Source organism: Arcobacter sp. s6, from assembly GCF_040884245.1.
Taxonomy (GTDB): domain Bacteria; phylum Campylobacterota; class Campylobacteria; order Campylobacterales; family Arcobacteraceae; genus Aliarcobacter.
Map to the genome: position 1 here is coordinate 1 of NZ_JBEVTN010000001.1, position 57,671 is coordinate 57,671.

General features: G+C 27.1%; 56 protein-coding genes and 2 pseudogenes (1 of these 58 running past the window's edge). 18 read left to right on the forward strand and 40 right to left on the reverse strand.

Translation table 11 applies throughout. From position 1 onward, the window contains the following. Window positions 1–37 precede the first annotated feature (37 nt). The 14 genes from ABVS04_RS00005 to metK form a co-directional block, all read right to left on the reverse strand. Window positions 38–2,995 (reverse strand): DNA mismatch repair protein, encoded by a 2,958-nt coding sequence (locus ABVS04_RS00005; protein ID WP_368028593.1) that lies wholly within the window; start codon window positions 2,993–2,995, stop codon window positions 38–40. Further along, window positions 2,992–3,414 (reverse strand): heme-binding domain-containing protein, encoded by a 423-nt coding sequence (locus ABVS04_RS00010; RefSeq protein ID WP_368028594.1) that lies wholly within the window; start codon window positions 3,412–3,414, stop codon window positions 2,992–2,994. The genes ABVS04_RS00005 and ABVS04_RS00010 overlap by 4 nt, the downstream gene beginning before the upstream one ends. Continuing rightward, entirely contained in the window at window positions 3,414–3,746 is a 333-nt protein-coding gene (locus ABVS04_RS00015) for a thioredoxin family protein (RefSeq protein WP_368028595.1), read from the reverse strand. Before ABVS04_RS00015 ends, ABVS04_RS00010 begins: the two co-directional genes overlap by 1 nt. Further along, window positions 3,709–5,733, reverse strand: coding sequence for a DUF1538 domain-containing protein (locus ABVS04_RS00020; protein WP_368028596.1), 2,025 nt, complete (start codon window positions 5,731–5,733; stop codon window positions 3,709–3,711). Before ABVS04_RS00020 ends, ABVS04_RS00015 begins: the two co-directional genes overlap by 38 nt. Continuing rightward, window positions 5,720–5,848, reverse strand: coding sequence for a hypothetical protein (locus ABVS04_RS00025; protein WP_368028597.1), 129 nt, complete (start codon window positions 5,846–5,848; stop codon window positions 5,720–5,722). The genes ABVS04_RS00020 and ABVS04_RS00025 overlap by 14 nt, the downstream gene beginning before the upstream one ends. A 149-nt stretch (window positions 5,849–5,997) precedes the next feature. Then, entirely contained in the window at window positions 5,998–7,551 is a 1,554-nt protein-coding gene (locus ABVS04_RS00030) for a 2-isopropylmalate synthase (RefSeq protein WP_368028598.1), read from the reverse strand. Window positions 7,552–7,839: 288 nt separating this feature from the next. Then, window positions 7,840–9,813, reverse strand: coding sequence for an ATP-dependent zinc metalloprotease FtsH (gene ftsH, locus ABVS04_RS00035; RefSeq protein ID WP_368028781.1), 1,974 nt, complete (start codon window positions 9,811–9,813; stop codon window positions 7,840–7,842). A gap of 114 nt (window positions 9,814–9,927) precedes the next feature. Further along, on the reverse strand, window positions 9,928–10,746 hold the full coding sequence (locus ABVS04_RS00040; RefSeq protein ID WP_368028599.1) for a 50S ribosomal protein L11 methyltransferase: 819 nt from the start codon (window positions 10,744–10,746) through the stop codon (window positions 9,928–9,930). A 92-nt stretch (window positions 10,747–10,838) separates the two neighbouring features. Continuing rightward, window positions 10,839–11,771 (reverse strand): tRNA dihydrouridine synthase, encoded by a 933-nt coding sequence (locus tag ABVS04_RS00045; RefSeq protein WP_368028600.1) that lies wholly within the window; start codon window positions 11,769–11,771, stop codon window positions 10,839–10,841. Then, on the reverse strand, window positions 11,771–12,784 hold the full coding sequence (locus tag ABVS04_RS00050; protein WP_368028601.1) for a hypothetical protein: 1,014 nt from the start codon (window positions 12,782–12,784) through the stop codon (window positions 11,771–11,773). Before ABVS04_RS00050 ends, ABVS04_RS00045 begins: the two co-directional genes overlap by 1 nt. Before the next feature lie 61 nt (window positions 12,785–12,845). After that, on the reverse strand, window positions 12,846–13,304 hold the full coding sequence (locus ABVS04_RS00055) for a 23S rRNA (pseudouridine(1915)-N(3))-methyltransferase RlmH (RefSeq protein ID WP_368028602.1): 459 nt from the start codon (window positions 13,302–13,304) through the stop codon (window positions 12,846–12,848). Then, window positions 13,297–13,905, reverse strand: a complete 609-nt coding sequence (locus ABVS04_RS00060) for a thiamine phosphate synthase (protein WP_368028603.1) — start codon at window positions 13,903–13,905, stop codon at window positions 13,297–13,299. Before ABVS04_RS00060 ends, ABVS04_RS00055 begins: the two co-directional genes overlap by 8 nt. 5 nt (window positions 13,906–13,910) lie before the next feature. Further along, window positions 13,911–14,777 carry an acetyl-CoA carboxylase, carboxyltransferase subunit beta gene (accD, locus tag ABVS04_RS00065; protein ID WP_368028604.1) on the reverse strand — a complete coding sequence of 289 codons (867 nt, stop codon included), beginning with the start codon at window positions 14,775–14,777 and terminating at the stop codon, window positions 13,911–13,913. A gap of 20 nt (window positions 14,778–14,797) precedes the next feature. After that, window positions 14,798–16,006, reverse strand: a complete 1,209-nt coding sequence (metK, locus tag ABVS04_RS00070; protein WP_368028605.1) for a methionine adenosyltransferase — start codon at window positions 16,004–16,006, stop codon at window positions 14,798–14,800. 319 nt (window positions 16,007–16,325) lie between these two features. Here metK and rarD point away from each other — a divergent pair, with 319 nt between their 5' ends. Continuing rightward, a complete protein-coding gene (gene rarD, locus ABVS04_RS00075) occupies window positions 16,326–17,222 on the forward strand; it encodes an EamA family transporter RarD (protein ID WP_368028606.1) in 897 nt (298 codons plus the stop codon). On the opposite strand, the gene ABVS04_RS00080 is transcribed toward rarD, so the two are convergent. The 4 genes from ABVS04_RS00080 to ABVS04_RS00095 all read right to left on the reverse strand — a co-directional run bounded on the left by ABVS04_RS00080 (window position 17,219) and on the right by ABVS04_RS00095 (window position 21,850). Beyond that, the gene (locus ABVS04_RS00080) at window positions 17,219–17,449 is read right to left on the reverse strand and encodes a hypothetical protein (protein ID WP_368028607.1); all 231 of its coding nucleotides are present in this window, start codon (window positions 17,447–17,449) and stop codon (window positions 17,219–17,221) included. The two genes, rarD and ABVS04_RS00080, sit on opposite strands and share 4 nt — an antisense overlap. After that, window positions 17,427–19,199 (reverse strand): Na/Pi cotransporter family protein, encoded by a 1,773-nt coding sequence (locus ABVS04_RS00085; protein ID WP_368028608.1) that lies wholly within the window; start codon window positions 19,197–19,199, stop codon window positions 17,427–17,429. The genes ABVS04_RS00080 and ABVS04_RS00085 overlap by 23 nt, the downstream gene beginning before the upstream one ends. Further along, window positions 19,199–21,001, reverse strand: a complete 1,803-nt coding sequence (gene glmS / locus ABVS04_RS00090) for a glutamine--fructose-6-phosphate transaminase (isomerizing) (RefSeq protein ID WP_368028609.1) — start codon at window positions 20,999–21,001, stop codon at window positions 19,199–19,201. The genes ABVS04_RS00085 and glmS overlap by 1 nt, the downstream gene beginning before the upstream one ends. 75 nt (window positions 21,002–21,076) lie before the next feature. After that, complete coding sequence (locus ABVS04_RS00095; RefSeq protein WP_368028610.1) at window positions 21,077–21,850, reverse strand: inositol monophosphatase family protein; 774 nt, start codon at window positions 21,848–21,850, stop codon at window positions 21,077–21,079. A gap of 95 nt (window positions 21,851–21,945) precedes the next feature. Between ABVS04_RS00095 and ABVS04_RS00100 the strand changes: the two are divergent. From ABVS04_RS00100 to ABVS04_RS00165, 14 genes and pseudogenes are all read left to right on the forward strand, one after another. Beyond that, window positions 21,946–22,488 (forward strand): annotated as a pseudogene (locus ABVS04_RS00100) (hypothetical protein); the annotation flags it as partial. A 258-nt stretch (window positions 22,489–22,746) separates the two neighbouring features. After that, window positions 22,747–23,391, forward strand: a pseudogene (locus ABVS04_RS00105) (HD-GYP domain-containing protein); the annotation flags it as partial. An 85-nt stretch (window positions 23,392–23,476) separates the two neighbouring features. Then, on the forward strand, window positions 23,477–24,559 hold the full coding sequence (locus ABVS04_RS00110) for an ABC transporter permease (protein WP_368028611.1): 1,083 nt from the start codon (window positions 23,477–23,479) through the stop codon (window positions 24,557–24,559). Continuing rightward, a complete protein-coding gene (locus ABVS04_RS00115) occupies window positions 24,556–25,179 on the forward strand; it encodes an ABC transporter ATP-binding protein (protein WP_368028612.1) in 624 nt (207 codons plus the stop codon). The genes ABVS04_RS00110 and ABVS04_RS00115 overlap by 4 nt, the downstream gene beginning before the upstream one ends. Next, window positions 25,163–26,734: a hypothetical protein gene (locus ABVS04_RS00120; RefSeq protein WP_368028613.1), complete on the forward strand. Its 1,572-nt coding sequence runs from the start codon at window positions 25,163–25,165 to the stop codon at window positions 26,732–26,734. Before ABVS04_RS00115 ends, ABVS04_RS00120 begins: the two co-directional genes overlap by 17 nt. Further along, complete coding sequence (locus ABVS04_RS00125) at window positions 26,722–27,684, forward strand: hypothetical protein (protein ID WP_368028614.1); 963 nt, start codon at window positions 26,722–26,724, stop codon at window positions 27,682–27,684. Before ABVS04_RS00120 ends, ABVS04_RS00125 begins: the two co-directional genes overlap by 13 nt. Continuing rightward, window positions 27,677–28,204 carry a YceI family protein gene (locus ABVS04_RS00130; protein ID WP_368028615.1) on the forward strand — a complete coding sequence of 176 codons (528 nt, stop codon included), beginning with the start codon at window positions 27,677–27,679 and terminating at the stop codon, window positions 28,202–28,204. The genes ABVS04_RS00125 and ABVS04_RS00130 overlap by 8 nt, the downstream gene beginning before the upstream one ends. Then, window positions 28,205–28,663 (forward strand): hypothetical protein, encoded by a 459-nt coding sequence (locus ABVS04_RS00135; RefSeq protein WP_368028616.1) that lies wholly within the window; start codon window positions 28,205–28,207, stop codon window positions 28,661–28,663. It abuts the gene before it with no gap. Then, a complete protein-coding gene (locus ABVS04_RS00140) occupies window positions 28,660–29,397 on the forward strand; it encodes a metallophosphoesterase (RefSeq protein WP_368028617.1) in 738 nt (245 codons plus the stop codon). Before ABVS04_RS00135 ends, ABVS04_RS00140 begins: the two co-directional genes overlap by 4 nt. Window positions 29,398–29,401: 4 nt before the next feature. After that, window positions 29,402–30,070, forward strand: coding sequence for a response regulator (locus ABVS04_RS00145; RefSeq protein WP_368028618.1), 669 nt, complete (start codon window positions 29,402–29,404; stop codon window positions 30,068–30,070). Further along, a complete protein-coding gene (locus ABVS04_RS00150; protein ID WP_368028619.1) occupies window positions 30,060–31,448 on the forward strand; it encodes a sensor histidine kinase in 1,389 nt (462 codons plus the stop codon). The genes ABVS04_RS00145 and ABVS04_RS00150 overlap by 11 nt, the downstream gene beginning before the upstream one ends. A gap of 428 nt (window positions 31,449–31,876) precedes the next feature. Continuing rightward, window positions 31,877–32,854, forward strand: a complete 978-nt coding sequence (locus ABVS04_RS00155) for a Bug family tripartite tricarboxylate transporter substrate binding protein (RefSeq protein ID WP_368028620.1) — start codon at window positions 31,877–31,879, stop codon at window positions 32,852–32,854. Beyond that, window positions 32,851–33,297, forward strand: a complete 447-nt coding sequence (locus tag ABVS04_RS00160) for a tripartite tricarboxylate transporter TctB family protein (RefSeq protein WP_368028621.1) — start codon at window positions 32,851–32,853, stop codon at window positions 33,295–33,297. The genes ABVS04_RS00155 and ABVS04_RS00160 overlap by 4 nt, the downstream gene beginning before the upstream one ends. Next, window positions 33,297–34,814 carry a tripartite tricarboxylate transporter permease gene (locus ABVS04_RS00165; protein WP_368028622.1) on the forward strand — a complete coding sequence of 506 codons (1,518 nt, stop codon included), beginning with the start codon at window positions 33,297–33,299 and terminating at the stop codon, window positions 34,812–34,814. Before ABVS04_RS00160 ends, ABVS04_RS00165 begins: the two co-directional genes overlap by 1 nt. Window positions 34,815–34,899: 85 nt before the next feature. On the opposite strand, the gene ABVS04_RS00170 is transcribed toward ABVS04_RS00165, so the two are convergent. The 8 genes from ABVS04_RS00170 to ABVS04_RS00205 form a co-directional block, all read right to left on the reverse strand. Beyond that, window positions 34,900–35,592, reverse strand: coding sequence for a response regulator (locus ABVS04_RS00170; RefSeq protein ID WP_368028623.1), 693 nt, complete (start codon window positions 35,590–35,592; stop codon window positions 34,900–34,902). Continuing rightward, window positions 35,589–37,172 carry an ATP-binding protein gene (locus ABVS04_RS00175; protein ID WP_368028624.1) on the reverse strand — a complete coding sequence of 528 codons (1,584 nt, stop codon included), beginning with the start codon at window positions 37,170–37,172 and terminating at the stop codon, window positions 35,589–35,591. Before ABVS04_RS00175 ends, ABVS04_RS00170 begins: the two co-directional genes overlap by 4 nt. 239 nt (window positions 37,173–37,411) lie before the next feature. Next, the gene (groL, locus tag ABVS04_RS00180; RefSeq protein ID WP_368028625.1) at window positions 37,412–39,049 is read right to left on the reverse strand and encodes a chaperonin GroEL; all 1,638 of its coding nucleotides are present in this window, start codon (window positions 39,047–39,049) and stop codon (window positions 37,412–37,414) included. After that, a complete protein-coding gene (gene groES, locus ABVS04_RS00185; protein WP_368028626.1) occupies window positions 39,049–39,306 on the reverse strand; it encodes a co-chaperone GroES in 258 nt (85 codons plus the stop codon). Before groES ends, groL begins: the two co-directional genes overlap by 1 nt. 136 nt (window positions 39,307–39,442) lie before the next feature. Further along, window positions 39,443–40,303: a polyprenyl synthetase family protein gene (locus ABVS04_RS00190; RefSeq protein ID WP_368028627.1), complete on the reverse strand. Its 861-nt coding sequence runs from the start codon at window positions 40,301–40,303 to the stop codon at window positions 39,443–39,445. Window positions 40,304–40,307: 4 nt separating this feature from the next. After that, window positions 40,308–40,628 carry a YbaB/EbfC family nucleoid-associated protein gene (locus ABVS04_RS00195; RefSeq protein ID WP_368028628.1) on the reverse strand — a complete coding sequence of 107 codons (321 nt, stop codon included), beginning with the start codon at window positions 40,626–40,628 and terminating at the stop codon, window positions 40,308–40,310. Then, the gene (gene panD / locus ABVS04_RS00200) at window positions 40,621–41,004 is read right to left on the reverse strand and encodes an aspartate 1-decarboxylase (RefSeq protein WP_368028629.1); all 384 of its coding nucleotides are present in this window, start codon (window positions 41,002–41,004) and stop codon (window positions 40,621–40,623) included. The genes ABVS04_RS00195 and panD overlap by 8 nt, the downstream gene beginning before the upstream one ends. Window positions 41,005–41,019: 15 nt before the next feature. After that, window positions 41,020–41,382 carry a ferredoxin gene (locus ABVS04_RS00205; protein ID WP_368028630.1) on the reverse strand — a complete coding sequence of 121 codons (363 nt, stop codon included), beginning with the start codon at window positions 41,380–41,382 and terminating at the stop codon, window positions 41,020–41,022. Window positions 41,383–41,532: 150 nt separating this feature from the next. Between ABVS04_RS00205 and ABVS04_RS00210 the strand changes: the two genes are divergently transcribed. Then, the gene (locus ABVS04_RS00210) at window positions 41,533–42,063 is read left to right on the forward strand and encodes a peptidylprolyl isomerase (protein WP_368028631.1); all 531 of its coding nucleotides are present in this window, start codon (window positions 41,533–41,535) and stop codon (window positions 42,061–42,063) included. 49 nt (window positions 42,064–42,112) lie between these two features. On the opposite strand, the gene ABVS04_RS00215 is transcribed toward ABVS04_RS00210, so the two are convergent. The 12 genes from ABVS04_RS00215 to ABVS04_RS00270 form a co-directional block, all read right to left on the reverse strand. Next, window positions 42,113–43,465 carry a response regulator gene (locus tag ABVS04_RS00215; RefSeq protein ID WP_368028632.1) on the reverse strand — a complete coding sequence of 451 codons (1,353 nt, stop codon included), beginning with the start codon at window positions 43,463–43,465 and terminating at the stop codon, window positions 42,113–42,115. A 26-nt stretch (window positions 43,466–43,491) separates the two neighbouring features. After that, complete coding sequence (locus ABVS04_RS00220; RefSeq protein WP_368028633.1) at window positions 43,492–43,971, reverse strand: chemotaxis protein CheW; 480 nt, start codon at window positions 43,969–43,971, stop codon at window positions 43,492–43,494. Between the two features lie 54 nt (window positions 43,972–44,025). Next, entirely contained in the window at window positions 44,026–45,297 is a 1,272-nt protein-coding gene (gene xseA, locus ABVS04_RS00225; protein WP_368028634.1) for an exodeoxyribonuclease VII large subunit, read from the reverse strand. Between the two features lie 154 nt (window positions 45,298–45,451). Then, window positions 45,452–46,162, reverse strand: a complete 711-nt coding sequence (gene ubiE / locus ABVS04_RS00230) for a bifunctional demethylmenaquinone methyltransferase/2-methoxy-6-polyprenyl-1,4-benzoquinol methylase UbiE (protein ID WP_368028635.1) — start codon at window positions 46,160–46,162, stop codon at window positions 45,452–45,454. 25 nt (window positions 46,163–46,187) lie between these two features. Next, on the reverse strand, window positions 46,188–46,427 hold the full coding sequence (locus tag ABVS04_RS00235; protein WP_368028636.1) for a hypothetical protein: 240 nt from the start codon (window positions 46,425–46,427) through the stop codon (window positions 46,188–46,190). A 5-nt stretch (window positions 46,428–46,432) separates the two neighbouring features. After that, window positions 46,433–47,224, reverse strand: coding sequence for a hypothetical protein (locus ABVS04_RS00240; protein WP_368028637.1), 792 nt, complete (start codon window positions 47,222–47,224; stop codon window positions 46,433–46,435). A 3-nt stretch (window positions 47,225–47,227) separates the two neighbouring features. After that, on the reverse strand, window positions 47,228–47,869 hold the full coding sequence (locus ABVS04_RS00245; protein WP_368028638.1) for a 3-methyladenine DNA glycosylase: 642 nt from the start codon (window positions 47,867–47,869) through the stop codon (window positions 47,228–47,230). Next, window positions 47,862–48,686, reverse strand: coding sequence for a YmdB family metallophosphoesterase (locus ABVS04_RS00250; protein WP_368028639.1), 825 nt, complete (start codon window positions 48,684–48,686; stop codon window positions 47,862–47,864). The genes ABVS04_RS00245 and ABVS04_RS00250 overlap by 8 nt, the downstream gene beginning before the upstream one ends. A 64-nt stretch (window positions 48,687–48,750) precedes the next feature. Next, entirely contained in the window at window positions 48,751–49,857 is a 1,107-nt protein-coding gene (locus tag ABVS04_RS00255) for an NAD(P)/FAD-dependent oxidoreductase (protein WP_368028640.1), read from the reverse strand. A gap of 29 nt (window positions 49,858–49,886) precedes the next feature. Continuing rightward, window positions 49,887–51,137 (reverse strand): ArsS family sensor histidine kinase, encoded by a 1,251-nt coding sequence (locus ABVS04_RS00260; RefSeq protein ID WP_368028641.1) that lies wholly within the window; start codon window positions 51,135–51,137, stop codon window positions 49,887–49,889. Then, window positions 51,134–51,811: a response regulator transcription factor gene (locus tag ABVS04_RS00265; RefSeq protein ID WP_368028642.1), complete on the reverse strand. Its 678-nt coding sequence runs from the start codon at window positions 51,809–51,811 to the stop codon at window positions 51,134–51,136. Before ABVS04_RS00265 ends, ABVS04_RS00260 begins: the two co-directional genes overlap by 4 nt. A gap of 82 nt (window positions 51,812–51,893) precedes the next feature. Further along, entirely contained in the window at window positions 51,894–52,340 is a 447-nt protein-coding gene (locus ABVS04_RS00270; RefSeq protein ID WP_368028643.1) for a Spy/CpxP family protein refolding chaperone, read from the reverse strand. A 160-nt stretch (window positions 52,341–52,500) separates the two neighbouring features. On the opposite strand from ABVS04_RS00270, the gene ABVS04_RS00275 reads away from it, so the two are divergent. Then, entirely contained in the window at window positions 52,501–54,216 is a 1,716-nt protein-coding gene (locus tag ABVS04_RS00275; protein WP_368028644.1) for a diguanylate cyclase, read from the forward strand. A 2-nt stretch (window positions 54,217–54,218) separates the two neighbouring features. Then, complete coding sequence (locus tag ABVS04_RS00280) at window positions 54,219–55,220, forward strand: endonuclease/exonuclease/phosphatase family protein (RefSeq protein WP_368028645.1); 1,002 nt, start codon at window positions 54,219–54,221, stop codon at window positions 55,218–55,220. 349 nt (window positions 55,221–55,569) lie between these two features. Here ABVS04_RS00280 and ABVS04_RS00285 read toward each other — a convergent pair whose 3' ends face one another. Then, window positions 55,570–56,049, reverse strand: coding sequence for a DUF6622 family protein (locus ABVS04_RS00285; protein WP_368028646.1), 480 nt, complete (start codon window positions 56,047–56,049; stop codon window positions 55,570–55,572). Window positions 56,050–56,053: 4 nt separating this feature from the next. Further along, window positions 56,054–57,671 carry the 3' portion of a transcription-repair coupling factor gene (gene mfd, locus ABVS04_RS00290; RefSeq protein WP_368028647.1) on the reverse strand. The gene runs 1,370 nt beyond the window's last position, so 1,618 of the gene's 2,988 nt are visible here — the last part of the coding sequence; the start codon falls outside the window, past its right edge; the stop codon is at window positions 56,054–56,056.

A 57,671-nucleotide genomic window follows, 5' to 3' on the forward strand; every position in this document is an offset into this window, starting at 1 on the left:
TATGGCTTCTAAATTACCGGATGTAACTTCACAATAATTACTTATCTTTTAGCATTGTATAGTGAAGTTCAAGGCCATTTGAAGTAGCTACAAATCCATTTACATTTATACTCCCATCATGAACCATTTTATGGTGTTCTTTACATAATGGAATAAGGTTATATTTGTGGTTAGCATTTATATGCCCTATAAAACCTTCTTTATTTGCTCTTGCTTGTTCTTTTATGTGGTGGACATCATCACAAGCACGCCCACATATCACACAACTTGATGCAAAAACATTATTGTTATATTTTGATGTTTTTCTTTGTGTTAATCTCTCAATTGAAGAGTAATCATCGGTTAATTTTTTTCTAATATCATTAGCTACAGATAAAAATTCTTTATCCATATGTAAAGATTTTGCATACTCTAATCCATACATAGAAGAGCCACTTCCATATGAAAGTTTTCTATCAAAAATTAGTTTGTCTTCATCATCTTTATACATAACAGATAAATGAAGTGCTATTATATTTTTTAGTTTAGCAATCTCTTGGATTTCAGGAAGTTGATGTAAATGGGTTGCAAAAACAAAAATAGCTTCAAGTTTTGAAAGCTTTAAGATAGAACTAGCAACTATACTTAATCCACTCATGGTCTCTGTACTATGTGAAATTTCATCACCTAAAATAAGGGAGTTTTTAGTGGCTCTATTAAATATGTTTTTAAGTTCAAGCATCTCAACTGCAAAAGATGATAATCCTTTTGCAATATTATCAGCTCCACTAATTCTAGTGTAAATTGCATCAAAAATAGAAAATCTCATAGATTTACATGGTACATAAAATCCTGCTTGTGCCATAATAACTGCAATTCCAATTGCTTTCATAAGTGATGATTTTCCTGATGAATTAATTCCATAAAGTAAAACACCATGCATTTTATTATTATATATATTTACAGGATTTGAATTTTTAATAATTACATTATCTTTGTACTCTTTAGAAGCCAATGATAATTCACCTAAAATAATATCATTAGGTACATAAATACCCTGCTCTTCATTTGCTTCAATTATTGGATGTCGTAAATCTATTAACTCTAAGAAGTTTTCATTCTCTTTTGTTTTTACTATTTTTGGACAAGAATAGTTATATTTTTTTGCCATTTTTATATTAGAAACTGTTAAATCAACTTCTGCAATAAATTGAACTAACTCTTCAAGCAAAATTGCAAATTTTTTCTCAAATTCAGCTATTTTTTCTTTAAAAACTAGTTTATTTAACTCTATAATTTTTCGCAAGTTATGAACATATTTATCTGAGATATCTTCAGTTAATTTACAAAAGATTTTTACAGAGTTTGTTTGAATTTTTATTGTAAAATCTTTAAATAAATATAACTCATCATCCACAATCAAATGTGAATTCATAATCTCTTGCTTAATTAGATTAAATCTATTTTTTGTTAAAGTTAAAAAAAATCCTTCTTTATCAAGTCTATTTATTCCAACATAATTTACATCATCAGATTTAACATAAGATAAAATATGATTTCTTAAAAGCTCAAGCTTTGAGTATAAAATATCATTTTGTGTATTTAACTCATCAATTTGAGTATTTATTCCCTCACTTATCATATTTACTTCAACATCTTTTAGCATATATTTACCACTTATGCTTAAATCAAAAGTTGAATCAATTGATTGAATAAATAAACTTAAATCAGCACTAGAACAAGGTGGTGTTATAAACTTATAATTTTCCATAAAAGTTACAACTTCTTTGATACTAAGTAGTGAATCATATAGATAATTTAACTCAAAAGGATGAAGTCTATTTAGTTTTATTCTTCTTGTTAATCTTTCAATATCATATATATTTGCCAATTCATTCTCTATTGGAGCATGATAATCATATAACTCTTTTGATAGGGCAAGTCTTCTTAAAATCTCTTTACTATCTTTTACAGGATGGGAAAGTCTCTCTTTTAAAAGTCTTTTTCCCATAGCTGTTGAAGTATTGTTTATTAATTTTATTAAACTTGGATTGTGACTTGTTTCAATTACGTTTAGTTGCTCTAAAGCATTATTTCCAAGATAAATATATCTGCTAACATCGAGTTTTTGTGGATGGGATAATTTTTGAATAATATTTGAATCATGACCAATTACAAAATCAATTAAAACAGCCAATGACTCAGTACTAAGAGGAACTCTTTCCATATCAAGATGTTCAATTGAAGTTAAAAGAGATTCAATATTAAATACATTTTTAAATAGTTCATTTTGATAAGATATTTTTGGTCTAAAATGTCCTATATGAAAGGTTTTTAAAGAGAGTTCTAAATAATCTAAAACCTCTTTTTGATTGATATTTTTATCTGCAAAACTTACAATTATTTCATTGGTTTTGTGCATATTCATATAATTAAATACTTCATCAAGTGCAAAGAATTTATCTTCACTGGTTCCATGAACTTCATTGTAATAACACTTTCCTGTTGTTACATCAATAGCACTATAACCTACTAAATAAATACCTCTAATTTGATCAATTAGAAGTGAAGTAATATTATTTTCATCTTGATCAAGTACAAAATCAAAGTTAGTTCCAGGACTTACAACTGTGTCTAAATATCTTGTAACATTTGGCGGAATTCCCTTTTGTTTGATTAGGACAACTGTGTATTTTTGCTCAGCAATTATTCTTGCTAAATGTTTTTCAAGTGAGATTGCAGGAACTCCCGCCATTATAGGGTTTTCTTTTGAGTTTTCTAAAATAGACTTATTTTTTCTTGTTAATTGAATATTTAAAAGTTCTGCAATCTCTTTGGCTTTACCTATTTTTTCTTCATCATTATTTACTTCATAAACTTCAAAGAATGTTCCTATTTCCATAAGAACAACAGTATTTTTTCCATACTTTTTTTCAAATAATTTTTGAAGTTTAAAATAAGTAATAGTTAATAAATCTTTTTTATTAGCTAAAAGTTCTGCTACTTCTTCTCTCACTTAACTCTAACTCCCGTCCAATTTCTAATTAAACTTCTTTGCTCTTTTGTTAAATCAGCCTCTTTATGTGCATAAATATAACTTGGAAGTGGCATAGAAGCGTATGCTGTTCTATAAATATCTTTTAACTTTTTCTCTTTTTCTTCTTGTGTATAGTTTTCCCAAGTTGAAAAATTTAAAGCTTTTCGTCCTTGGGTAACATGATTTGTTACTACCCAAGAAAAAGGAGCAATATTTGAATACCAAGGCCATTTTGTTTCATTTGAATGACAATCATAACATGCATTTTGGAGAATTTGTGTAATTTCAATTGGAGTTTGTATTTCCATATTTTTTTCAACTGCAATATTAATTCTATCTGGTCTGATAAATTGCATTACAATAAAAATTATTAGAAATATAAATAAAGCTCTTTTCATTATTCTTCACACATCAAATTATATGGTCTTTTTAACTCTTCAATAAACAGAGCTATACTCATATTTCTTCCATATCTTTTGAACTCTTTCTTATCAAAAAAAATCAAAGTAGTTGGGATAGAAAATACAGTAAAATGACTTGTTATTTCTTTATCTAGATCAGTTTTAACTTCAAAAAGTTCAAACTTTGGAAAATTTTTTATAATCTCCTCTTCTATTTTAGGTTTTAATACCTTACAAACAGAACAATTTTCACCTGAAAAATAGACTAAAATAGGATTACTTGTATTAATACTATTTTGTATCTGTTCTAATTTCTGAATTATCTTCAAAATCATCCTCTATTTCATCTCCAACACATTTCATTGGATTATTTTTATTTAAATTAACTTGATATGCTCTTTCTTTAAAAATATCTTCTTTTGTTAAAGATATTCCTTTCATATGAGATAAAGGAAAAGCAAAAGCTACACCTTTCCCTGTAGTTGTAATATGAAGAGAATGAATTACTGATTTTATAACTTCATTTACTAAATATTTTGGTAATAAAAATAATAAAACTACATCTTTTGCTTCAAAAGAAGTTCTATAAAAATTAGCCATTTCTTCAAGTCCAATTCCATCTGCATTTAATACAGTTACACCTGAAGCCCCAGCTTTATGAGCTGCAGTAATTGCGTCAACTTTCTTATCAGAAGGAACAATTATAACAACAGCAGAAAACTCTAAAGATAATGAATGTCTAATTGATGAACCATCAATATTAACAGTTGCTAATTCCATATTATCAGCATCAACTAACTTATCATGTAATAACTCTTCTTCCTCAATTTGAGTGTTTGATTTAACTTCAAGCTTCTCAATTAAAATACCATAAACCATAACTGTAATCATAGGAAATAATGAAGCAAAAGCAATAAGTCCAAATCCATCAATTAAAGGATCTCTTCCCTCAATATTTGTTGCAAGTCCGATTCCAAGAGCTGCAACTAAAGGTACAGTTACAGTTGAAGTAGTAACCCCTCCACTGTCATAAGCAATTGGAATAATATATTTTGGAGCTATAAAAGTTAAAATAATTACCACAATATATCCAACAATAATATAATAGTGAATATGGCCACCATCAACTATTCTAAATGCACCAAGAGCAATACCAATAGCAACTCCTAGAGCTACAAAAAGTCTTAATGCAAAATCATTTATTTTCCCATCACTTATTTCTTTTGCTTTTTTGGCAATAGCAACAAGAGCAGGTTCTGCCATAGTAGTAGAAAATCCAATTGCGAAAGCGAAAGCATATATCATTAGAACTGATTCTGATTTTGTAAGTTGATAAGCCATTGTTTCACCAAGTGAAAACAATCCCATCTCAAGACCTAAAATAAATGCATACAATCCAAAAATTACTAAAATAAATCCTAAAAATACTGTTTTAATATTTTGAATAGGCTTTTTTAAAACTGCATATTGAAAAAATAAAATGATTACTAAAATCGGAACTACATCTTTTACTACAGATACTAATCCACTAACTACACCCGAAAGAGAAACTTCTGTTGGAGTAGAAACCGTAGCATCAATAAGCACATCAGTAACTGCAACTGCATCTACTAGATTATAAACTGCAATTCCATAAATTTGCACAAAAATCATAGGAGTTAATGAAGCAAAGGCAATAAGTCCAAATCCATCAATTACTGGATTTCTTCCTTTAATATTTGAAGCCAAACCAATACCTAAAGCTGCGACTAAAGGAACGGTTACAGTAGAAGTAGTAACACCTCCTAAGTCATAGGCAAGTCCTATTATCTCTTTAGGAGCAAAAAAAGTAACACCAACTACTAACAAATATCCAATAATTATATAATAATGAATTGGATGACCTTTTATGATTCTAAATACTCCAAGAAGTATTGCAAAACCAACAGAACCAGCAACCACAAATCTTAAAATTGTAGAATCTATTCTTCCACTTGAAATCGAAGCTGCTTTATCAGCAATAACTGCAAGTGCAGGCTCAGCAATAGTTGTTCCAAAACCTATTAAAAAACCAAAAATTAAAATCCATGTTATCCAACCTGATTTTGCAAAATCCCTCGCTAATCCTTCACCAACAGGAAATACTCCAATTTCAAGACCTTGTAAAAAAATAGCTAAACCTACTCCTACAATTCCTAAACCAATCGCTGTTCCAAGCCAACCTTCAGGTACATTTTGAATAATTGCTAATTGAAAAAAAAGAATTACAAGTATAATAGGTAATAAATCTCTAAAAGACTCCCGTAAAAGCTTAAAAAAAAAGTTAAACTGCATCATAGTAATTAAAATCTTTTATGAATTTATTTATATTTTCTTTGTGTTCAAATGTTACCAATATAGCTCCTAAAGATTTATGATTTATCTTTAATAATATTTTAGTATCTTTATTCAAATTTTCTACTGAAAGTATTATTAAAGAAAGTTATTATTTATAATAAAGTATTGAGATTATAAAATCGAATTAAAGTTTTAATTAACAGAAAAAAATAGATTTAATTATAAATTAAAAATACAAAATAGCATTGCTACTTTGTATTTTTATTAAACTTGATGCTCACTATTTTTAGATAATCTTTCTTTTTGAGATAGATATGAATTTAATGCACCTAAATAAGCTTTAGCAGTTGCAAGCATAGTATCAATACTTAATCCATGTCCTACAAATGCTGGACTTGTTTCATCAAAAGATACTCTAGTAGTTACTTTTGCAAGCGCATCTTTACCTTCAGTTACGGATGTTACTTTATAATCTTTTAACTCTCCTGTATAACCTGTTAATCTATCTATTGTTTTAAAAATCGCATCCATAGTTCCATCACCAATAGCTGCATCTTTCATAATTTGATCTTTATATTTAATAGCAACAGCTGCAGTTGGAACACCAGCTGTACAATCTGAAATTTGTAAACCTACTAAATCATAAGTTTTATCTTGATTTAATGACTCATCAGTAATTAACATTCTAACATCATCATCTGTCACATCTTTTTTCTTATCAGCTAAAACTTTAAATCTTTCAAATGCAGCGTTTAATTCTTCGTCACTAACTTTATCAAATCCCATATGAACAATTTTATCTCTAAATGCTGCTCGACCTGAATGTTTACCTAAAATTAAAGTTGAATCTTTAAATACTCCAACATCTTCAGGTTTCATGATTTCATATGTTTCTTGATGTTTTAAAACACCGTCTTGGTGAATTCCACTTTCATGAGAAAATGCATTTTTACCAACAATTGATTTATTTTGTTGAGGCTCAACTCCAGTTACAGTTGCTACTAATCTTGAAGTTGCATAGATTTCAGGAGTATTAATAGTTGTATATAAATTTCCAAAGGCATCTTTTCTTGTTTTTATAGCCATAACAGCCTCTTCTAAAGCTGAATTTCCAGCTCTCTCACCTAATCCATTAATTGTAACTTCAATTTGTCTAGCGCCATTTAAAACAGCAGCTAAAGTATTTGCAGTTGCTAATCCTAAATCATTGTGATTATGAACTGAAATGATCGCCCTATCACCTGCATATGCGCTTAATTCTTTAACCATTGCACCTAATTCATTTGGTAATCTATATCCTACTGTATCTGGTAAGTTAATAGTTCTTGCACCTGCATTTATAACAGCATCCATAACTTCTTTCATAAATGGAATTTCAGATCTTCCTGCATCTTCTAATGAAAACTCAACATCATCAACAAATGTTCTTGCATACTCTACCGCATGAATTGCTCTTTTAATTACTTCATCAGGACTCATTTTTAATTTATATTTCATATGAATTGGAGATGTTGCAATAAAAGTATGAATTCTATGTTTAGGAGCTTTACAAACTGCTAAACCTGATTGTTTAATATCATTATCAATAGCTCTACTTAAAGAACAAATACTTGAATTTTTAACCATCTCAGCAATTCTACTAACTGCATCAAAATCACCAGGACTAGCAGCTGCAAACCCAGCTTCAATTACATCAACACCTAATTTTTCTAATTGTAATGCAATTTTTATTTTTTCTTCAGTGTTCATTGAACAGCCAGGGCTTTGCTCACCATCTCTTAATGTTGTATCAAATACTATAATTTTATTTTTATCCATTGTGTAAACCTTTTAAAATGTTAAATATTATATCTTTTTTTATATGAAAAAAAGAAAAACAGAATTTTGATTATTTATTATAAGTTGTAATAATAAGAAATTTATTATTAGAGAGAAAAAGAAAGAAGCAGAAGAGAGTTAACACTTTTGATGAAATGGTTATTTGAAAAATTAAATATTTTCATATATCTCTCCTTGTTATTTTTGAATTGCAACAAGTATAATTAATTTAGTGGGATTTGTCAAGAGTTTTTGTTTTTTTCTAAGAGAAAATATTTCTATTTTCTCTTATTCTTTATTGTTTTTTTCTTCTTCAGTTTCTATTTTTGCTTCTTGTGTTTCGTCTGATTTTGTTTCTTCAATTTTTGTTTCTTCTTTATCTTTACTTACAATCGCATCTGTATGTAAATCGCCATCTTCAAAAACTGTTCCACCATTTTCTTTGATAATCTCTCTTACTCTTTCACCTGAAATTACTTCGATATCTAATAACTCAGCTGTCATTTGCTCAATTGCAGCACTATTATCTCTTAATTCTTGTAATACAATTTCATATCTTTCATTTAAAAGTTTTTTAGTATGATCATCCAAATCTTTAGCCATTGCATCTGAAAAATCTTTTTGAGTTTGTCCACCTAAAAATTGATTAGTTCTTTTTTCTAATACCATAAGTCCAGCAATATCACTCATACCATAAATAGTTGCCATTGATTTTATAATTCCAGTTGCTCTTTCAAGATCATTACCAGCACCTGTTGAAATTTCACCAATAAATACCTCTTCAGCCGCACGACCTCCAAGTAATACATCAACTTCAGCTATAAGCTCATGTTTTTGCATTAAATATTTATTCTCTTCTGGAGTATTTAATGTATATCCAAGTGCAGCTAGTCCTCTTGGAACAATTGATACTTTATTTACCTTATTTGCACCTTTTGTAATTTCAGCAATTAAAGCATGCCCTGATTCGTGGTAAGCTACTATTTTTCTCTCTTTTGGAGAAATTCTTCTTGATTTTTTTTCTAAACCAGCAATTTGTCTTTCAACTGCTTCTTTAAAATCACTTGGATCAACTTGATCTTTTGAAGCACGTCCTGCAAGTAATGCAGCTTCATTAATAATATTTGCTAAATCAGCACCTGCAAGACCTGCTGTCATTTTTGCAATCTCTTTTAAATCTACATTTTTCCCAAGTTTTACCTCTTTAATATGTACTTTTAAAATTTCAATTCTACCTTCAAAATCTGGTTTATCAACCAATACTTGTCTATCAAATCTTCCTGGTCTTAAAAGTGCAGGATCTAGAACTTCAGGTCTATTAGTAGCAGCTAATACAATAACAGGTGCATGCTCAGTTGAAAATCCATCCATTTCAGCTAAAAGTTGATTTAATGTTTGTTCTCTCTCATCATTTCCACCCATTGGACCACCACTGGCTCTACTTTTACCAATTGCATCAATCTCATCAATAAAAATAATTGCAGGTGCAACTTTTTTAGCTTGTTCAAATAAATCTCTAACTCTAGAAGCTCCAACTCCAACAAACATTTCAATAAATGCAGAACCTGAAACCGATAAGAACTCAACATTTGCTTCTCCAGCAACTGCTTTTGCTAATAATGTTTTACCAGTTCCTGGAGGGCCTACTAATAATACACCTTTTGGAATTTGTGCTCCAAGTCTAACATATCTATCTGGTGATTTTAGGAAATCAACAACTTCTTGAACTTCTTCTTTAGCCTCTTTATTTCCAGCCATATCATCAAAAGTTACATTTGGTTTTTCAGAATTAATCATCTTTTTAGATGAACCAATTCCAAGAATACCTCCTGAACCTCCGCCCATAGATTTTTGCATTCTTTTTGCAATAAACATCCAAATAGCAAAAAAGATAAAAATTGGTAAAACCCAACCAAATAAAATATCAGCTAAAATATTTTCTTCATTTATTCCACCATAATTAATTCCATTACTTTCTAATGAGGAAATTAATGTTTCATCAGGAATAACACGTCTTGCAGTATAAGTAGTTGCTTGTCCTGATCCCATTTTAGAAACTGCTCTTATTTGAGTATTTCCTATTCCAACATATTCTATTTTTCCAGAACTAATTAATTTTTTTAAATCTGAATATGCAATTGTTTTATTTTGTGTTTGTCCATAAGCTTGCATATTTGAATTTGTTGCACTTCCCATTTGATCTTCTGGAAAAATTGCTTTAAATGCAAAAATAGTAACAATTGAAAAAATTACAAAAATCATTAATGGATTATTATTAAAAAAATTATTGTTTCCATTGTTATTGTTATTTCCGTTACTATTGTTATTGCTATTATTTTTGTTATAGTTATTATTATTTTGTTTTTTAGCCATAAACTAAGACTCCTTATTTTTTTTAAATATTACTGTTACCCATTCATTTTTGTGAATAAGTTTTATTTGCTCTAAATCTTTGAATTTGCTTAATACTCTATTTATATGTTTATCTAAAATTCCTGAAATAATCAGTAATCCATTTTCATTCATGCATTTTTTTAAATCACTTGCAATCATAACTAATACGTCAGCCACAATATTTGCGATTACTACATCATATTTTTTTGTTGCTTTATTTGTAGAACCAATCCATGAATCATTAAAAGTAACATCATTTAATGTAAAATTTGATTTTGTATCAACAACACATACTTCATCTGTATCACAAATATCAACTACACATCCTTTTTTAGAAGCTGCGATTGCTAAAATCCCACTTCCTGTTCCAACATCTAAAACAGTTTGTTTTTCATTTACAAACTCATCAATAGCTTCAATACAAGAAGATGTAGTTTCATGGTGACCTGAACCAAAAGATAAAGCTGGATTAATTATAATATCAATTTTACCTTCTTTTTTTTCTTCCCAAGACGGTCTTATAAAAAAGTTTCCAACTTCTACAGATTTAACAGATTCTTGATATTGTTTTATCCAATCAATGTTTTCTTTTTTTTCATATGTAATTTTGCAATTAATTGCAAGTGCATTTGCAAATTCTTCTATTCCAAATTTTAAATCATCAAGTTCTTCTTCACTTCGAATAATTACTGCTCCATCATCTTCTTCAATGGCATCCGTAGTTAAAGAATCAACTAAATCTAAAAAAAGTTCATAATGATTATCTGGTTTGAGTGTTAATTCAAAATAATATTTAGACAAATATTTCCCTTATTAAAAATTGTACATAATTTCTTTATTTATATAAAGTGCAATATTTTATCCAAATAACTTTTGAATCATATTAAAAAAGCTTAAAAAAAGTTGTCTATTAGATCTCGCATAACATCAATATCAGAGATTTTATTTACAATATCTCTAAATTCGTTGGCTCCCGTATAACCTTTTGAGTAAGAGTGTAATAATTTTCTAAACATAATTGCACCATGAGGACCGTGAAATTTAAGCATTGCATCAAAATGCTCTAAAATTATCTCTTTTTTCATTTCATTAGAAATATTATCAACACCATGTTTTAATTGATAAAATACCCAAGGTTTTCCTATGGCTCCACGGCCTATCATAACTCCATCTGCATTTGTGTATTTTAAAACTTCTTTTGCTTTATCGTAATCTTTTATATCACCATTTGCAATAACAGGAATACTTACAGCATCTTTCATAGCTTTGATTGCATCATAATCAACTGGAGCTTTATATTTTCCAGCTCTTGTTCTTCCATGAACAGATACAAAATCAACTCCACAAGCCTCAACAGCTTTTCCAATCTCAACTGGAATTTTATCATTAACTCCAAGTCTTACTTTTGCAGAGGTATACTGTTTTTTAGAATATTTTTTTACGGTAGATAAAATTTCTTCTAGCTTCTTTAAATCACCAAGAAGATTTGATCCACTCCCATGATTAAATACTTTAGGAGCAGGACAACCACAGTTTAGATCTATTCCATCAATTCCTTCTACATCATTTAAAAGCAAAACAGCATCACGAACTAATTCGACACTATTTCCAGCTATTTGTACAAAATATGGATCTTCTGTTGGTGATTTTTCTATCATTTTAAGTGTTCTTGCAGATTTATAGACTAAGGCATTTGAAGAAATCATTTCTGATATAGTTAAATCCGCACCAAATTTCTTAACTACTGATCTGAAAGGTAAATCAGTATATCCAGCAAGGGGAGCCAACACCATAAGGGGTCGGCTAAAGTCTAATTTTTTATTCATTATTTATATGATATCGCTTCTAAATTGTAATATTTTCCAGCTTCTTTTAAATCTAAAAGAGCTTTAAATGCTGTATATTCATTATCAGGTGTTGCAGAAATTATTTCTCTAACTTTTTCAATCATTTCATACTCACATAAAACATGTAAATAAGCAGGTGTTGCTTCTTCTAGTTCTGCTGATAATTTTTCAAATAATGAAATTATTTGATCTGGTTGTAAAATAGATTCATAATTTTTTGCTAAAGCTAGATAATCATCTTTTGTATAATTTAAGTCTTTTACAATTTTTATTATCTCATCAGGTGTAAACCCAAATTCATTGTTTGCAGCATCTTTTTCAAAAAGTTTTGTAGCTAATTCTTTATCTAATTTAATATTTTTATAAAGCTTTTTAACAGTAGTCATACTCTTATCTTTTAAAACATTTTCAAAAGATTGTCTTACTACATTTGAAGAATAATTTTCAGGTTTTTTTAGAACATCAACTGCGAAATCAATTTGTTCATTTACTTTATTTAACATGTTTAAATTAGCTAAAGTTGTAGTTTCATTTACTTTAAATGATTTATCATTTACATATTTTCCATCTCTAACGTCTTGAATACTACCAACTATTTTATTTAATTCTTCATCAGATGATGTAAATCGATCATCAGTAATATTAAATTTTAATTGAGAAAGAATAGAATATAGATTTTTAAAATCTTTTGTTTTAAATTTACTATTAGTTGTTTTTTCTAATAAGTTAGATTTAATAAAATTAATCATAGTTTCATGATCTTTATTTATAGCTCTTGAATTAAAAAAACTGCAAGTTCCATAAAATAATATATGTGCATAAGTTGCAATTGCTAATAATGCCAAAGGTAAAATTACCCAAACAGCAATTGGTAAACTAAGAGAATAAGTAAGCATAGTAATATTGTAATCACCTAACTCTAGACTATGTACATAGCCAAACACTACAATAATTAAAATTATTGAGAAAATAATATATTTTTTAAAACCCATTTTCTTTCCTTTTTTTAAACTAACTTTTTATTTATTTTCATTATACAAAAAATATAATAAATTACTTATGATATGGATGATTATTTTGAATGCAAAGAGCTCTAAATATTTGTTCACATAAAACTACATTTGCAACTTTATGTGCCATAGTTAAATCACTTAATGAAATTACACTATCACATTTATTTAAAAAATCTCTTTGAAATCCAAAGGCACCACCTATAAAAAAATTAACTTCATTTTTATCATTAATTAGTGAAGAAAAAGCATAAGTATCAAGCTTTTTTCCTAATACATCTAGTGCAATATTGTAACCTTTTAATAGTGGCTCATATGTTTCACTATATGACTGTTGTGCTTCTTTTTCACCTATAGTTTGCGCTTTTCCTATATTCTTATTAAATATATAATGAACTTCAACTTTTGAATATTTTGAAGACATTTTTATAAACTCTTTTATTAGTGTATCAAATTCATCTTTTGATGGTTTTATTATTGAATATATATTTATTTTACTCATTATAAAAAGCACTTCCAACTACATTAAATCTGATATTTTCGATATCATCATTTATTTGAACTCCACCAATTGCACATACAGGATGTTTTGATATTTTTGCTAAATATGAAATTTTAGAACCTAAAATCGTACTCACATCTTTTGTGTTAGTATTTTTATAAGCACCAAGTCCAATCATATCTAAAGCTAATTCATTAGCTTCTAAAATTTCTATTTCATTATGAGTTGATAAACCTAGAAGCTTATCTTTTATTTTCATTCTAATTAATTTTATTGCTAATTTTTTATCTTTATGAATTTTAGAAAAATCTTCTTGACCTAAATGTAAACCATCTGCATAATTTATTAAATCTATTTTATCGTTAATAATTATTGGAATATTTAGTTTTGATTTTAAATACAGTAAGTTTGATTTTTGCTCTTCAATAGATAAAATTTTATCTCTATATTGAATAATTTTTACATCACTCTTTTTACATAAATTCACAAAATTTTCTAAAGATATATTTTTTTTAAGAAGTGTTTCATAATCGCATAAAACATATAGGTAGTTAAAAGCTTCGAGTTTAAAACCCAAAGCTTTTTCAAAATTACTTAACATTAATATTAAGAAATCTTTTCTTTTTGAAACATACTTAGTAAATCTGCTAAAGTTTGTTTCATATCAGCTCTATTAACAACCATATCAATAGAACCTTTTTCAAGTAAAAATTCAGCTCTTTGGAATCCTGCTGGTAAATCAGCTCCAATTGTTTGTTTAATTACTCTTTGCCCTGCAAATCCAATTAATGCACCTGGCTCTGCCATAATAATATCACCTAAAAATGCAAATGAAGCGGAAACTCCACCCATTGTAGGGTCTGTTAATACAGAGATATATGGAAGTTTTGCATGATCAAGTCTTTTCAAAGCTGCTGATGTTTTAGCCATTTGCATTAAAGCAAATGTTGACTCTTGCATCCTTGCACCACCTGATGCTGAAACTATAATAAGACCTTGATGTTTTTCTATAGCTCTATTTACAGCTCGCACAATTTTTTCACCCTCAACAGAACCTAAGCTCCCTCCCATAAATGAGAAATCAAATACTACCATTTGAACAGGAATTTGGTTTATTGTAGCTTCTCCACTAACCACAGAAGATGTTCTTCCTGTAGTTTTAAGTGCTTCTTCTACTCTTTTTTTATATGAAGTTTTATCAACAAATTTTAAAGGGTCATTTGGTTTTAACTCAAGATCAAATTCAACAAAACTATCTTTATCAGTTAAAATCTCAATTCTTCTTTTTGCCCCAATTCTCATATGAAAATTACATTTTGGACAAATATTATCTTGATTTTCTACCTCTTTAAAAAACATTAATGCACTACATTCAGGACATTTTATCCAATGGCTTGGTGCATCTTTCTTTGTTGGTTGTTCTTTCGATTTACTATCAAAAGATATTTTACTAAATAGGTTTCTTAAATCCATTTTAATCCTTTAATCTATTTTTATATATTATCAAATTTTTCTAATTCGTCAAGTTTTTCCCAAGGATAGTCACTTTGACCAACTTGACCACGAGCTGCAACATCTGCATAAAGAAAAGTTTTTTCGCTTGGACTGTCTAATTTAAACTTTTCAGTAATCCATCTTGGTGTTAAAGGGAAAGTATTCATAACAAAATCAGATAATTTATCATCATCAAATTTAGTATAAGTTCCCATAGTATCAACAGATACAGATGTAGGACGTGCAACTCCAATTGCATAAGAAATTTGAACCGTTGCTTTTTTAGCAAGTCCTGCTGCAACGATATGTTTTGCTATCCAACGTGCAGCGTATAAACCACTTCTATCCACTTTTGTATAATCTTTTGAACTTTGAGCTCCTCCACCAATTGGAGAATAACCTCCAAATGAATCAACAATTAATTTTCTTCCTGTTAATCCACTATCATGTAATGATGAATGAGATACATATCTTCCTGTTGGGTTAATATGAATTATTGTATTCTTTTTGTCATACATAGAAGTTGGAAGTCCAGAATCATCAATTAAACCTTGAATTAATTCTCTTACTTCCCCTATTTCCATACCTTCAACAGAAGGTGCACTTACAACTATTGTATGAATTTTTTGAGGATTACAATTCTCAAAATTCTCTTTTGTTCCATAATCAACCGTAACTTGAGTTTTAATATCAACTCCTAATTTTTGATTATGTTTCAATGCGTAATTATACACTTTATCACATAACATTCTAGCATAAGTGATTGCTGCTGGCATTAAATCAGATGTTTCACTTGAAGCGAAACCAAACATAATACCTTGATCTCCTGCACCTATATCACCAGTTGATTGATCAACTCCCTGAGAAATATCAGGAGATTGTTGATTTAATAATACTTGAACTTTTATATCATCTGGGTGTAGGCATTGTTCTTTTGTAAAAGCTGATTTTCCATCATAACCTATTTTAGCTAAAGCATCTTTTACGATTTTTTCATAATCTGCATTTGATAATTGAGCTGTAGATTTAACTTCTCCACCAATTACAACATGTTTTCCTGCAACAAAAACCTCAGAAGCAACTCTGCTATTTTTATCTTCAATAATTAGCCTATCAACTATTGAATCTGCAATGATATCAGCACACTTATCAGGGTGTCCTGGACTTACTACTTCACTTGTAAATAAATATTGTGTTTGTTTTTCCATTTTTGTTTTCCATCCTTTGTTTTCCACAAGAGTATTCTTGAGTTGTTTTCCATCTTTTGTTTTCCATTTTTTTGTTTTCTATAGTTTGTTAAGAAAGTTAAAATAAAAATTTAAAGAATTCAATTTGTCATTAAAGACAAAAAGTGTGTTATATTAACTAAATATAGCTTTTATATTCTTTTTATCTTTTAATTTTAATAAAAATAATTTATAAATGGCTAATTTAATCAATTCTTTATAATAAGCAATTTTATTCTATATTTCAATTCAATTCTTAGGTAATATCTTTTATTTAATATTATAATTTATAGGATTTTTTTTGAATAATGAAAAACTAGGTCAAATATATGCCATTTTAGCTTTTTTTATTTGGGGTGCAATTGCCCCTATTTATTTTAAACAAGTTGCAACAGTTGAACCAATAGAAGTTTTAATACATAGAATTTTTTGGTCTTTTTTATTACTTATTCCATTATTATATATTACAAAACAAATAGAAGTTTTAAAAGAAATAATTAAAGATATAAAAAAATTAAAATATCTAGCTATTTCTACATTTTTTATATCTATTAATTGGCTTGTTTTTATTTGGGCAGTTGCAAATAACAAAATTATAGAAACATCACTTGGATATTATATAAATCCCTTAGTAAGTGTATTATTTGGATATTTATTTTTTTCAGAAAGAATGACAAAATACCAATATATTGCAATTTTCATTGCATTTATTGCAGTTTTTTATCAAATAATTACCATAGGAACACTTCCTTTAGTTTCCTTATCACTTGCATTAAGTTTTGCCTTTTATGGAATGATTAGAAAAAAAATAAATGTTGGTTCTATTGTAGGCTTATTTATTGAAACTTTAATCTTAATGCCTTTTGCACTAATTGGTATTTATTATCTAATTTCTACAAATACGATTTCATTTTTACACTCAAGTATGAATATTGATTTGATGTTAAGTTTAGGAGGATTAATTACAATTATTCCCTTACTTTTATTTAATGGTGCTGCAACAAGAATGAGATTATCAACTTTAGGATTTTTCCAATATATTGGACCTTCTTGCTCTTTTTTTGTAGCAATATTTATTTATAATGAAGATTTAAATTTTGATAAATTGATTACGTTTTCACTTATTTGGATAGCTTTATTAATTTTTTCCTTAGATTCAATAAACACAAAACAAAAGAATAAAAAGAAAAATATTTAATCTTTTTTTTCTTTTAGCTGCTTCTTAAATTTTTTTAAAATTCCTATTTCTTCTCTTAATCTATTTTCTTCTTCAATATTTGAAGAAGATTTCACTTTTTCTTTTATTTTAGAAATTTTATCTTCAATCTTTTCAGTAAGCTTACTAACTTTTTTCTTTTCAATCTCATCATCTTCAATTAACTCTAAATACTTTTTAATTTTCTCATAGATTTTTTCCAGCTTCATAATCTTCTCCTAATTGTTTAATAGTAAGATCTTCAATCCACAATACTTTAGCTACATTTATTAACTTATTGATTACATTATATGCATGGGAACTATCATTTAATAAAGTAGTTGCCATTTTTTTATCTATTCTTTTTTCCCTAATTAATATATCTATTCTTCCTGTTGCAATAACATCTAAACTTTTTAAATACTCTTTTAATAATTCAGCTTTTGATAAAACATCTATTTCATCTTTACTATTTTTTATTTCATTTATTGTATTTATAGTTTTTGCAATTGCTTCTCTAATATAATTATATTCATTTTTAATATAATCATTATTACTTAATAAATTTCTAGAAATATTTTGTTGTAACTCTTTTGTATTTTTTACAGCTTCGGCTATATCTCTACACGCACTTCGCAGTTCATACAAATATTTCTTTTTTTCTTGATCTAATTCATTAATAAAAATAATAGAATAATCAATAATATCACTATAAAGTGATTTTATTCTTGTTTGGTAAAAATCATCTATATTTAATTCAATAATATCGCTTGATTCTTTTACTATAGAAGCAATATCATTTTTACCTAAATATCTATGTCTATGAAGCATAATTGCATGACTTAAAACTTCACTTGCATTATCATATAAATGAATAGTCTCTTTTTTTGTAGCTTCAAGTGCTGCAGAGGGAACTGCAACAACTTGCATATCAAGATATTTTGGTTTTTGAATATATGTTTCAACATTTTCAACAAACAGTTTTTTCAAAAAAACAACTAGTCTTGGTATAAAAAACGAAAATACTATTAAACCTGCTAAATTAAAAAATGTATGAAAAACTGCTAATTTCATAGCCCAATCATCAGGAGCTATTCCAAATGCAGCAGATAAATAATCAACTAAATCAACAATAAAATATAAAAAACTCAAAGTTATAACAGCAGTAACGCCTTTAAATATAAATAATCCAACTGCCATTCTTTTACTGTTTGCATTTGATACCATCGCACCCATGGCAGCTGTTGTTGCTGTTCCTATATTTGCACCAACTGCTATAGCCATTGCATTTAAATATATTATTTGCCCTGTTGCAAGTGCAGTTATTGTAAGAGCTAAGGTTGCACTACTTGATTGTATGATAACAGTTGCAATTGCTCCAATAAATGCATAAAGAATAATTCCTAAATATCCATCTACTGAAAATTGTGCTAAATTGATTCCAGATTTTAAATCTTCAAAGCCATCTTTCATATAACCAATACCAAGAAAAACAAATCCTAAACCTAATAAAATATTTCCCATTCCTTGAAGGTTTTTTTGCTTATAAAATCTAAAAATCACACCAAAAATAATCATAGGAAGAGAAAAAGCAGCAATATTTATTTTTACACCTAAAGTTGAAACTATCCAAGTAGTTGCTGTTGTTCCAACGGCTGAGCCAAAAACAACACCTAAAGCACCTGCTAATGAGATAATTTTTGCTGATAAAAAGGAGATTACAATAATTGCTATTAGAGAAGAACTTTGAAGAATTGCAGTTGCTGTTATTCCTAAACCAACTGATTTAAATACGGTGTCTGTACTTTTTGAAATAAGCTTTTCTAGGATTCCTCCTGAAAAAAGCTTAAATCCATCTTCCATAAAATGCATTCCGATTATGAAAATACCAACACCTGCGACAATATATTTTGAATCTTCATTTACATATAATAAATATCCTAATAATACTAATAATATATATGAAAGATATTTTTTCATTACTCAACTGTTACTGATTTTGCAAGGTTTCTTGGCATATCAACATCATTACCAAGTCTTACTGAAATTTCCATTGAGAAAAGTTGCAATACAACTAACATTTCAAAAAATTCTAGCATATAGTGATCACATTTATTTATTTTTATAAAATCATCTGCTAAATCAAAATCAAGTGGAGATATTGCACAAATAGTACTATCCCTTGCACTTAATTCTTCTACATTTGATTTAATTTTATCATATAACAAATTCTGAGGCATTAATGCAATTGTAAATAATTCTGGATCCGCTAGAGCAATTGGTCCATGTTTCATTTCACCTGCTGGATAACCTTCAGCATGTAAATATGAAATCTCTTTTAATTTTAATGCACCTTCTAAAGCAAGTGGGAAAAATACATCTCTTCCTATAAAAAAGAACCCATGACCATGTAAATATCTTTTTGATAATCTTTTTGTTTTTTCATGAATTTTATCACTAATGCAAAGTGCTTTTGGAACTTCTCTTAAAGTATGTAACTCTTTTTGTAAAACATCAGATGAAATAACATTTCTAGCTTTTGCAAAATATAAAGATAACATCCATAAAACAACAGTTTGAGTTGAAAATGCTTTTGTTGACGCAACACCTTTTTCAATTCCAGCTCTTGTTAAAATAGTATAATCAGCCGTTCTTGTCATTGAAGAATTATCAACATTACAAACTACAAGTGTTTTAAGACCTGCAGCCTTTGCCATTTTTAAAGCTTCTAAAGTATCAGCCGTTTCACCACTTTGAGAGATTACTACAAATAAAATATCTTTTGATAAAAGAGGTTCTTTATATCTAAATTCACTTGCCACTTCAATACTACATTTAACTTTTGAAAGTCTTTCAAAAAGATAAGAAGATGTTAAACCTGCATGGTATGATGTTCCACAAGCACAAATTTTAATCTCATTTATTCCATCCATAATTGAAGAATCAATTTCATCAAATAAGATTTCATTATCTTTTATTCTTCCAAGCATACTATCACTAACTACTACACTTTGCTCATAAATTTCTTTTTCCATAAAGAATCTAAATCCATCTTTTTGAGCGAATTGTTTTGAAGCAGGAAGCGTTGACCATGAATAATTATCAGAGAAAAATTCTATGTTAGAAGCTGTTGCAATTCCACCAACTCCATCTTCTAAGTAAACAACACTTGAAGCTAATCCAATTAAAGGAGCATCAGAAGATGCGAATAAAACTTCATTTTCATCAATTCCCTTTGCAACGATTAAAGGACTTCCATGTTTAAAGAAAAATACTTTTGTAGGATCTGCTTTTGTAATTAGAAGAATTGAAAAAGCACCTTCAAGTCTTGAAATTGTGTTTTTAAAAGCTTCTGTTGTATTATTAGAAATATTATAAAAATTTTCAAATAAGTGCACAATAACTTCTGTATCTGTTTGAGATACAAATTTATGTCCTTTTTCACTTAATTCTTCTTTTAATTCTTTATAGTTTTCAATAATTCCATTATGAACAACATAAGAGTATTCACCTAAATGTGGGTGGGCATTTAACTCTGTTGGTTTTCCGTGTGTTGCCCATCTTGTGTGACCTATTCCTAATTCATAATCACCTGATGCTTGTTCATTAACTTTTGCTTCAAGATTAACAAGTTTTCCTAAAGCCTTAAATACTTCAATTTTGTCATTTTTTAAAACAGCAATTCCGGCACTATCATAGCCTCTATATTCAAGCTCTTTTAATCCATCTAACAATATTTCTGTTGTATTCTTTTTTCCAATATAACCAACAATTCCACACATTTTACATACCTTTGTTCAAATTTTATAAGATTTATTATATTTAAAAATAACTAAAAACCAACTTTTTAAGTTATTTTATAAGTTTAGATTTTTAATCAACTCTTCATGAATTTTTCCATTTGTTGCTAGCATATATTTATCTTCAAATATATCATAAGCTCCACCATCAATATTACTTACTTTGCCGCCTGCTTCTGTAAGTATTAAAATTCCAGCACTCACATCCCAAGCTTTTAAATTCATTTCATAATAACCTTCAAAAGTACCACGTGCAACATAACATAAATCAAGTGATGCTGCACCCAGTCTTCTTAAATCTTGACAAAGGGGTAAGATAACTGTTATTTTTTTTATAACATCATCTAAATCATCTTTACAAGATGCACTCGTATATGGAAATCCTGTTGCTATTAAAGATTTTTGAAATTCACTTTCATCACTAACTTGAAGTTTCACTCCATTACAAAATGAACCCTTTCCTTCTTCTGCTTCATAAAGTTCATCTAAAATTGGATTATAAACAATTGCCATAAAAGGTTTTTTATTTTTATAAACTCCAACAGAAATAGCTGTATGAGGAACACCATTTACAAAGTTTGTTGTTCCATCTATTGGATCAATTATTATTGAATTATTAAATTCAATAGCACTGTTATCTGATTCTTCTGCAATCACATTAAAATCTTTAAATTCTTCTAAAAACTTTTCTTTTAAAAAGTTTTCAACACCAACATCATAAGTAGTAACTAAATCTTTTTTTGCTTTAAATGTTATATCTTTATTTGAGTAGAATCCCTCTTTTAAAATAGTTCCTGCTTCTTTTATTATTTCTATTAATCTATTTTTCATTATCCAACCAATCATTTTTTTCAGTATTTTATCTAAAAATCGTAAAAATAAACACTTTGTTGGTACAATATGTATTCAATTATTAGGAAACAACTATGACAGAAACACAAAATAAAAAAATTACTATCCAAAATTTATTCAATTTGAAAACAAGATTACTCATATATCTTATATCTTTTTCCTCAATTATATTTTTACAAACTTTTTGTACAAATATCTGCCCTTTTATAGATGGTTTACGACATGATCAATTATTTAGGAATTTATTTATAATCTTCATTCTACATTTAGTTTATAGAGAGTTTCTATATTATTATTTTAAAGAGCCTAAAAATAATTTATCAATTCCTAGACAAGCTTATTTTTTAAGTATTATTTCCTGGGTTTTAGCTGGAGTTTCTGCTTTTATATTACATTTTATCTTATATCCAGAGTTTCCTATTTCAAGTCATTTTAGAATATTATCTAGTTATTTAATTTTAGGAGGAGCAATTCTTGCCCAACTTGAATATATAATTTTTGAAAAAAGATACAAAGAAATATCTAAAGATATAAATTTTATTCTTTTTAATGAAAAAATATCAAAAAGAATAGTTGAAACTTTTTTAATCTTTACAATTGCGCCTATTTTAACTTTGATTTTAATTATTGCAAGATATAACTATGAAAAGATTATTGATTTGCAAGTAACACTTGAAATTGTATATATAGGTTTACTAATGATTGTTAGTGCAACAGTACTTGCAATTGTTTTTGCAAAAGTTTTAAAACAAGACACACAAATATTAATACAAAATATTCAAAATATAGAAAATGGAAAATATCAAAGTTCGATAATTTTAAATAGACCAGATGAATTAGGTGAAATATCTTTTGCCATGAAAAATATGTCTGTAACTATTGAAAATGGAATTCATCAAATTGAATCACTTAGTGATGAAATCATTAACACTCAAAAAGAGATTATTTACACTATGGGAGAAATTGCTGAAACAAGAAGTAAAGAAACAGGAAACCATGTAAAAAGAGTAGCTGAGTACTCAAAACTTCTTGCTTTAAAACTTGGATTAGATGAGAAAACAGCTGATATGCTAAAACTTGCAAGTCCTATGCATGATATTGGGAAAGTTGGTATTCCTGATAATATTTTAAATAAACCTGGAAAATTAACTTTTGAAGAGTTTGAAGTTATGAAAACCCATGCACAACTTGGATATGAGATGCTAAAACATTCGCAAAAACCAATATTACAAGCAGCAGCAATTGTCTCAAAAGAACATCATGAGAAATATAATGGAAAAGGATATCCTCTAGGCTTAATTGGTGAAGAAATTCATATTTTTGCAAGAATAACTGCAGTTGCTGATGTTTTTGATGCATTAGGAAGTGATCGAGTTTATAAAAAAGCTTGGGAAGATGAAAAGATTTTTGAGTTATTTAGAAGTGAAAGAGGTGAACACTTTGATCCTAAAATTATTGATTTATTTTTTAATAATTTGGATGAAATTTTTATTATTAGAGATAAATTTAAAGATGTTTAACTATTATGAATAAAAGTTCATATTTTATTCATTAACAATTCATATTCAAAGATTAGACTTATAAAAAAATAAAAAAGGATAATCTTTGATTACATTAGCATTTAAAGCTCTAATGGCAAATAAATTAAAAACTATTCTTATTTTTCTTAGCCTAATATTTTCAATAATATCTATCTTTTTAATCTCTTCAATTTCAAATGGAATTATTACAATGTATTCTTCAATGCTAAAAAGTGATGGAGATATTATTATAACTCAAGCAAAAATCTCTGATACATTTTTTTCAAATGTGGATATAAAATTAATTGAAAAAATAAATAATATACCAAATGTAAAAAATTCTTCAGCTCTAATTGTAGGTGCTAGTCCTGTTGAAAAACTTCCTATTGTTGCAGTTTATGGTGTTACGGAAAATAGATATAAAAATTATAAACTTTTAGAAGGTACTTACCCAAAAAAAAATGAAGTAATAGTTGGAAAATCAATTTATGAACAACTTATAAATAAAAAACAAATCCAAATAGCAAATAAAGATTTCAATATTTCTGGTGTTTTTAAAAGTGAAATTGGTTTTGAAAATGGCGGAGTTGTTTTAACAATAAATGATGCAGGAAATATTTTTAATAAATCAGCTTCAATGATTATGGTAAATGCAAATATAAATACAAATGTTGAAGAAATAGTAAAAAATATTAAAATTTTAGATGAACAAATAGAAGCAAAATCAACGCAAAATTTTGTAGATAACTATAATCAATTTAAAATCATAAAAACCTCATCAAATGTAATTTCTCTTATTGCATTTTGTATGGGATTACTAGGAATCGTAAGCTTAATGAGTATTACTATAAATCAAAGAAGAAGTGAGTTTGGTATTAAAAGAGCCCTTGGAATTTCGACTTTTAAAATCGTTTATTCAATAATGATTGAAAGTTTTACTTTAGGATTAGCTAGTTTTATTAGTGCATATATTATTTCAAATATTGTTTTATATTTTATTAAAAATGCCTCAACTCTTCAAGGATATGTAAATGGTGAAATTTCACCTCAGTTATCTATTTATATTTTAATCACATCAATTTCAATGGCAATAATTGGCTCGATAATTCCTGCACTAAATGCAGCTAAAACTGATCCCGTTGAACTAATTCAAGGAAATAAAATATGATTAAAGCATCTAATTTAACTCATTATTACAATAATGATAAAGCCCTTGAAAATATCAGTTTAAATATAAAGAAAGGCGAATTTGTAAGTTTGATTGGAGAAAGCGGTAGTGGAAAATCAACTTTACTTTCAATACTTTCTACACTTTTAAAACCAACAAGTGGAGAAATATCTTTTGATAATTTAAATTTTAAAAGTATTAAAAATATCGATAGTTTTAGAAGAGAAAACATAGGATTTATTTTTCAATTTCATTATTTAATTAACTACTTAACAGTAAAAGAAAATATAGCTCTTGCAAATGAAAAAGCTTCTAAAAATGAAATATCTTCTTTACTAGAACTTTTAGGAATCAAAGAGTTAATAAATAAATACCCAAATGAAATATCAGGAGGACAAAGACAAAGAGTAGCAATTGCAAGAGCTTTGATAAATAATCCAAAAATCATTTTTGCAGATGAACCAACTGGAAATTTAGATTCAAAAAACTCTTTAAATGTATTTGAAATATTAAAAAACTTTTCATCAAAAGGAACAACAATAGTCGTGGCAACACATGATAAAAACTTAGCAGCAATGGCTGATATTATTTATGAGGTAAAAGATGGAAAATTACAATAATTTTAATGTATTCATAAATAAACATTTTAAAATTTCAATTGCTTTTTTTGCATTAGGAATATTTTTTGGAATAATTTATTCAATAAACCTTTTAGGATATTCAATAAACTCAGAAACATTAAATCCTGCAAATATGAGAGCTATTCATATAAGTTTGATGCTTTATGGATTTATTCCTTTAATGCTATCATATTTACCATTTTTACTTATAAATAAAGAAGTAGGAGTTGATAAAGAAGGTCTTAGATATTTAAACTTGTATACTATTTTTTGGTATATATTCTTAGTGTTTATGGTGATTTCTTTATTACTTGGTAAAAATAGAGGTTTGGCGTTTTATGATTTTGCCTATGAATTGAATTTCTTACTTGCCTTTGCTGGTATTTTTTATATCATTGCTTTATATAAATTTATAAGACTTTATAAAACACTTCCACTTTGGATAAAAGTGTGTTTAAGAGTTGTAGTTATTGCGCCAATTGCACTTTTAATTTTAATGAATCCAATAATTGGACAAGTTGAAAGTACAGTAACAGGACCTCATGGAGATAATACTTTAGGAATGAGTTTGGCTTTAATTCCTATTTATTATCTAATAATCAAATTACTAGATAAAGGAGAATTTACAGCACGTTGGAATATTTTGTGGATTGCTCCAACTGTTTTATATTTTGCTTCTGTGTTACATAGAATTGTTATTGGACCATTATCATATAATCAAGAGTGGTTTTTTCAATACCTAACTTTGTTATATATTCCATTACTATATAGATGGTTTAAAGATAGCGATATTGCACCATATGCAAAAAAAGCTTTACTTATTTCAATCATAGCATTTTTATTTGTAGATATTGAAGGAAATATTATCTTTATTCCTGAAATTAGATGGATATTTCATAGAAATGATTTAATAGTAGCTCATGCTCATGTTGCAATGGGAATTGCAGTGTTTTTTATGCTTATAGCTATGTTTATAAATTCCATAAAAGAGCTTCAAAAAGATTTTTATTTAAATGCCTATTTATTTGCTCTTTTAGGAATATTTACTGTTTTAAGTATTTCAGGTCTTACACAAGCAGGAGTTTTAAATATTACAAGTGAAACTATGTGGATATTTAGGTCTATTTTTGGATGTTTTGCACTTATTTTTATAACAGCATTTATCAAAATAAAAAAAGATTACACATCCATTGAAATATATAATATAGCAGGAAGTTTAAGTGATGGATTAGGTGGAATTTTTTTAATACTACTTGCAAGTTTTATATATCCTCTTTTTGGATTTACTTTTAATGGTATTTATGAATATGTTGTATTTACATTTGTTTGTATGACTGGAGTTATTCATTATATGGCTTTAAAAAATCCTTCTAGTCGAATAGTATTAACAAATATAACAGTAATAATAAGAGTATTTGCAAGTTCAATGTTTTTTGCACTATATATATCACAAAAACTAGGATTTGAAGCCTTGGCTATTTGTTTATTCGACTTAGCTTTTGTATTTATTTATTTAATCTTTTTTTATCAAAAGGAGAGCTTATGCAAAAATTGATTTTAACACTTTTTATAGCATGTGAACTTTGCTACTATTTACTAATAGCACAAACAGGAATTGTAGAACACTTTTCATCAAATATTTTTCTAATAGCACCATTACCAATTGGTGGGATTGTTGGAACATTATTAGTTTCATATATAAAAATAAAAAATAAAATATCACTATTTTTAATTATTCAATTAGCTATGAGCTTTTTATATCCAAATTATAATTTTCTAACTCTATTTATTTTAGGCTTTGCCGTTGGAAGTTTAGCGCCACTTGTTATAAATGAAATAAAAAAAGCATCTATAGTTGAGTTAGGATTTGCACTTAGTATTTCTTATGTTATTGGAACATTTTTATTTAATTATGATGTAGAACAAAGACAAATTATTGCACTCTTATTAACATCTATTACATTAATCAGCTCAATATTTTTACCAAAAGAGATAGAAAAAAATAATTCAAATTCAAATCATTCATTAATAATTATGATTTTATGGGTATTTTTAGATTCATCATTATTTGAATCCTTATCAAGAGATATTTCAGTATCAATTTGGAGAGATGGATATACTTTAGAGATTGCTCTATTTCATATTATTGGTGTTGTGTGTGCTCTTTATTTTAAATTAGAAAAAAATCAAAAAGAACTATTTATAATTACACTTTTTGCACTTTCATATCTATTTTATTTTTTAAGAGAAGGTTTTATCTTATCTCTTATTTATCCATTTGTAATCTCTTATTATAATGTAATTATTTTACAAACTATCGTAAAAAAAGATTTTAAAACTATAACTATTTATATGGTTTTTATAGGTTGGGTAGCATCAGGTGCAGGACTTTTTGTGGCAGTAGAAAATCTAATTTTATTTGTGCCAATTGTTCTGTTAGGCGCACTTCTTAGAATAATGACAAAAGGGTATTTACCAAAAAACAAGGAGATTAAATATGTTTAAAATATTAGTAATAATGAGTTTATCTCTAGCCGCAATCGCTGCTAATTTAAATGTACAAAAAAGTGAGATTATAGCTCATACAGAAGTATTTGGAGATAATGAAATTAATCCATCAACAAGAAATGTAAAAGCCCAACTAAACATTGATAAAGAATTAGAATCAATAAAAGGTAGAATATATTTTGAAACCATTTCTTTAATAAGTCAAAAAGAAGATAGAGATAAACATATGTATGAACTACTAAACATAGAAAAATATAAAACAATTTCTTTTGATATTACAAATATTATAAAAAATGAAACAAACTATACAATAAATGGCTTTTTGACACTAAATGGGCTTAAAAAAGATATATCTATAAAAAGTAATATAGAAGAACAAGATAATCAAATATTATTAAGTGGGAATTTTTCTTTTAATTTAACAGATTTTAAATTAGAACCTCCAACAATGTTTTTTTTAACAGTTAGAGATCAAATTGATATTAACTATAACATCAAACTTAATAAAGCAAAATAAATGTTAAAACTACTTATATTATCAATTTTATCTTCAAATATTATTTTTGCAAGTAGCTTAAAAATACACGATAAAATCAGTAATTTTTCTTTAACAGATCAGTTTGATAAGATTCATACAATTAATAATGATGTTTCTACTATTATTGTATGTTTTCAAAAAGAGACTTTAGAATTAATAAATGATTTCTTATCAACAAAAGATATTAATTTTTTAGAAAAAACCCATTCAGTTTTTATATCAAATATCTCTTCAACACCAATCATTATTACAAAACTATTTACAATACCAAAACTTAGAGATTATAAATATGATATTTTATTAATTTATGATGAAACTAATACAAAGTTTTCAAAGCAAGATAATAAAATTACCGTTTATTCTATTTTAGATGGAGAGATAAATAATATAAATTATCTCTCAACAAAAAATGAATTAGAAAATTTATTAAAACAATGAAACTTCCAATAGCTCAAACAATACAAATATTAGTTAAAAGTAAAGAATTAAATAATCTAAAAATTCTTCATTTAAGTGATTTACATATTAATAAAAAAACATCAATAAAACAGCTTAATGAATTAATAAATATTTGTACTAAGCTAGAGTTTGATTTTGCAGTAATTACAGGTGATATTATTGATTGTAAAACTAAATATATTAAAGGAAAACTTCAAATTTTAAATACTCTTAAAAAAGATGAAAAAGAGATTTATTATATAAGCGGTAATCATGATTTATTTTATGGTCTGGATGACTTAAAAAAAGAGCTTACAAATTTTATTTTTATGGATAATGATTATAAAAAGATACTATATAAAAACAATAATATATTAATAGCTGGTCTTCCTGATAGATTTTCAAAATTTTTTAATATAAAAAGAGATGAACAAAAAATAAAAAAGCAAATGTTAAACTATGCTTCTATATTTATTTCCCATCAACCAAAAGATTATAAAATTGCACTAGCATCCAAGGCAAATCTTTTTTTATGCGGACATACTCACGGTGGACAAATTTTTCCTTTTCACTATTTAGTAAGATTAATACAACCATTTTTAGCAGGATTATTTTATAAAGAAAAAACTGCCATTTACGTAAATAAAGGATTAGGAACTTGGGGAATTGATTTCAGATATAAGGCAGATCCTGAAATTACAATACTCAAATTAATTGCAAAAGAGGTAAAATAATCTTATGAAAATATTAATAATTGAAGATGATGTAAAAATCACAAATTTTTTAAAAAAAGGTCTTGAAGAAGAGTGTTATATTGTAGATAGTGCAATAAATGGTGATGAAGGATTATATCTTGCAAATGTGAATGAATATGATTTAATTTTACTTGATATTATGCTTCCAATAAAAGATGGAATTGAAGTTTGTAAAATACTAAGAGCTTCAAATAATCAAACTCCAATTATTATGCTAACGGCTAAAGATTCAATTGAAGATAAAATTAAAGGATTGGATATTGGAGCAAATGATTATTTAGCTAAACCTTTTTCTTTTGCAGAATTATTAGCTCGTATTAGAGTTCAATTAAGAGCAATTCCTTCAGTTCAAACAAAACTATCAATTGGTGATTTAGAACTTGATTTATTAAATAAAACTGCTATTAGAGCTAATGAAAATATCGTCTTAACTTCAAAAGAGTTTACTTTACTTGAATTTCTTATTAAAAATAAAGATAGATTATTAAGTGAAACTACTATTAATTCTGCAATTTCATCATTTGAAGACTCAAATATAAGTAATATCGTAAACGTATATATTTACAGATTAAGAAATAAAATTGATAAAAAGTTTGATAAAAAACTGATCAAAACCGTAAGAGGAATAGGATTTAGAATAAGTGACAAATAATTTATCCATAAAGAAAAAACTTTTAATTTATAGTTTTTTTATTCAATTTATTATTCTAATGATTTTTTCAATTTCACTATACAAAGCATTAGAGATTTCAACTTTAGATAAATTACAAGCAACATTAAAAGTAATAATACTTGATGTAACTGATGATATTTTAGAAAAAAATAAAATTGAAGATGTAACATTAGATGAAGAAAAAGAGTACAATTTTGAGCCACTTTTTATAAGAATTCTTGATAATAAAAGCCATAAAAAAATAATAGAAACATCAAACTTCCCTAATGATATAGAACATAATGATAATTATCTTAATAAATTAAAAGAAAACAAAGTTGTTTTCGAAGAACAGAACAATTATCTTCTAAGTAGAATAAAAATCAATTATCATGATGACAAAATTATAATTATAGAAATAGCAACAACAAAAGAAATACTGACAGCTACATTAGAGAATATTTTATATATTTTAAGTTTTATACTTCCCATTGTTTTGATTTTCTCTGTAATTGGAGGGAACTTTTTAATTTATAAATCATTTTTACCAATAGAAAATATACTTTCACAATTAAAAAAAATAAACGCAAATGATTTATCAGCAAGATTAGAAAGTAGTAAAAATCAAGATGAGATAAATCAATTAATAAAAGAAGTGAATAATTTGTTAAAAAGGTTAGAAACATCCTTTGAAAAGATTTCACAATTTAGCTCAGATGCTTCTCATGAATTAAAAACTCCATTAACTATAATAAGAGGTGAAATTGAAATAGCTTTAAGAAAAGAGCGTTCAATCAAAGAATATAAAGAAGCATTAAATAATTCATTAAGTGAGATTATAAGTATAGAGCAAACAATAAATGATTTATTGTTCCTTGCAAAAAATGAAAAAGATTTAATTATTGATAAGCAAGAGAGATTTTATTTTGATGAAATTATAGATGAATCTATAAATGAAATAAAAAGTTTTGCAAATCTTCATCAAATAGAGATGAAATTTTTAGTTGAAGATACAATAGAATTTGATGGTTATTCCAATCTTTTAAAAATTGCAATAAAAAATATTTTAAAAAATGCTATACAATTTAGCCATAAAAATTCACAAGTTATAGTTAAAATCTATAAAAAAGATGATTTTTTTAATATTTCAGTTCAAGATTTTGGAATAGGAATAGAAAAAAATGAACAAAATAAAATATTTGAAAAGTTCTATAGAACAGACAAAAGTAGAAATAAAAACTCAGGGGGAACAGGTCTTGGAATGTCCATATTAAAGAAGATTATAGATATTCATTCTGGAATTATAAATATAAAAAGTAAAGAGAATTTTGGGACAACAATAATAGTATCTTTTAAAATTAAAAATAATTTTTTATAGATTCAGTTTACTTTAATCTAAAATGATGTTATAATTGCACTATCTAAAGCAATATGGAGGTGCGAATGACGAAAGTTTCACTTTTTATGGTTGTTAAAATTTAAACTAAAACTAGGTTTACTTACAAGTAGACTTGTCAAACTAACTTAAGTTTGACCAATAAATAATATTTTAATGGGATTCTAGCAGTGGCTGGAATCCTTTTTTTTTACTCTATCTTAATATAAAAAATCATCCTTATAATAAATTTTATCTAAAAGCAAGAAATATATTTCTTTTTATGTTTTATTTATAAAAATGCAACTATTTGTTACTTTGCACAAAATAGCCAAAATAGCCAAAATACTAATTAAACATCTAATATTCTTTATCTTGTTTCTAAGAGTCAAAAAGTGTTAGTATCATGAAATTTCAATTAAGGAAGAGTAATGAAAAATAAATTAAAAATCGTGACAAGTATGTTAACAGTTGTTGCACTAAGTAGTGCTTTAAATGCTTTTGAACCTAAAAAACCTGTGTGTTTAGCTCCTGCTAAACCAGGTGGTGGTTTTGATCTTACATGTAGACTTGTTAGTAATTCTATAATAGAAGCTAAACTTATAGATAAACCTATGCTTGTTAATTTTATGCCGGGTGGTGTTGGAGCAGTAGCATATAATCATGTTATTGGTGCTCGTTCAAATGATCCTGAAATGATAGTTGCAGCTAGTACAGGATCTGTTTTAAATATTGCTCAGGGTAAATTTGGTGAACATGATGAAACTGCTGTAAGATGGCTTGCTGGTTTAGGAACTGATTATGGTGCTGTTATTGTAAAAGCTGATGCAAAATGGAATACATTACAAGAATTATTAGCTGATTTAAAAGCTAATCCAAAAGGATTTGTATTAGGATCAGGAGGTTCTATTGGTTCTCAAGATTGGTTTAAAGCTGCATTAATTGCAAAAGCAGCAGGAATTGATCCTAAAGAAATGAAATATGTTGCATTTGAAGGTGGAGGAGAGGCATTAACTGCACTTCTAGGAGGTCATATTCAAATTTATCCAGGTGATATAGCAGAATTCTCAGGTCAATTTGATTCAGGTAAATATAAAGTATTAGCAGTTCTTTCTGATGAAAGACTTCCTGGTAAATTTAAAGATATCCCAACTGCAAAAGAGCAAGGATCAGATGTTGTATGGAATATTTGGAGAGGGTTTTATCTTGCACCAAATATTACTGATGAACAATATAACTATTGGGTAGATACTATTAATAAATTAGTTAATACAGAAGAATTTGCAAAAGAAAGAGAACTAAGAGGACTTTTCCCTTTTACAAAAATTGGAAAAGACTTTGATATTTTTATAAAAGAAGAAACTAAAAAATTCAAAGAAATGGCTCAAGAGGCAGGTTTAACTAAATGATAGATAGATTATTTGGAATATTTTTATTATTCCTTGGTCTTTATTTTATATGGGGAGGAAGCCAATTAGTGGTTCCTTTCTCTTATGATCCTCTTGGACCAAAATTTTTCCCTATGCTTGCTGGAGGAATGCTTAGTATATTAGCAATAATTGCAATCATAAATGCAAAAAAAGTAACTTTTCCTGCATCTACTACTATGATTAAAACAGTAATTATTGTTATTTTACTAGTAGCTTATCAATTAACATTTGATGTTTTAGGTTTTTTACTTTCAACAGGAATTTTAGTATTTTTTATTTCTAGAATTTTTGCAGCAAATCAACTACAAGCATTAAGTTCAGCGATTGGTGTAAGTAGTACAGTTTATATTATTTTTAATATTTTATTAGATGTTCCTCTTCCTGTAGGATCTATCTTCTCTTCATTATTAGGAGCTTCGTAATGGATGTATTAGCACATTTATTAGATGGTTTTGCTGTTGTTTTTCAACCACTTAATCTTTTTCTATGTTTATTAGGGTGTTTATTAGGTACTTTATTTGGAGCACTTCCTGGACTTGGGCCAATTAATGGGGTTGCGATTCTTTTACCTATTTGTTATACTTTAGGTCTTCCTGTTGAATCTTCATTAATTATGCTAACAGGTATTTATTATGGTGCAGAGTTTGGTGGTAGAATCTCAAGTATCTTACTTAATGTTCCAGGAGATGCTGGTGCAGTATTTACTTGTTTAGATGGTTATCCATTAGCAAAAAAAGGATTAGCTGGACCTGCTCTTGCACTTTCTGGTGTTTCATCTTTCATTGGAGGAAGTATAGCTATTGTAGGACTTACATTTTTTGCACCTATATTAGCAACATTTGCAATTGATTTTGGACCTTCTGAATATTTTGTATTAATGGTTTTTGCTTTTGGAACAGTTTCAGCACTAATGGGTGCAAGTCCTGTAAAAAGTTTAGTTGGTATTTGTATTGGTTGGATGATTGGTATTGTTGGAGTAGATTCAACAACAGGAGTTATGCGTTTTAACTTTGGAGAACCTGATTTATATGATGGATTTGAGTTCTTAACAGTTATCGTAGGATTTTTTGCAGTTAGTGAAATAATGCTTATGTTAGAGCATCATAGTAAAGATGACTTTGAAATGCCAAAAATTACACGTATCTATGTAACAGTAAAAGAATTATTACTTTGTAAATACACTATTCTTAGATCATCAGTAATAGGTTTTATTGTTGGTGTTTTACCTGGAACTGGTGCTTCAATTGCAAGTGCTGTGTCATATACTCTTGAGCAAAAAATTGTTGATAAAGAAAATACATTTGGTAAAGGTGATATGAGAGGACTTGCTGCTCCTGAATCTGCAAATAATGCTTGTGCAGGTGGTGCATTAATTCCAATGCTAACTCTTGGTGTTCCAGGAAGTGCAACAACTGCTGTTTTATTAGGTGCATTAATGCTTTATAATATCAATCCAGGGCCAACATTATTTTCTGATCAACCAATATTAGTTTGGGGATTAATTGCTTCTATGTATATAGGAAACTTAATGTTACTTGTTATTAACTTTCCACTAGTGAGAGTTTTTACAAAAATTTTACAAGTGCCATATTGGTTATTAGTTCCATCTGTAATTGTACTAGCCTTTGTAGGTGTTTATTCAGTTAATTCAAGTACATTTTCAATGGGAATGGCAATACTATTAGGGGTATTAGGATATTTTTTACGAAAATTAAACTACCCAATGGCGCCAGTTATTTTAGGATTTGTATTGTGTGAAATTATGGAAGATAATTTAAGACGTGCATTTGCTATGAGTGGTGGAGAAATAAGTATTTTCTTCGGAAGTACAATTAATAACGTATTATGGGGTATGACATTAGCGATTTTTTGTGTGCCAATGATTGTTAAGTTTATTTCAAAGAAATATTCTTTAGGACAAAAATTTACTAATAAATAAAAACAATAAAAGCACCTGATAAAAACAATTTATTAGGTGCTTCAGAATATTACTTAGACTAATAATACTCTATAAAAATCTCTTTTTACAATGTACTTTTGAGCCTATATTTACGTTCTGGACGTCCTACTGATCCATACAAAGAATCTACTTCAACCTTTTCTGATATAACAAGATATTCTAAATATCTTCTTGCTGTAGTACGATTTATTCCTAAATAAAGTGCAACTTCATTTGCTGAATAGAAAATATTATTTTTACGTAAATAAGAGAAAATTTTTTCCAATGTGATAGAATCAATGCCCTTTGGTAATACTAATTGGGAAGCTTTTGGAACAGGAGTAGGCATTGTTTTACTCAAAAATTCATCCACTTGATGTTGAGAAAGTTCTTCTTTATTAGAAAATTTTTGTTTATAATCTAAAAACTTTTGCATAGATGCTGTAAATCTATAAAACATTATTGGCTTAATAAGATAATCAAAAACTCCATAACGCAGTGATTTTTCTAATGAAGCCATCTCTTTAGCAGCAGTTATAAGAATCACATCTGTGGGAAGAGAAGTTGTTCTCATCCATCCTAACAAATCAATACCACTGCCATCAGGAAAATAAACATCTAAAAGTAATAAATCAGGTTTCATTAAAAGTAAATATTCTTGGACTTCAGCAATAGTATTTGCAATAGCAATAACTTCAAAACCTTCTAACTTTCCCACCATACTTTGATGCAAGAGAGCAATTTTTGGATCATCTTCTGCAATAATTACTTTAATCATATTTCTACTTTCTTTGGTATATATATACTTGTAATAGTACCATAATTAGAAGGTACAATAGTTATAAATCCATTCATCAATTCTAAAGTATTTTTAACAAAAAAGAGCCCATATCCACTATGAAATTCACCTTTTGTTGTAAATCCTTTTTCAAATATTTTTTCGATCATTTGTTCATCTATTCCTTTACCTGAATCCTCTATTTCAAAAACTATATCATTACCTATATCTGTAATAAAAAGTTTTATTTTCTTAATTTCAGAATTTAATGCAGCATCAATAGCATTATTAATTACATTACCAAAAATTGTCACAAAATGTTTAGAAATAGATGGATGAATTATCTCTTGAATACTGCTATTATCATCAAGCTCTAAAACAACTCCTTTTTCAAATGCATAATAATACTTACCAATAAAAATAGAAGCAACAACTGGGTCATTAATCATTTTTTTAAATTGCTCAATAATTCTTTCATCAGGCAAATGATTTTCTGAAATTATTTCAATTGCTTTATCATATTCACCAATTTGTATATATCCTGATATAAGATGTAATAGATTTGAAAATTCATGTTTCTTCTCACGTAAACGTTCAGCATATTGTTTTGTATGTGTTAATTCCCAAACAATAGCATCAATTTCATCTTTCTTACGACAAGTTATAACCATACCAATAGTTTGTTTATCATTTATTATAGGTGAAAGATTACAGATATAATCAATATTATTAACTTCAATTGTTGCATCACGCATCTCGTTTCCACTGAGCAAATATTTTTGAAGTTCTAAAGGAAGAGTAATACTTTTATTATTCAAACCAAAATAATAATTAGCAACATCATTACTTAAAGTTAATTTACCATACTGATCAACAGCAAGAATTGCTTCTTTTACAGAGTTTAAAATAGCTTTTTTTTCCATAAAAAGACGGCTTAATTCTTCTGGTTCATAACCTAGAAGGGAATGTTTTAGTTTACTTGAAAGTAATGTTGCGACTAAAAGTTCTACAAAAAGAGCAATATATAAATAACCTAAAAGTTGCTTATGATGTTCATCAACAATTGTTTTAACTTTATCTTCCAAATATCCTACTGAAACAATACCTATTATTTCACCTTTTTTATTAAAAATAGGAGATTTTCCTCGAAGAGAAGGTCCTAAAGTTCCAACTGCTTTTGAGATATAATATTCACCATAAATAAGTGCCCTATTATTATCTTCTCCAACCATATGTTCACCAATAAGTTTTTTATTCGGATGAGAGAAACGTATACCATTTTCATCACCAATAACTATGAATTCAGCATCAATACTTTGTTGAATAGTTGTAATGATTTTTTGTAATTCATGATTGGGATCATTTTTTTCTACTAAATTAATAATTTCAGGCATAAACGAAATAGATTTTGAAATAGCTAATGCTTTATTACCAATTTGATTTTCTAAAACTTTTTGTAATACATTTCCAAAAAACAAAGTTACTGAAAATAAAGTCGCAATAACTAAGAGTGTAGAAAATACAACCAAAGTAGGCAATAATCCAACTTTAGAAGAATAAAAGTTTTTAATAAGTTTCATAAGTTTTCCCGATTAATTTTAATAGCAGTTATTATAATTATATAATATCATTTAATCTAAATTTGCACAATAGATAAATAAATATATAAATTAACTGTCTTACATACAAAGAGCTTAGAATGAAAAAAATGACTTTAATCTTTTATTTGGAGATTAGAGACAAGGCCCCATGTAATGGGGACTGTCTACATTTGTTTAAGGAGGTAATTTAAAGTAAAAAAGGTTTTATATTTCCAATACTACATCATTCCTGGCATTCCGCCCATTCCACCCATATCTGGCATTGATGGCATTGATGGTTTATCTTCTTTTATATCTGTTACTGTAGCTTCAGTAGTTAATAATAAAGATGCAACTGAAACAGCATTTTGCATTGCAACTCTTTCAACTTTTGCAGGATCTACAATTCCAGCTTCAAACATATCAACATACTCACCAGTTGCAGCATTAAATCCTAAGTTTTCATTTGCAGATTTTTCAACTTCATTTGCAACAACACCAGCATCATAACCAGCATTGATTGCAATTTGTTTTAAAGGTGCTTTAATTGCTCTAAAAATGATTGCGGCTCCAATTGCTTCGTCACCTTCAAGCTCTAAGTTAACTTTAGCAGCAGCTCTGATTAATGCAGCTCCACCACCAATTACAATACCCTCTTCAACAGCAGCTCTTGTTGCACTTAATGCATCATCAACTCTGTCTTTTTTCTCTTTCATTTCAGTTTCAGATGCAGCTCCAACTTTAATAACAGCTACTCCTCCACTTAATTTTGCAAGTCTTTCTTGTAATTTTTCTTTATCATATTCAGAAGTTGTGTTAGAAATTTCAGCTTTAATTTGACCAACTCTAGATTTTACTCTTTCTTTATCACCATTTCCATCAACGATAGTTGTGTTATCTTTATCAATAACAACTTTTGAAGCTGTTCCTAAACAAGAGAACTCAGCAGTTTCAAGTTTCATTCCCATTTCTTCTGAAATCACTGTTCCACCTGTTAATACAGCAATATCTTCAAGCATTGCTTTTCTTCTATCACCAAATCCAGGAGCTTTAACAGCAGCAATATTTAAAGAACCTCTTAATCTATTTACAACTAATGTTGCTAATGCTTCACCATCAACATCTTCAGCAATAATAACTAAAGGTCGTCCAGCTTGATTAACTGATTCTAAGATTGGTAACATCTCTTTTAATGAAGAGATTTTTTTGTCATATAATAAAATAAACGGATTATTAAACTCAGCAATCATTTTTTCAGCATTTGTTACAAAATATGGTGATAAATAACCTCTATCAAACTGCATACCTTCAACAACATCTAGTTCATCAGAAATACCTTTTGCTTCTTCAACAGTAATAACACCGTCTTTTCCAACTTTATCCATTGCTTCAGCAATCATAGCTCCAATTGCTTTATCAGAGTTTGCAGAAATTGTTGCAACTTGCTCAATTTCAGTTTTATTAGCAACAACTCTTGATGCTTTTTTTAACTCAACTAAAATAGCTTCAGTAGCTTTATCCATACCTCTTTTTAAGATAATTGGATTAGCTCCAGCTGTTACGTTTCTTAAACCTTCTTTGAATATTGAGTGAGCTAAAACAGTAGCAGTTGTAGTTCCATCTCCTGCTTCATCAGCAGTTTTAGAAGCAACTTCTTTTACTAGTTGTGCTCCCATATTTTCTAAAGTATCTTTTAATTCAATTTCTCTAGCTACTGAAACACCATCTTTTGTGATTGTTGGAGCTCCAAAAGACTTTTGTAATAATACGTTTCTACCTCTTGGTCCCATTGTAACTTTTACAGCATCTGCTAATTTTTCAACACCTGCGTATAATCTATTTCTTGCACTATCACTAAATATTACTTCTTTTGCCATTACATAACTCCTATAACGTTTTCAATATTTAAAATCAGATATTCTTGACCATCAAGTTTAAATTCTGTACCTCTAAATTGTTCAAATACAATTGTATCACCAACTTTAACATCTTCTACTTTATTTCCAATAGCTACAACTTGTGCAGTCTGCGGTTTTTCTTTGGCATTATCAGGAATATAGATTCCACTTGCTGTTTTATTTTCTACTTCTGTTCTTTTAACAAGAACTCTTTCACCTAGTGGTTTAAAATTCATAGTATATCCTTATTATTTATAATATTTTCGTTTAAAGCTTGGACTTTTAGCACTCTAATTTTCCAAGTGCTAAATTTTATTAAATTTTTGGATATTTGTCAAGAGGTTTGAGTTAATTTGACTAAGAGTTAAAAATTTATTTATGTCTATTTATATATATTAAAAGAAGTTCTTCTAGTGATTCTTTTAAGTTTTTATCAAAAGTATTTAGTACCTCAACACATTTAAAAGCTAATTCATCAGCACTTTTTTTAGCACCATTTAGTCCTAATAAATTTACAAATGAATTTTTAGATCCATCATTTTGTGTTGTTTTCCCTGCAGTTTCAGAACTACAAGTTTCATCAATAATGTCGTCTTGGATTTGAAATAATAATCCTAAATCAATTCCAAAATTATAAAGTTTTTCTTGTATTTCTAAATCATATTCGCAAATAATTGCACCCATTTTTAAAGAAGCAGCAATTAGCTTTGCAGTTTTATGAATATGTAAAAATTCAAGCTGATTTAATTCTAGTTTTTGATTTTCAAAAAAACAATCAATTGCTTGACCTATTATCATTCCATCTATTCCACCATTTGAACTTAGTGTTCTTATCAAATCAACTTTAATGTCATTTGATAATGAAGCATTAGCAATTAGATTAAAAGCTTCAGTATTTAAAGCATCTCCAACTAAAATTGCTGTTACTTCATCATATTTTTTATGTAATGTTTGAAAACCTCTTCTTAAATCTGCATTATCCATAGCTGGTAAATCATCATGAATTAAAGAATAAGTATGTAAAAACTCTAAACCTAACGCTACACATAAAGAGTTTGGTATTAATAAGCTTTTATTTGATTTTACAACAGATAATAAAAGCATAGGTCTAAATCTTTTTCCACCTGCTTTTAACATATCTGCTAAAGCATCCTCAAAATAAGGATGAAATGTTTTAGAATTAGGAAGATTATTTAATAAATAATCTTCGAAAGATTTTGCTAAATTTTGCATAGAATTATTTTTGTCCAAAAGAACCTAATCCACCCATCATATTCATAGCCATCATTTTTTTGTTTTCATCACTTTGTTTTATTACATCATTCATTGCTGATATTAATAAAATTTGTAATGAATCTTTATCTTCTAATAATGAATCATCAAGTTTTAAATCAATAACTTCAGAATTTCCATTTATAGAAATTTCGACCATTCCTCCACCTGCTTTTGCAGTGAAGATTCTAGAAGCATTATCTTCTTTTGATTTATTTGCCATATCTTGAAATTGATTCATCATGTCATTTAAATTCAAATTTTTTAAATCAATTCCATCAAACATAGTCACTTCCTATAAGTTCATGAGTTATTAAATCAATATTGTTTTTTTCATCAACTAAAACCACTATTGGTTTATAGTTCTCAAGTTCTTGTTCAGTATATGAAGCATAAGCAATAACAATAATTTTATCACCAATAGCAACTTTTCTAGCTGCTGCTCCATTTAAGCACATATCTTTAGATCCAGCTTTCCCCTTAATTACATAAGTTTGAAATCTTTCTCCATTATTTATATTAACGATATCAACTTTTTGACCAACTTTTAAAGTTGATGCTTTCATTAAATCTTCGTCAATAGTAATTGATCCAACATAGTTCAAATTCGCATCTGTTACAGTTGCTCTATGAATTTTACTATATAGCATATCAAATGTCATATATCAATCCCTTTATTATTTTGCTAAATTAACAGGTTCACCCCAATATTGAGAAGGTATTAAGTACTCCTCAACAGGATTTCCACCTAATATGTGTTCTTCTATTATTCTATCTATTTTTTCCTTAGATAAATGAGAATACATAAAATGTCCTGGTTCTACTAACATTAGAGGTCCCATTTGACATCTTCCTAAACATGAAGTTCTAACAACTTGAACAGGACCCATTAAACCACTTTTCATTAAAGTTTGAGCTGTGTGATTAAATAAATCTCTTGTATTTTCATTTACACAAGATGGTTTTGGCATTCCAGGAGGAGAAGCTTGCTCACATTTGAATATATAAAACGTTGGTTGTGGGATACTTGGCATTTCCATGTTGTTCCTTCTTTTTTATAGTGCATTCTATAATAATTTTGCAGAATTTTAACACTTTATTTTTAAATTTTAATAAAAATCTATTTTTTATTTTTTTTTAAAGCTAATATATTATACTATTTTTAAAATTTATCAAAAAAAAGGGTTTATATGAAAAAAGTTTTGTTCTTCCTTTGTTCTTTTATGTTACTTTTAGAAGCATCAAATCCAATTGCTACAATGGAAACTACAAAGGGAAATATTGTTTTAGAATTAAGAGCTGATATGGCACCAAAAGCTGTTGAAAACTTTGTTACTCATTCAAAAAACGGATATTACAATGGTATTACTTTTCACAGAGTTATTAGAAACTTTATGATTCAAGCTGGAGATCCAACAGGAACAGGAGCAGGTGGAGAATCAATTTGGGGAAAACCATTTAAAGATGAATTTGCACCAAATGCAGTATTTGATAAAGCAGGTATTTTAGCAATGGCAAATAGAGGACCAAATACAAATGGTAGTCAATTTTTTATTACAACAGTTCCAGCGTATCACTTAAATGGTGGTTATAGTATTTTTGGTTATGTTAAAGAGGGATATGATGTAGTTAAAAAAATTGAAGCTGTTCCTACAAATAAATTTGAGGGTGACAAACCTTTAGAAGATGTAAAAATTATTTCTATTTCTATAAAAGAGTAAATCAAGTTTTTCTTGATTTACCTTGAATTTTTAAGATTCAAAGTATAAATCAACCAAAAATTTTATTTAAAGTACTTCCATCTGCATGAGCAATTATTTGTTTTTCCAAATGTTCAATTCTTGCAGTTTCTGCTTTTGCTTTTTCTTTCCAATATTCAAGTTTTTGTTTCAAAACATCATCTGTTTGTACTGATTCTAATTGTTCAGTTAATTCATTAACTTTATCTTCTAATTCAGTGATAATTGAATCAGAGTTTATTCTTAATTGTGAAAATTTCTTTTCATCATCTTGTTCTATTTGAGATAATTTTTCTTTTAGTTTTTTATTTTCTAATCTTAAATCACCATTTTCTCTATTCAACTTAAGTGCAGTAGCTGAGTTGTTATTTTTCTTATATAAACCTATTTCTGTTTTTAAATTCTTATTTTCTAATCTATATTTTTCATTACTATACATGTATTTATCAACATTTCGGATAGACTGTTCCAATTCAATCTGAAGTTTTTCCAATCTAAATCTTAAATCATTAATTAATTGATTTTGTTCTAAGTTACCCTCTTTACTTCTGATAAATATATCACTTTTATCTCTCATTAAAGCTAATTGGATTTCTCTTTTTTTATTTAATTCTTTTGTAATATCTTTTTGAATTGAAATAGCACCATTCATTTCACCTTTTTCATCCAAAGTCGGGAAAATATGTGTATCAGTTGTATAGTAAGTTTTATCTTTTTTAATATTTTTTAAGTTTCCATGCCAAGGTTTATTATTTAATACTTTTGCATATAGATCTGTATATATATCATTTGAAACATCAGGGAATCGTAAAGATTTAAAATCTCTCCCTATTAGTTCATTACTACTAAAACCTGAAATATCACAGAAAAGCTGATTTACATAAGTAATTTTTAATTTTGTATCTGTTTTTATAACAATATTATTTGAATCTAATATTTCTTTATATTTTGTAAGTTCGGTTTGCTGTTGTTTTAATAAAAAGTCTTGATATAAATTACTTGCGATATCATTTAATAAAGCTAATAAATTTCTTATATCAATTGGTTTTATAATATATTCTTTTACTCTAAGTTTTATAGCATCTAATAGAAATTCATTATCTGAATAAGCAGTTGCAAATATAATAGAAATTTCATTATCAATATTTCTTATTTTTTTGACCATATCTATACCATTATATTTAGGCATATTTATATCTGTTAAAACAATATCAATATTATCTTGATTTTCTAAGTAAGTCCTAAGACCTTCTTTACCATCTTTGGCAACCAATACTTGAGAAAAAAAATTTGCTAAAAGCTGAGATAATTCATTTCTAATTATATCATCATCTTCAACATATAAAAGGGTTAGTCTTTTTAACAAATTTCTTTCTATACTCATAAAATCACTTATTTTTAATTTTTTTATTAATCTCTTAATTCTTCTTTTGCTACAACTCTTTCTATATCCATTACAACTAACATTTGATTATTATCAAGTCTTACATAACCTTTTAAATATTTTGAAGGAATTGCCGAACCCATTTCGGAAACAGGTGCAAGCATAGAAGTATCAAGCCTTTGAACATCATCAACTAAATCAACAATTATTCCTATCATTCTTTTATCTTCAGTAATAACAGCTATTACTGAAGTATTCTCATCATAAGTTCCAGGACCTGTGTTAAATTTAATTCTAATATCTAAAATAGGTACAACTTCACCTCTTAAATTAATTAAACCTTTTACCCATTTTGTTGTATTTGGTAGAGGAGTAATATTATCAGGATATGTTAAAATTTCTCTAATTTTTGGTAACTCAATTGCATACTTCATAGCACCTAATTCAAATGTCATAAACTCACTTGTATTTGCATAATTTATTACTTTTTTGTCATTATCTTCCATAAAACATTCCTTTTTATTAAGACAAGAGATTAAACTTGTTTTGCATTATTTTACCTACTGTAAACTTAAATCTGATTGTTTTTTAATTTTATTTAAAATACAAATTCCAATATACTTTGGTGTTTGAAGTTCAATCTCATCTCCTATTTTTAAATCTTCAAAAGAAATTATTTTATTCTCTTTTGAAATTTGAACAAAACCTTTTTTATCTTTTTTATCAGGATGATTTAGTTCAAAATTTGTATTTAGTAAGTCTATTTGATTTTGAGTTTTAACTAAAAATGATGAATATGTATTTTTAAATGTATTATTTAATAAATTTAATTCATTTTGTGAAGATAAAACTTTTTGTGATAAATCAGTCTTAAAAGATGATTTTAAAAGATTTATTTCTGTTTGAATATAATTAAACTTTGTTTCAATAGAGTTTTGATCCATCAATCTTTTCATATTTGATAATTCTTGCTCCTTTGAAAATAAAATATTTTTTAATCTATTATTATATTCATTAACTAAATTATCTAAATAAATTCTATGTTCATTTATATCAGGAAGTGCAATCTCAATTGCATTTGATGGAGTTGCTGCTCTTATATCTGCTACAAAATCAGAAATCATATAATCAACTTCATGACCAACTGCTGAAATAATAGGTGTTCTTGCCTCGAAAATTGTAGTAGCGACTATCTCTTCATTAAAAGCCCATAAATCTTCAATACTTCCACCACCACGCCCTACAATCATAATATCACAAGCTAAAGAATCAGCAAATTTAATAGAATTTGAAATATCATTTGCAGCACCCTCTCCCTGAACTAAAGTAGGAATTAAAATAAATTCTACCAAAGGCCATCTATGATTTGCTACTTTTTTCATATCTTCAATAGCAGCACCAGTTGCTGATGTAACAAGTGCTATTTTTTTTGGATATTTTGGAAGTGGCTGTTTATAATTACCATCAAAATAACCCTTCGCTTCAAGTTTATTTTTTAATTGTTCAAAAGCAAAAGCAAGAGCACCCTGCCCTGATGGCTCAATTTTATTACATAATAATTGATAATTTCCCCTTGGAGCATAAACAGTTATATTTCCAGTTATTACTATTTTTTGTCCATTTTCAAGTTGAAATTTTAGATATTTTGTATTACCTTTAAACATAACACACGATAATGTAGAGCTTTCATCTTTGATTGAAAAATAAATATGCCCAGAGTTATGATAAGTAAGATTTGAAATTTCACCCTCTACATAAACTTGAATAAAAGTAGTTTCAAGAAGTGATTTTATTTGTACATTCAAAGTAGATACGGAAATTGGATTATTCATTTTTGCCTTTCTTTAAAATGAAAATTGATAGGTTTTTAGACTATTTTTTAGAAGATTCAAGGCGAAATGATCTTTTTATGAAAGAGCATACTAAAGTATGTGACTGAATAAAAATATCATTTCAACGAAGAAGGTTCAAAAAAGAGCTAAAAAACTATAATTTTCTAGCGATGATTAAAGTTGATATATTCATCGAAAAAGCTTTTACGTGAATAGGCTCAAGACCTGCTATTTTTAACTCTTTGCATAGATTTTCAGTAGTTAAAAATTCATCAATTGAATTTGGTAAATATGTATATGCTTCTTTATTTTTTGAAATAATTCCACCTAAAACAGGTAAAATTTTATTCATATAAAAATCAGTTACATGATCCATTAATTTCTCTTTTTTATTTTTTGTAAACTCTGAAATTACAACTAATCCATCTTTTTTTAAAACCCTAGCAAACTCATCAAAAGCCTCTTGTCTTTGAACTACATTTCTAATTCCATAAGAAATAGAGATAATATCAGCACTATCGCTTTCAAGTGGCATTTCAGCAGCTCCAGCTTCAATAAACTCTACATCTGGAAGTTTTTTCTTGCCAACTTCCATCATTCCAACACTTGGATCCACTCCAACTATATTTTGAAGATTAATTTTATTTTCATTTGCAACTTTTTTCCAAAATAGAATCATATCCCCTGTTCCACAAGCAACATCAACAATTTTTTCTATATCTTTTTTACCATAAAAATTAAAAGCTAAATTACAAGCTTTATTTCTCCAAGATTTATCAATTCCCATCGATAAAACTCTATTTGCAACATCATAAGTTCCTGCAATATCATTAAACATTGATACAATTTTTTCTTGTTTACCCATTTTATTCTAATCCTATTTTCTTATTTTATAAAAGATATTTACCTATTAAAAGTCCTACAATTAAACCTATATTAACAGCAACGGCAATTGACATATATGAGAGTTTTTTATCTGCATATGGTAATTTATTTATAATATCTTCTTGATGTTTTAAAGTTGTTTCAAAATTTTGTGATGATTTTTCTAAATTATCAAGAGCTTTTTTTAAAGCAATTTCTGAAAATTCCATTCTTTCAACAAGCTCTTTTGCCTGTTTAAAACTCATATCACTCATTTTTTAATATCAATCCATCTATCTAAATCACAAAAAATTTTATTTAATGTATTTAAAACATAATCTTTCGCTTCTGTTTGTATTCTTCTAAAAAATAGATATTTTCTAGCACTTTCAATATCACCTAATTCTTTTGCTTTTATTGCTTTTGCTCCAAAATCAGTATTATTATAAGCCATTTCCCAAACTGTACTTCCTAAGTATCTACTCATTGTAATGACTTTATCATTTTTAACAGGGAAATATTTTGGATTTTTTGTAAAATCACAAATTACTGAATTTGAATCTAAATATTTGTGCCCAAAAAAATTAATAAACTGTTCATTATAATAATCTTCATCCATAGAAATAGCTCTATTTAATGCGAATATAATATTTTCTTCTGGATTTCTCTCAATCTTTCTAATTTTTTTCATAGTAGTAATTGCATTTTTCCCATCAAGTTCACCATCACCTAAGGGAATAATCCACTTAACATTGCCAAATGAACCAACTTTTTTAATTTCATCAAGAACTAAAGAGGAAGTTTTATTACCACCCACATCAACAATAACCTCATGATTATCATCCATTAAAATTAACTCATCAAGCTCACTTAATTTGTTTGTTCCTAGCATTTTTTTATTTACTATTTCTGTACGTGTAAATGATTTTGAATCATTATTTTCATCATCAATTTCAATATATGTGATTTTTTTGCCATGCTTTTTATATAAATATGGAGCTATAACTTGCATTGCGACTGTAGATTTACCTACACCACCTTTAGTCTGTGGAATTATAATCATCAATTAAACCTTTGGATTTCGTTTCATAAATTCAACAATTTTGCCATGAAATCTTGAATATAATTTATTTAAGGAGATTTCATAACCATATAGTGTAATTATTTTATCGTAATTTTCATTAATTCCATATACTATGAATGACTGTATATCGTAATATGAATCAAACTCATATCCAAATCTACTCAGTAGTTTTGCAGTATATTTATCTACAACCATAAACTCTTGTCTACATGCATAACACAAAATTGCATCAGCAGTTTCAGGACCTATTCCTTTTTGATTTAAAAGCCAAGTTCTATTTACTTTTTGACAAAAGTTATCAAAAGTTTGGAACTCTTCAATTATATTTTTTGCAAGTTGAATTAATCTTATTGATTTTTGATTTTTAAAACCACTAGGAGTTATGGCTTGAGTTAAAATAGATAAATCACAAGAAGCCAAAGTCTGTAAACTTAGAAAATTTAGTTCTCTTAAGTTTTCTAATGATTTTTCTACATTTATCCATTTTGTATTTTGTGTAAGAATTGCACCAATTAATATTTCAAAACTATTTGAATTTGGCCACCAATACTCTAAATGATCTTCTATTAAATTTTGATTTTTTAAATATACTAAAAGCTCATAAGAGTTTGATATGCTAGTCAATAAAAGCCTCTGTAATAAATAATTTTGGATTATTACAGTATTTCTTTATTTTAAATGAACTTTGAGCTTTTCCATCTTCAATATCTACTACCATCATTTGTAATATTGATTTACAAGAGTTTGGAACTTCAAAATGTCCACCAATTCCAGTTGTTGCTTTTTGAATTGGAATTTTACTATCCATTCCTATTACATTATCTCTACAACCTGTAAGTCCAATATCTGTTAAATATGCTGTATTTTCAAATATTTGTAAATCATCAGTTCCCACATGAGTGTGTGTTCCACAAATTGCACTTACTTGATTTTTAAACATCATTAACATAATTCTTTTTTCACTTGTTGCTTCACCATGGAAATCTATAAAAATATTTTTTATTTCTTCTTCTTGAAGTTTTGACACAAGCTTTTTAGCCCAGTTAAAAGGATTTTCAACAGTTGGCATGGCAAACTGACCCATAAGATTTATTACAGCTAATTTTTCAATTCCATTTGTAGTTTGAACATCACAAACTTTTATTCCAGATCCTATTAATCCTTCAGGATAGTTATCAGGTCTTAAAACATTTGAGGTTTCAAGTAAAACCATCATATCTTTTTTCTTATCAAAGCTATGATTCCCACCTGTGATAATATCAATACCAGCTTTTAAAAGCTCAGAACAACTTGTTGTTGTAAGTCCAAAACCATGACTTGCATTTTCTCCATTTGCAATAACAAAATCTATTTCATACTCTTTTTTTATTTTTGCTAAATTTTCTTTAATTATTTTTCTTCCAGGGCGACCTACAATATCACCTATAAATGCAATTCTCATTAATCTTCTTTACTAATTTTTTTGTAATTGTATAAAAATAAACTTTTATTCATCTTTGCTATGTTTATAATTTATTTAAATCACTAGCACAAACAAAGGCTTCACTAAAGGCAATTTGAAAATTAAAACCTCCGAGTTCACCTGTGATATCTAAGCATTCACCAATAAAATATAAATCTTTTTGTTTTAAACTTTCAAAACTATTATGATTTATTTCATCGGTATTTATTCCACCTTTTGTAACCTCGGCTTTTGTATATCCAAAGTTTCCAGCAGGTGGGAATTCGTAATATTTTAGTAGTTTTAATTTATCTTTTTCATCATCCGTTAGTTTTGAAACGCTCTTATCTTCAATCTCAACTGAGGCTAAAAACTCTTGCATAAATCTTTTTGGTAGAGGTAGAGCTGTTGATATAATTTTATTTCCACTTAAAAACTTTTCTAATTTCTGTTTTGGTAAAAAATCAATTGCAATTTTTCCTTTTTTCCAATAAAGTGAAGTTGTTAAAATAACAGGACCTGAACAGCCTTTGTGAGCAAATAATAATGAACCTTCAAAAGTTCTTCCTTCAACAAAAGTAAAAACGGGAATTGAAAGTCCTGAGAGATTTTTAAACCAAAACTGTTCTTTTTGAACAGTAAAACCTACAAGTGCGGGTTCTAATTTATTTATAGTGTGTCCAAACTTTTTTGCAATATCAAAACCTATACTTGAAGCTCCTAGCATGGCATACGATAAACCACCACTTGCAACAACAAGTTTCTTTGCTTCTATTAATTTTGAATTGGTTTTTATTTTATAATGTTTACTAAATTCCACATCTAAAACTGTTGTATTTAAATATTTTTTTACATGAGTAGTTAGTTTTGTAAACATATCTATAACATCTTGTGAAGAGTTACAAAAGTATGTTCCTTTTACTATTTTCGGATTTATTTTTGGAAATACACCATTTTTATTTAGAAAAGACAATAAATCATCTTTTGAGAATTTTTCTAATAACTCTTTTACAAAATCCCTATCTCCTAAATAGTTTTTAGAACTAACTAATTCATTTGTAATATTACATTTAGCTCCACCTGAAACTTTTATTTTAGGAGCTAATTTTACATTTGTATCTATTATGCAGATATCTTTGTATTTATTTCTATCTAGGTTTGAAGCCAACATTAAAGAGCTAGCTCCTGCTCCTATAATTGCTATATCGTAGATACTTCATCCTTTTTACATATAAATCTATTTATTCCATCAATATGTTCATATTCTAAAGTGTAGGCATTTGCTTTTAAAATATTATGAACTATATACAAACCTAAACCAAAAGAGTCTTTTGACTTATCTTCATTTGAAGAAAATGGCTCAAAATAGCTTTCAAGAGGATTTTCTAAAGCTTCGCCTTGATTTTCAAAAATTATATTATTATTATCATTTTTTATGATTACTTCTTTATTTGGCGAATATTTAAGAGCATTATCAATTAAATTCTTTATTGCAATTGAAAATAATTTAAAATTTATTTCTAGTTTTTTATTCTCAAATTTTCCTATTACATTTTCATCTTCTACCATTAGAATATCTTTTGCATTATCAATAATATCTTCTAGAAAATAAAACTTTTTTTCAATATTTTTAGAAGATGAAATTAACTCTTCTATTGAAGCAAATTCATTAATCAAAGATTCAAGTCTTGTAAAAACTGATTTTAATTTTTCATTATTTTCTTCATTTTGTTCAAGTTGAGTTAAAAACTTACCTTTTGTAATAGGAGTTTTAAGTTCATGCATAATATTTCTAATAAAAATATTTCTAGCTTCTTTTAGACTTTTTAATTTTAAAGCAGTTCTTTTGAATTCCATTCCTAAAAGAGAAACTTCATCTTTTGAATTACTATTACAACACTCAAAATCAAAGTTTTCATCACCAAGAGTTTTAACCTTATCTTTTAAAATTTTAAGAGGAATTAGTTTTCTAAAAGTTATTAAATATACCAAAATTATAGTTATCAATAAAATTGCAAAAACTAAAAATATATAAAGCTGAGAATTACTAGAGGAACTATTGTCATCTCTTATTAATAAAGTATCATTTCTTTTTTTAGCATAAATATAATTTTTATCATTTAAACTTAAAACTCTAAAAATATCATTATGTCTTGGATCATTTTTTTCTACCAATATTTTTGTTTGGGGATTATATGTTATTGCATTTATTTCTGAAATATTTTCATAATAAAGATATCCCATTTCTTCGAGATTTTTCAAAAAGTTCTCATCAATTCCTGTTCGACTTTGCCTAATAACCATTTTTATAACAGGAGCATATTTGTCTAAAAATTGTCCTTCTTTAGCTCTGTAATCATTTGCGATTAAAATTAAAAAACTACTGATTACTAAAAGTATTGATATTATAAAACTTACACTTATTGTAAAAAAAATTGATTGTCTATTCATTGTATAAATTTGTATCCCATTCCTCTTATTGTATGTAAATACTGTGGTTCTTTTGAATTATCTTCTATTTTATGTCTTATTCTATTTATAATAACTGCTAAAGAACCTGTACTTTCATAATCTTGATTTAGTATATCTGAGTTTTCAAATATATCTTCCCTCGAAATTACAAAACCTTCTCTTTTAATAAAAAGTGATAATACCTCAAACTCCCCTGCTGTTAGTTTAATATAGTTTCCATTTTTTGTAATTTCTCTTTTATCGCTATCTAAAACAAAAGTTTTATTTTTATTTTCTTCTTGAATATTTGAGTGATTAAATCTTCGTAAAATTGTTTTAATTCTAATTTCTAATTCTCTTGGGTCATAAGGTTTTGGTAAGTAATCATCAGCTCCAAGCTGCAAAGCTATTACTTTATCTGTGATATCGCTTCTTGCACTTGAAATTATAATTGGAATATTAAAATCTTTTACGATAGCTTTACAAACATCTAATCCATCCATTCCAGGAAGTGTTAAATCTAAAATAATTAAATCATATTTATTCATTTTTAAAGATGAAAGAGCCAAAAATGGCTCTTCATAATTGGTAACTTCCATATTAAATTGCTTTAAATATTGTGTTAGAACATTTGCTAATTCTAAATCATCTTCTATCATTGCAATTTTTATCAAAATCTATCCTTTTAAATAGTTCCTATTTAAAAGGAACCTAATTATTTTCAATTTACTTTTCTAAGGAACTTTAGAAAAAGCCTTATAATTTTTTATTCATTTTTTCTTTTCTTAAATCCATTAAAACTTTTAATTGTTCTTTTTGTTTAGCTGTTAAAACAGCATAAGATTTTTCTAATATTTCTGCATTTGATTTTAACATATTATCTCTTTTTTCATTCATAATCTTAATATATTTTGCTTTATCAAAACCATCTTTTGTAAATGCATCATCAAAGCTTTCCATATTTGCTCTATTTTCTAATACTATTTTTTCAATTTGAGCATCTTGTTCAGGAGTTAAGTTTAATCTTTTAAACATTCCAACTACTGATCTTTCATCATGTTTTCCACCTTTTTGCATTGAACCTTTTTTCATCATACAAGATGAATCTCTATCTTTTTTCATTTGCTCATTTCCTGCAAATAATCCTGTTGCTAAAAGTGTACTTAATGCTAATCCTGTTATCATTTTATTTCTTGTTGTCATTTTAAATCCTTTTTAATTTTGGTATTTGAAATTGTTACATTACTGTTTTAACCATTTATAAATTTTATATTAATGGAAACTTAATCAAAGCAAAAAAAGAAGAAATTATTTTTCTTTTGATATAATAAACACTTGAAATATAATATTAAGAATAATATCTATGAAACTATCAAAATTTATTAATAAATTCATTTTTTCTATTGCTTTTATATGCACTACAGTAGTATTTTTTGTATCTATTTTCTTCCAATATATGAGCTATAAAAAAGATATTCAGCATATAAAAAAAGAATTTATTCAATATAAAAAAAATGAATTAATAAAAGAAATACAAATTATTTATAACTTAGTCGATCAAAATAACAGTACTTTAGAAAAGCTAACTAAAAATTTACCAGCAAATAGTGACATAAAAGAGATTGAAAGAGTAAATAAAAATAATATACTAGATCTGCTTGCATCATATCTTGTGGGTAAAGATGGATATATTTATGTTAATACTTTAGATGGTAAGGCATTGATTTGGGATGGAAAAAGACTTGACACTCCAATAGAACATCCAGATAAAGAATTATTACAAAAACAAATTGATTCAACAAAAAAAGATGGTTTTTTATTTTATAAATTTAAAAAACCAGATACCATGGAAAAGTATGAAAAAATCGCATTTGTTAAAGAGTATGAAAAATATGGCTGGATCATAGGTACAGGTGCATACTTAGATGAAATTGAAATAGAATTAACAAGAAAAGAAGCAATTTTTAGAAAAAGTATAGAAAATCAGATTATGAGTTTATTTACAATTTTTATTCTAATTTTAATTGTTATTTATATTATTTCAAAAAAATTATCAAAATATATAAAAATAAATATTCAAAATCTTACTTCTTCTTTTGAACAAGCTGCTAAAGCAAGTGTAAAAATCAATACAAATGATTTAACATTTAAAGAGTTCATTTCCCTTGCAAATAATTTAAATAGTGTTTTAGAAAATAAAAACTATACAAAAAAGAAGCTACAAGACTACATAAATATTGTAAATGAAAATATTATAATCTCATCTACAGATAAGCAAGGAATAATTACAGATGTAAGTGAAGCTTTTTGTAAAATTTCTGGCTATAAAAAAGAAGAATTAATTGGACAGACTCACCGTTTAATAAGACATCCTGAAACACCTGATTCTTTTTATAAAAATATGTGGGATACTTTATTTAGCAAAAAAGAGTGGAAAGGTGAAATTAAAAATAAAGATAAAAATGGTCAAGATTATTGGGTTCTTGCAGTAATAACACCAACTCTCAAAAATGATGAAATTATAGGATTCACTGCTATTAGAACAAATATTACAGATAAAAAACATATTGAATATTTATCAATAACAGATGAATTAACGCAACTTTATAATAGAAGATTTTTTAACATAAAAATAGAAAAAGAAATTAATAGAGCAAAAAGAGAAAATAGTTATCTATCTTTTTTAATAATAGATGTAGATTATTTTAAAGATTATAATGATAGTTATGGTCATCAAAAAGGTGATTTAGCTCTTCAAGAAGTTGCAAATATACTTAAGAAATATACAAATAGAAGTAGTGATTTTGCATTTAGATTAGGTGGTGAAGAGTTTGGAATTATTACTAGACTTGATAAAGAAAAAATTATTGAATTTTCAAATAATATAAAAAATGACATAGAAGAGCTTCATATTAATCACAATAAAAGTTCTATCTCAAAATATTTAACTATTTCAATTGGTATTACATCAAAAATAGGTTTTGATCTTTTAGATACTAATACTTTATATAAAGAAGCTGATGATGCACTATATAGTGCTAAAAATAATGGAAGGAATTGTATCTTTATACAAGAATAAAAATGAAAATAAGAATTGGAACTTTTAATTTATATCAATTTGCAGAACCTCCATTTTCATGGTATACAAAAAAAGAAAAATTTACTTCTGAGCAATGGATTGAAAAAACAACTTGGATAAAACAGCAAATCACAAATATGAATTGTGATATTGTTGGTTTTCAAGAAGTTTTTTCTAAAGATGCATTAAAAGAGTTAGTTGGGGAATTGGGTTTTAAATATTTTAAAACAGTTGATAATGCAAAAATCAGTAAAAATAATGATAAGATTTATACAAGTACAACTGTAGCGCTTGCATCAAAATATCCTATTAAAAACTTACATAAAGTTGATATTGATTTTACAGCTTTAAAAAAACATCACTATGAAGGTTTCTTTAAATTTGCAAGAGAACCAATTAAAGCCACAATTAGCTTAGAAAATGAAAAAGAATTAGATGTCTATGTGTGTCATTTAAAATCAAATAGAGATAATGAATTTGAATATATTTTTACAAAAAACACATCAATGGAAGAAAAACTAGAAAAAGTCTCAAAAGCTTTACAAGATAATTACTCTATATCATTAAAGCAAAGACTTTGCGAGGCAAGTTCACTTTATACAAATATTAAAAGAACAAAAAAACCTGCTGTTTTATTAACAGATTTAAATGATAAAGAATTTTCTTTAACTATTGATGCTTTAACAAATAGAAAGTATCATGAAGAAAAAAGGAAAAATGATAAATTTTTACTTTTAGATGCTTATCATCTTGATGAGAAAGAAGTTTATAATCCTCATCCTGAATTTAAAGGTTTAAAAAGAACTCCAACAAGCTATTTTGCAGGAAAAGGAAATGTTTTAGATTATATTTTTGTATCAAATAAATTTAATAAAGAATCAAAAGATAGTATAGGTGAAGTAGTATCTTATGAAGTATTAGATGAACACTTACAAAAAAATCAAAACGGCTCACTTCTAAATAGTGACCATGCACAAGTAGTTTGTGAGATTAAATTTAGCTAAAAAAACAAAATTATATAAAAAAATTAATACTAATACAAAAAAGCCACTTTTTGCACACTTCAATTTATTATAATTCTTCTATAATAAATTTTGCAGTAATTTATTATAAGAGCAACCCATAAAAAATACAAACAATTATTTATAAATCGTTCATGCTCTTCCTTAAGTACTAAAAAGAGAAAGTGTGCTTTCATTCTCTTTTTTAAAAGATTTCTCAAAATAAATCTCCTAAGTTTATTTTTTATGAAATCTTTTTTTGAATTTTAATATAGAATAAATTTCCCTCCTAATGATTTATTCTATGCATGTACCCTAAGTTAAAAAGAGAGTTTTCCCTACTCTCTTTTTTTTATTTTCTTAATTTCAATAAAACAAAGATTCTACCAAAAAATAATCCACTTAAAATTCCATATATAAAAGAAATCCCACAAATAAATGTAACTTCATTTAATATTGCTAAGTGTTTTGCAATAACAACAGCAACAAAATATTTTGTAAAAAATATAATCATTATTAAAATAAATGGAATAATACTTCCTTTGATAAAAAATATTTTTAATTTTGTATCATAAGTACTATTTTTTGGAAGTTTTAATAATAAGTTTAATAAAACAGCAATAATCAATCCTATAAGCCAACAAAAAATACTTTTAGCTTCCAAACCAAAAGCAGAAATAAGGCCATAAAAAGATAAACAAATCATAGATATAGGTAAAATTATCGCTTTTTGTAATGAAACATTTCTATCTTTTAATTGTAATAATCCAACAATAACTAAAACAATAAAAAGTATAAATACCCAAATAGGAGTTTTACTTATAATTTCCATTTACTTATTTCCTTAAATACCTCAAAGTCGTAGCAATAATATCATCGTCATCTTTACTTGGAGATTTTATACTCTCTTTTGTATCATCAGCTTTTGTAAATGTAATATTCATCTCATAAGAGCTAATAGTTTGAATACCTTTATCAAGAGCAAGTATTTTTATAATGATTAGTTCTATAAACTGTTTTGTATAAATATCAGGTTTCCCAAACCTATCTTCCATCTCTTCTTCTATTTTATAAACTTCTTGAATATCGCTAGCCTTACTTAGTCTTCTATAAAGTTCAAGTCTAACTCTATCTTCACTAATATAATCATCAGAAATATATGCAGAAATTGCAAGTTTAATATCAACTGTTTTTTTCTCTGGCTTATCATCACCACTAAGACTTGCGAGTGCATCTTCAAGCATTTTTAAATATAAACCATACCCTATTTGTTTGATATGTCCACTTTGTGCTTCACCTATGATATTTCCACCACCTCTGATTTCTAAATCTTGGTGAGCTAAGGCTGTTCCACTTCCTAAATATGAGTTAGACTCTAAAGCAACAAGTCTTTTTACGGCATCATCTGTGATTTGTTTTTTATCTTCAACTACGTAGTAACAAAATCCTTCTTTATTGCTTCTTCCGACTCTTCCTCTTAACTGATGTAAATCAGCAATACCAAATCTATCAGCTCCATCAATGATAATTGAGTTCGCATTTGGCAAGTGAAGACCTGATTCAACAATAGAAGTTGCAAGCAAAATATCAAACTCTTTATCTTCAAAGGCTTCTATTATTTTTTCTGCTAATTCTGGTTTTATCTGAGAGTGAATTACTTGAATTTTAATTCCTGGAATTATTTGTTCTAAATCACTTTTTTTAGCTTCAATTGAAGCAATGTTATTATGAACATAAAATAACTGTCCGCCTCTTCTTTTTTCTCTTAGAACCACTTCTTTGATAAGTTTATCACTAAATTCTTTTACATAAGTTCGAACACCTAATCTCTCACTAGGAGGAGTAAGAAGAGAGCTCATACCTTTTAGTTTTGATAAAGCAAGATTTAGAGTTCGTGGAATTGGTGTTGCACTCATTGAGAATATGTGAACATCTTCTCTTAATTGTTTTAATTTCTCTTTTTGTTTTACACCAAATTTATGTTCTTCATCAATAATCACTAATGCTAAATCTTTTGTTTTTACACCTAATAAAGAGTGTGTTCCAATCACTATTTGAATACTTCCATCTTCAAGTGCTTTTTTAATACTTGTTTTTTCTTTTGCTGATGTTTTTCCATCTAATTTGGCAACATTTATTCCAAACTCTTTAAACCTTTTTTGAATTCCATGAAAATGTTGAGAAGCTAAAAGTGTAGTAGGACAGATAAATAAAGCTTGAAAACCATCCAATACAACAGCTAACATTGCATTCATTGCAACTTCTGTTTTACCAAATCCAACATCTCCTGAGAGAAGTCTATCCATAACTCTTCCACTACTTAAATCAGTAAATATTTCCCTAATACTTCTTTTTTGATCTTTTGTATAATCAAATCCTGCACTTTTTGGAAAATCTTCAAGTAGTTTTTTCTCCGTATTTATTTTTATACCATTTACAAGTTCCCTTGCAGCT

Coding starts and splice junctions, on each gene's coding strand:
- ABVS04_RS00010 (WP_368028594.1), bottom strand. CDS start 3,414: ATGAAAAGAGCTTTATTTATATTTCTAATAATTTTTATTGTAATGCAA.
- ABVS04_RS00020 (WP_368028596.1), bottom strand. CDS start 5,733: ATGATGCAGTTTAACTTTTTTTTTAAGCTTTTACGGGAGTCTTTTAGA.
- ABVS04_RS00030 (WP_368028598.1), bottom strand. CDS start 7,551: ATGGATAAAAATAAAATTATAGTATTTGATACAACATTAAGAGATGGT.
- ftsH (WP_368028781.1), bottom strand. CDS start 9,813: ATGATTTTTGTAATTTTTTCAATTGTTACTATTTTTGCATTTAAAGCA.
- ABVS04_RS00045 (WP_368028600.1), bottom strand. CDS start 11,771: ATGAATAAAAAATTAGACTTTAGCCGACCCCTTATGGTGTTGGCTCCC.
- ABVS04_RS00050 (WP_368028601.1), bottom strand. CDS start 12,784: ATGGGTTTTAAAAAATATATTATTTTCTCAATAATTTTAATTATTGTA.
- ABVS04_RS00055 (WP_368028602.1), bottom strand. CDS start 13,304: ATGAGTAAAATAAATATATATTCAATAATAAAACCATCAAAAGATGAA.
- ABVS04_RS00060 (WP_368028603.1), bottom strand. CDS start 13,905: ATGTTAAGTAATTTTGAAAAAGCTTTGGGTTTTAAACTCGAAGCTTTT.
- accD (WP_368028604.1), bottom strand. CDS start 14,777: ATGGATTTAAGAAACCTATTTAGTAAAATATCTTTTGATAGTAAATCG.
- metK (WP_368028605.1), bottom strand. CDS start 16,006: ATGGAAAAACAAACACAATATTTATTTACAAGTGAAGTAGTAAGTCCA.
- ABVS04_RS00080 (WP_368028607.1), bottom strand. CDS start 17,449: ATGAAGCTGGAAAAAATCTATGAGAAAATTAAAAAGTATTTAGAGTTA.
- ABVS04_RS00085 (WP_368028608.1), bottom strand. CDS start 19,199: ATGAAAAAATATCTTTCATATATATTATTAGTATTATTAGGATATTTA.
- glmS (WP_368028609.1), bottom strand. CDS start 21,001: ATGTGTGGAATTGTTGGTTATATTGGAAAAAAGAATACAACAGAAATA.
- ABVS04_RS00095 (WP_368028610.1), bottom strand. CDS start 21,850: ATGAAAAATAGATTAATAGAAATAATAAAAGAAGCAGGAACTATTTTA.
- ABVS04_RS00115 (WP_368028612.1), top strand. CDS start 24,556: ATGATTAAAGCATCTAATTTAACTCATTATTACAATAATGATAAAGCC.
- ABVS04_RS00120 (WP_368028613.1), top strand. CDS start 25,163: ATGGAAAATTACAATAATTTTAATGTATTCATAAATAAACATTTTAAA.
- ABVS04_RS00125 (WP_368028614.1), top strand. CDS start 26,722: ATGCAAAAATTGATTTTAACACTTTTTATAGCATGTGAACTTTGCTAC.
- ABVS04_RS00130 (WP_368028615.1), top strand. CDS start 27,677: ATGTTTAAAATATTAGTAATAATGAGTTTATCTCTAGCCGCAATCGCT.
- ABVS04_RS00135 (WP_368028616.1), top strand. CDS start 28,205: ATGTTAAAACTACTTATATTATCAATTTTATCTTCAAATATTATTTTT.
- ABVS04_RS00140 (WP_368028617.1), top strand. CDS start 28,660: ATGAAACTTCCAATAGCTCAAACAATACAAATATTAGTTAAAAGTAAA.
- ABVS04_RS00145 (WP_368028618.1), top strand. CDS start 29,402: ATGAAAATATTAATAATTGAAGATGATGTAAAAATCACAAATTTTTTA.
- ABVS04_RS00155 (WP_368028620.1), top strand. CDS start 31,877: ATGAAAAATAAATTAAAAATCGTGACAAGTATGTTAACAGTTGTTGCA.
- ABVS04_RS00160 (WP_368028621.1), top strand. CDS start 32,851: ATGATAGATAGATTATTTGGAATATTTTTATTATTCCTTGGTCTTTAT.
- ABVS04_RS00165 (WP_368028622.1), top strand. CDS start 33,297: ATGGATGTATTAGCACATTTATTAGATGGTTTTGCTGTTGTTTTTCAA.
- ABVS04_RS00170 (WP_368028623.1), bottom strand. CDS start 35,592: ATGATTAAAGTAATTATTGCAGAAGATGATCCAAAAATTGCTCTCTTG.
- ABVS04_RS00175 (WP_368028624.1), bottom strand. CDS start 37,172: ATGAAACTTATTAAAAACTTTTATTCTTCTAAAGTTGGATTATTGCCT.
- groL (WP_368028625.1), bottom strand. CDS start 39,049: ATGGCAAAAGAAGTAATATTTAGTGATAGTGCAAGAAATAGATTATAC.
- groES (WP_368028626.1), bottom strand. CDS start 39,306: ATGAATTTTAAACCACTAGGTGAAAGAGTTCTTGTTAAAAGAACAGAA.
- ABVS04_RS00190 (WP_368028627.1), bottom strand. CDS start 40,303: ATGCAAAATTTAGCAAAATCTTTCGAAGATTATTTATTAAATAATCTT.
- ABVS04_RS00195 (WP_368028628.1), bottom strand. CDS start 40,628: ATGTTTGATGGAATTGATTTAAAAAATTTGAATTTAAATGACATGATG.
- panD (WP_368028629.1), bottom strand. CDS start 41,004: ATGACATTTGATATGCTATATAGTAAAATTCATAGAGCAACTGTAACA.
- ABVS04_RS00205 (WP_368028630.1), bottom strand. CDS start 41,382: ATGGAAATGCCAAGTATCCCACAACCAACGTTTTATATATTCAAATGT.
- ABVS04_RS00210 (WP_368028631.1), top strand. CDS start 41,533: ATGAAAAAAGTTTTGTTCTTCCTTTGTTCTTTTATGTTACTTTTAGAA.
- ABVS04_RS00215 (WP_368028632.1), bottom strand. CDS start 43,465: ATGAGTATAGAAAGAAATTTGTTAAAAAGACTAACCCTTTTATATGTT.
- ABVS04_RS00220 (WP_368028633.1), bottom strand. CDS start 43,971: ATGGAAGATAATGACAAAAAAGTAATAAATTATGCAAATACAAGTGAG.
- xseA (WP_368028634.1), bottom strand. CDS start 45,297: ATGAATAATCCAATTTCCGTATCTACTTTGAATGTACAAATAAAATCA.
- ubiE (WP_368028635.1), bottom strand. CDS start 46,162: ATGGGTAAACAAGAAAAAATTGTATCAATGTTTAATGATATTGCAGGA.
- ABVS04_RS00235 (WP_368028636.1), bottom strand. CDS start 46,427: ATGAGTTTTAAACAGGCAAAAGAGCTTGTTGAAAGAATGGAATTTTCA.
- ABVS04_RS00240 (WP_368028637.1), bottom strand. CDS start 47,224: ATGATTATAATTCCACAGACTAAAGGTGGTGTAGGTAAATCTACAGTC.
- ABVS04_RS00250 (WP_368028639.1), bottom strand. CDS start 48,686: ATGAGAATTGCATTTATAGGTGATATTGTAGGTCGCCCTGGAAGAAAA.
- ABVS04_RS00255 (WP_368028640.1), bottom strand. CDS start 49,857: ATGTTGGCTTCAAACCTAGATAGAAATAAATACAAAGATATCTGCATA.
- ABVS04_RS00260 (WP_368028641.1), bottom strand. CDS start 51,137: ATGAATAGACAATCAATTTTTTTTACAATAAGTGTAAGTTTTATAATA.
- ABVS04_RS00270 (WP_368028643.1), bottom strand. CDS start 52,340: ATGACAACAAGAAATAAAATGATAACAGGATTAGCATTAAGTACACTT.
- ABVS04_RS00275 (WP_368028644.1), top strand. CDS start 52,501: ATGAAACTATCAAAATTTATTAATAAATTCATTTTTTCTATTGCTTTT.
- ABVS04_RS00280 (WP_368028645.1), top strand. CDS start 54,219: ATGAAAATAAGAATTGGAACTTTTAATTTATATCAATTTGCAGAACCT.
- ABVS04_RS00285 (WP_368028646.1), bottom strand. CDS start 56,049: ATGGAAATTATAAGTAAAACTCCTATTTGGGTATTTATACTTTTTATT.